Annotated in this window: 45 protein-coding genes, 14 pseudogenes and 1 other annotated feature; of the genes and pseudogenes, 43 read left to right on the forward strand and 16 right to left on the reverse strand. The window is 64.5% G+C overall.

Translation table 11 applies throughout. From position 1 onward, the window contains the following. Positions 1-106: 106 nt before the first annotated feature. Positions 107-1065 (reverse strand): annotated as a pseudogene (locus P1K89_RS31835) (IS3 family transposase); the annotation flags it as partial. Between P1K89_RS31835 and P1K89_RS31840 the strand changes: the two are divergent. The 3 genes and pseudogenes from P1K89_RS31840 to P1K89_RS31850 form a co-directional block, all read left to right on the forward strand. Further along, a complete protein-coding gene (locus P1K89_RS31840; protein WP_284620577.1) occupies positions 1064-1324 on the forward strand; it encodes a hypothetical protein in 261 nt (86 codons plus the stop codon). The pseudogene P1K89_RS31835 and the gene P1K89_RS31840 overlap by 2 nt on opposite strands. Further along, on the forward strand, positions 1300-1650 hold the full coding sequence (gene tnpB / locus P1K89_RS31845) for an IS66 family insertion sequence element accessory protein TnpB (RefSeq protein ID WP_284620578.1): 351 nt from the start codon (positions 1300-1302) through the stop codon (positions 1648-1650). Before P1K89_RS31840 ends, tnpB begins: the two co-directional genes overlap by 25 nt. Before the next feature lie 75 nt (positions 1651-1725). Beyond that, positions 1726-2777 (forward strand): annotated as a pseudogene (locus P1K89_RS31850) (IS66 family transposase); the annotation flags it as partial. Between the two features lie 145 nt (positions 2778-2922). Here the strand turns inward: P1K89_RS31850 and P1K89_RS31855 are convergent. After that, positions 2923-4055, reverse strand: a protein-coding gene (locus P1K89_RS31855; RefSeq protein WP_439898063.1) for an IS3 family transposase whose coding sequence is annotated in 2 segments (ribosomal slippage) — positions 2923-3803 and positions 3803-4055 — 1134 coding nt in all. Because the reading frame shifts where the segments join, the coding sequence is not laid out codon by codon here. On the opposite strand from P1K89_RS31855, the gene P1K89_RS33410 reads away from it, so the two are divergent. Beyond that, the gene (locus tag P1K89_RS33410; protein WP_439898064.1) at positions 4054-4269 is read left to right on the forward strand and encodes a transposase domain-containing protein; all 216 of its coding nucleotides are present in this window, start codon (positions 4054-4056) and stop codon (positions 4267-4269) included. The genes P1K89_RS31855 and P1K89_RS33410 overlap by 2 nt on opposite strands. A gap of 495 nt (positions 4270-4764) precedes the next feature. On the opposite strand, the gene P1K89_RS31865 is transcribed toward P1K89_RS33410, so the two are convergent. Beyond that, a complete protein-coding gene (locus tag P1K89_RS31865; protein WP_284620580.1) occupies positions 4765-8313 on the reverse strand; it encodes a polymorphic toxin-type HINT domain-containing protein in 3549 nt (1182 codons plus the stop codon). Between the two features lie 278 nt (positions 8314-8591). Between P1K89_RS31865 and P1K89_RS31870 the strand changes: the two genes are divergently transcribed. Next, on the forward strand, positions 8592-9470 hold the full coding sequence (locus P1K89_RS31870; RefSeq protein ID WP_284620581.1) for an AraC family transcriptional regulator: 879 nt from the start codon (positions 8592-8594) through the stop codon (positions 9468-9470). Positions 9471-9584: 114 nt separating this feature from the next. Here the strand turns inward: P1K89_RS31870 and P1K89_RS31875 are convergent, their stop codons facing one another. Then, positions 9585-10757, reverse strand: a complete 1173-nt coding sequence (locus tag P1K89_RS31875; RefSeq protein ID WP_284620582.1) for a tetratricopeptide repeat protein — start codon at positions 10755-10757, stop codon at positions 9585-9587. Between the two features lie 205 nt (positions 10758-10962). On the opposite strand from P1K89_RS31875, the gene P1K89_RS31880 reads away from it, so the two are divergent. From P1K89_RS31880 to P1K89_RS31990, 26 genes and pseudogenes are all read left to right on the forward strand, one after another. Beyond that, positions 10963-13074 (forward strand): RICIN domain-containing protein, encoded by a 2112-nt coding sequence (locus P1K89_RS31880; protein ID WP_284620583.1) that lies wholly within the window; start codon positions 10963-10965, stop codon positions 13072-13074. A gap of 336 nt (positions 13075-13410) precedes the next feature. Then, positions 13411-13785, forward strand: coding sequence for a flagellar basal body rod protein FlgB (locus P1K89_RS31885; RefSeq protein ID WP_284620584.1), 375 nt, complete (start codon positions 13411-13413; stop codon positions 13783-13785). A gap of 2 nt (positions 13786-13787) precedes the next feature. After that, positions 13788-14228, forward strand: a complete 441-nt coding sequence (flgC, locus tag P1K89_RS31890; RefSeq protein WP_284620585.1) for a flagellar basal body rod protein FlgC — start codon at positions 13788-13790, stop codon at positions 14226-14228. After that, positions 14225-14563, forward strand: coding sequence for a flagellar hook-basal body complex protein FliE (fliE, locus tag P1K89_RS31895; RefSeq protein WP_284620586.1), 339 nt, complete (start codon positions 14225-14227; stop codon positions 14561-14563). The genes flgC and fliE overlap by 4 nt, the downstream gene beginning before the upstream one ends. Before the next feature lie 12 nt (positions 14564-14575). Next, positions 14576-16057 carry a flagellar basal-body MS-ring/collar protein FliF gene (gene fliF, locus P1K89_RS31900; protein ID WP_284620587.1) on the forward strand — a complete coding sequence of 494 codons (1482 nt, stop codon included), beginning with the start codon at positions 14576-14578 and terminating at the stop codon, positions 16055-16057. Then, the gene (locus tag P1K89_RS31905) at positions 16057-16605 is read left to right on the forward strand and encodes a hypothetical protein (protein WP_284620588.1); all 549 of its coding nucleotides are present in this window, start codon (positions 16057-16059) and stop codon (positions 16603-16605) included. The genes fliF and P1K89_RS31905 overlap by 1 nt, the downstream gene beginning before the upstream one ends. Next, positions 16596-17486 (forward strand): FliH/SctL family protein, encoded by an 891-nt coding sequence (locus tag P1K89_RS31910; RefSeq protein WP_284620589.1) that lies wholly within the window; start codon positions 16596-16598, stop codon positions 17484-17486. Before P1K89_RS31905 ends, P1K89_RS31910 begins: the two co-directional genes overlap by 10 nt. After that, positions 17486-18793, forward strand: coding sequence for a FliI/YscN family ATPase (locus P1K89_RS31915; protein ID WP_284620590.1), 1308 nt, complete (start codon positions 17486-17488; stop codon positions 18791-18793). Before P1K89_RS31910 ends, P1K89_RS31915 begins: the two co-directional genes overlap by 1 nt. A 5-nt stretch (positions 18794-18798) precedes the next feature. Next, positions 18799-19278, forward strand: a complete 480-nt coding sequence (locus P1K89_RS31920) for a hypothetical protein (protein ID WP_284620591.1) — start codon at positions 18799-18801, stop codon at positions 19276-19278. Then, complete coding sequence (locus P1K89_RS31925; RefSeq protein WP_284620592.1) at positions 19275-20399, forward strand: hypothetical protein; 1125 nt, start codon at positions 19275-19277, stop codon at positions 20397-20399. The genes P1K89_RS31920 and P1K89_RS31925 overlap by 4 nt, the downstream gene beginning before the upstream one ends. Then, on the forward strand, positions 20389-20787 hold the full coding sequence (locus tag P1K89_RS31930; protein ID WP_284620593.1) for a flagellar hook capping FlgD N-terminal domain-containing protein: 399 nt from the start codon (positions 20389-20391) through the stop codon (positions 20785-20787). The genes P1K89_RS31925 and P1K89_RS31930 overlap by 11 nt, the downstream gene beginning before the upstream one ends. Positions 20788-20799: 12 nt before the next feature. Next, positions 20800-22002, forward strand: coding sequence for a flagellar hook-basal body complex protein (locus tag P1K89_RS31935; protein ID WP_284620594.1), 1203 nt, complete (start codon positions 20800-20802; stop codon positions 22000-22002). After that, positions 22002-22778, forward strand: coding sequence for a FliM/FliN family flagellar motor switch protein (locus tag P1K89_RS31940; RefSeq protein ID WP_284620595.1), 777 nt, complete (start codon positions 22002-22004; stop codon positions 22776-22778). Before P1K89_RS31935 ends, P1K89_RS31940 begins: the two co-directional genes overlap by 1 nt. A gap of 16 nt (positions 22779-22794) precedes the next feature. Continuing rightward, complete coding sequence (locus tag P1K89_RS31945; RefSeq protein ID WP_284620596.1) at positions 22795-23133, forward strand: FliM/FliN family flagellar motor switch protein; 339 nt, start codon at positions 22795-22797, stop codon at positions 23131-23133. A gap of 24 nt (positions 23134-23157) precedes the next feature. Continuing rightward, complete coding sequence (gene fliP / locus P1K89_RS31950) at positions 23158-23913, forward strand: flagellar type III secretion system pore protein FliP (RefSeq protein WP_284620597.1); 756 nt, start codon at positions 23158-23160, stop codon at positions 23911-23913. A gap of 9 nt (positions 23914-23922) precedes the next feature. Continuing rightward, a complete protein-coding gene (locus P1K89_RS31955; protein WP_284620598.1) occupies positions 23923-24708 on the forward strand; it encodes a sigma-70 family RNA polymerase sigma factor in 786 nt (261 codons plus the stop codon). A gap of 5 nt (positions 24709-24713) precedes the next feature. Then, entirely contained in the window at positions 24714-25109 is a 396-nt protein-coding gene (locus tag P1K89_RS31960; protein WP_284620599.1) for a hypothetical protein, read from the forward strand. Positions 25110-25125: 16 nt separating this feature from the next. Next, positions 25126-25392 carry a flagellar biosynthesis protein FliQ gene (gene fliQ / locus P1K89_RS31965; RefSeq protein WP_284620601.1) on the forward strand — a complete coding sequence of 89 codons (267 nt, stop codon included), beginning with the start codon at positions 25126-25128 and terminating at the stop codon, positions 25390-25392. 94 nt (positions 25393-25486) lie between these two features. After that, positions 25487-25744 (forward strand): GFA family protein, encoded by a 258-nt coding sequence (locus P1K89_RS33330; protein ID WP_350082555.1) that lies wholly within the window; start codon positions 25487-25489, stop codon positions 25742-25744. A 105-nt stretch (positions 25745-25849) separates the two neighbouring features. Then, complete coding sequence (locus P1K89_RS31970; RefSeq protein WP_284620602.1) at positions 25850-26593, forward strand: flagellar biosynthetic protein FliR; 744 nt, start codon at positions 25850-25852, stop codon at positions 26591-26593. Between the two features lie 81 nt (positions 26594-26674). Beyond that, positions 26675-27179: pseudogene (locus P1K89_RS31975) on the forward strand (IS5 family transposase); the annotation flags it as partial. Positions 27180-27210: 31 nt separating this feature from the next. Further along, positions 27211-27453 (forward strand): annotated as a pseudogene (locus P1K89_RS33335) (helix-turn-helix domain-containing protein); the annotation flags it as partial. Positions 27454-27687: 234 nt separating this feature from the next. Next, positions 27688-28095, forward strand: a pseudogene (locus P1K89_RS31980) (DDE-type integrase/transposase/recombinase); the annotation flags it as partial. A gap of 70 nt (positions 28096-28165) precedes the next feature. Beyond that, positions 28166-28315 (forward strand): annotated as a pseudogene (locus P1K89_RS33415) (IS5/IS1182 family transposase); the annotation flags it as partial. Between the two features lie 4 nt (positions 28316-28319). Then, positions 28320-28493: pseudogene (locus P1K89_RS31985) on the forward strand (transposase); the annotation flags it as partial. A gap of 147 nt (positions 28494-28640) precedes the next feature. Then, positions 28641-28838 (forward strand): annotated as a pseudogene (locus tag P1K89_RS31990) (IS3 family transposase); the annotation flags it as partial. 196 nt (positions 28839-29034) lie between these two features. Here the strand turns inward: P1K89_RS31990 and P1K89_RS31995 are convergent. Genes P1K89_RS31995 through P1K89_RS32005 form a run of 3 tightly spaced genes read right to left on the reverse strand, consistent with a single transcriptional unit; the run spans position 29035 to position 32465 of the window. Continuing rightward, positions 29035-30096 carry an AraC family transcriptional regulator gene (locus P1K89_RS31995; RefSeq protein WP_284620603.1) on the reverse strand — a complete coding sequence of 354 codons (1062 nt, stop codon included), beginning with the start codon at positions 30094-30096 and terminating at the stop codon, positions 29035-29037. Further along, complete coding sequence (locus P1K89_RS32000; RefSeq protein ID WP_284620604.1) at positions 30090-30713, reverse strand: hypothetical protein; 624 nt, start codon at positions 30711-30713, stop codon at positions 30090-30092. The genes P1K89_RS31995 and P1K89_RS32000 overlap by 7 nt, the downstream gene beginning before the upstream one ends. 9 nt (positions 30714-30722) lie before the next feature. Then, positions 30723-32465 (reverse strand): GMC family oxidoreductase N-terminal domain-containing protein, encoded by a 1743-nt coding sequence (locus P1K89_RS32005; RefSeq protein ID WP_284620605.1) that lies wholly within the window; start codon positions 32463-32465, stop codon positions 30723-30725. A 468-nt stretch (positions 32466-32933) separates the two neighbouring features. Between P1K89_RS32005 and P1K89_RS32010 the strand changes: the two genes are divergently transcribed. Beyond that, a complete protein-coding gene (locus P1K89_RS32010; RefSeq protein ID WP_284620606.1) occupies positions 32934-34634 on the forward strand; it encodes a S8 family peptidase in 1701 nt (566 codons plus the stop codon). 37 nt (positions 34635-34671) lie between these two features. On the opposite strand, the gene P1K89_RS32015 is transcribed toward P1K89_RS32010, so the two are convergent. Together P1K89_RS32015 and P1K89_RS33420 are read right to left on the reverse strand one after the other, a co-directional pair. Next, complete coding sequence (locus P1K89_RS32015) at positions 34672-35469, reverse strand: hypothetical protein (protein WP_284620607.1); 798 nt, start codon at positions 35467-35469, stop codon at positions 34672-34674. 194 nt (positions 35470-35663) lie between these two features. Further along, the gene (locus tag P1K89_RS33420) at positions 35664-35894 is read right to left on the reverse strand and encodes a hypothetical protein (protein WP_439898065.1); all 231 of its coding nucleotides are present in this window, start codon (positions 35892-35894) and stop codon (positions 35664-35666) included. Positions 35895-35911: 17 nt separating this feature from the next. Here P1K89_RS33420 and P1K89_RS33425 point away from each other — a divergent pair, with 17 nt between their 5' ends. Together P1K89_RS33425 and P1K89_RS32025 are read left to right on the forward strand one after the other, a co-directional pair. Continuing rightward, on the forward strand, positions 35912-36202 hold the full coding sequence (locus tag P1K89_RS33425; RefSeq protein WP_439898066.1) for a hypothetical protein: 291 nt from the start codon (positions 35912-35914) through the stop codon (positions 36200-36202). Positions 36203-36380: 178 nt separating this feature from the next. Beyond that, the gene (locus tag P1K89_RS32025; RefSeq protein ID WP_284620608.1) at positions 36381-36992 is read left to right on the forward strand and encodes a LysE family translocator; all 612 of its coding nucleotides are present in this window, start codon (positions 36381-36383) and stop codon (positions 36990-36992) included. 125 nt (positions 36993-37117) lie between these two features. Here P1K89_RS32025 and P1K89_RS32030 read toward each other — a convergent pair. Continuing rightward, positions 37118-37423, reverse strand: a pseudogene (locus P1K89_RS32030) (hypothetical protein); the annotation flags it as partial. Between the two features lie 169 nt (positions 37424-37592). On the opposite strand from P1K89_RS32030, the pseudogene P1K89_RS32035 reads away from it, so the two are divergent. Together P1K89_RS32035 and P1K89_RS32040 are read left to right on the forward strand one after the other, a co-directional pair. Continuing rightward, positions 37593-38636, forward strand: a pseudogene (locus P1K89_RS32035) (IS3 family transposase). A 244-nt stretch (positions 38637-38880) separates the two neighbouring features. Next, positions 38881-39576: a hypothetical protein gene (locus P1K89_RS32040; RefSeq protein ID WP_284620609.1), complete on the forward strand. Its 696-nt coding sequence runs from the start codon at positions 38881-38883 to the stop codon at positions 39574-39576. 108 nt (positions 39577-39684) lie between these two features. Here the strand turns inward: P1K89_RS32040 and P1K89_RS32045 are convergent, their stop codons facing one another. Both P1K89_RS32045 and P1K89_RS32050 read right to left on the reverse strand, forming a co-directional pair. After that, positions 39685-40071, reverse strand: a complete 387-nt coding sequence (locus P1K89_RS32045) for a tyrosine-type recombinase/integrase (RefSeq protein ID WP_284620610.1) — start codon at positions 40069-40071, stop codon at positions 39685-39687. A gap of 65 nt (positions 40072-40136) precedes the next feature. Continuing rightward, positions 40137-40364, reverse strand: coding sequence for a hypothetical protein (locus P1K89_RS32050; protein WP_284620611.1), 228 nt, complete (start codon positions 40362-40364; stop codon positions 40137-40139). Positions 40365-40384: 20 nt separating this feature from the next. On the opposite strand from P1K89_RS32050, the pseudogene P1K89_RS32055 reads away from it, so the two are divergent. The 3 genes and pseudogenes from P1K89_RS32055 to P1K89_RS32065 all read left to right on the forward strand — a co-directional run. Continuing rightward, positions 40385-40852 (forward strand): annotated as a pseudogene (locus P1K89_RS32055) (transposase); the annotation flags it as partial. Between the two features lie 54 nt (positions 40853-40906). Next, positions 40907-41169: pseudogene (locus P1K89_RS32060) on the forward strand (transposase); the annotation flags it as partial. Between the two features lie 385 nt (positions 41170-41554). After that, on the forward strand, positions 41555-42325 hold the full coding sequence (locus tag P1K89_RS32065) for a winged helix-turn-helix domain-containing protein (RefSeq protein ID WP_284620612.1): 771 nt from the start codon (positions 41555-41557) through the stop codon (positions 42323-42325). A gap of 146 nt (positions 42326-42471) precedes the next feature. Here the strand turns inward: P1K89_RS32065 and P1K89_RS32070 are convergent, their stop codons facing one another. Both P1K89_RS32070 and P1K89_RS32075 read right to left on the reverse strand, forming a co-directional pair. Next, positions 42472-43182: a hypothetical protein gene (locus P1K89_RS32070; protein WP_284620613.1), complete on the reverse strand. Its 711-nt coding sequence runs from the start codon at positions 43180-43182 to the stop codon at positions 42472-42474. Positions 43183-43434: 252 nt separating this feature from the next. Continuing rightward, positions 43435-43557, reverse strand: a complete 123-nt coding sequence (locus P1K89_RS32075; protein WP_284620614.1) for a hypothetical protein — start codon at positions 43555-43557, stop codon at positions 43435-43437. Here P1K89_RS32075 and P1K89_RS32080 point away from each other — a divergent pair. Together P1K89_RS32080 and P1K89_RS32085 are read left to right on the forward strand one after the other, a co-directional pair. Beyond that, complete coding sequence (locus P1K89_RS32080; protein ID WP_284620615.1) at positions 43556-45271, forward strand: DUF1800 domain-containing protein; 1716 nt, start codon at positions 43556-43558, stop codon at positions 45269-45271. The two genes, P1K89_RS32075 and P1K89_RS32080, sit on opposite strands and share 2 nt — an antisense overlap. Before the next feature lie 32 nt (positions 45272-45303). Next, entirely contained in the window at positions 45304-46668 is a 1365-nt protein-coding gene (locus P1K89_RS32085) for a DUF1501 domain-containing protein (RefSeq protein WP_284620616.1), read from the forward strand. A gap of 781 nt (positions 46669-47449) precedes the next feature. On the opposite strand, the gene P1K89_RS32090 is transcribed toward P1K89_RS32085, so the two are convergent. Further along, positions 47450-47917: a hypothetical protein gene (locus P1K89_RS32090; protein WP_284620617.1), complete on the reverse strand. Its 468-nt coding sequence runs from the start codon at positions 47915-47917 to the stop codon at positions 47450-47452. Then, positions 47914-48402 carry a DUF3303 domain-containing protein gene (locus tag P1K89_RS33340; RefSeq protein ID WP_350082562.1) on the reverse strand — a complete coding sequence of 163 codons (489 nt, stop codon included), beginning with the start codon at positions 48400-48402 and terminating at the stop codon, positions 47914-47916. The genes P1K89_RS32090 and P1K89_RS33340 overlap by 4 nt, the downstream gene beginning before the upstream one ends. 750 nt (positions 48403-49152) lie before the next feature. Between P1K89_RS33340 and P1K89_RS32095 the strand changes: the two are divergent. Beyond that, positions 49153-49907: pseudogene (locus P1K89_RS32095) on the forward strand (IS3 family transposase); the annotation flags it as partial. After that, positions 49380-49496 (forward strand) — a sequence feature (AL1L pseudoknot). Its footprint overlaps the pseudogene before it by 117 nt. A gap of 66 nt (positions 49908-49973) precedes the next feature. Next, positions 49974-50231 (forward strand): annotated as a pseudogene (locus tag P1K89_RS32100) (transposase); the annotation flags it as partial. Positions 50232-50349: the final 118 nt, after the last annotated feature.

Consider the following 50349-nt stretch of genomic DNA (forward strand, 5'->3'; position numbering starts at 1 on the left):
CCAGTCGCTTGGCCAGGTCCTCAGTATCGAAAGCCTCTGACATAACGATCCCACGTAAGGTACATGGGTTCGTAGGCTCTCAGTTGCCTTCGCGGGAATCAAGGACGTGGTTGCTCGATCGCTTACCCCTGAACCGCCCGTTGAAGCTCTCGATGTAGCCGTTCTGCATGGGCCTGCCGGGCTCGATCAGCAGATGCTCGATGCCGTGAGCCTGGGTCCATGCGATGAAGGCGCGGCAGGTGAACTCCGGGCCGTTGTCGGTACGCACTGCCTTCGGGTAGCCGCGAAATCGCGCGGCCTGGTCCAGAAGCCGGATCACGTACTGCCCGCTGATGCCAAAGTCCACCGCGATATCGATGGCCTCGTGGGTGAAATCATCGGCCACCGTCAGGCACTTCAGGCGCCGCCCGTTGGCCAGGCTGTCGCTGACGAAGTCCATGCTCCACACCTCGTTGACCCGCGTGGCCACGCTCAGCGGCAGGCGCTCCGACGGCGGCCGGCGCACCTTGCGGCGTTTCTTTACCGCCAGGTTGGCCGCCCGGTACAAGCGGTACACGCGCTTGTGGTTCACCCCAGGAAACCTACGCCTGACCATGTCGTGAACCCGTCTGTAGCCGAATCGCCTTCGCTGGTGAGCGACGGCAACGATCTCGCGCTTCAGCGCCTCTTCCTGCGCGCTCGGTTTCGGTGGATGTCGGTAGCTGTCTCGGCTCAGCCCCACAAGCCGGCACGCTCGGCGCTCCGACAGTCCATGCTCGCGCACCAGACGCCCGATCGCCTCGCGCTTGGCCTGTGGGGCTATCGCTTTACCCCAAGAACGCTCTTCAGCGCGTGCATGTCCAGGTGCGCCTCGGCCAGCAGCTTCTTGAGCCTGGAGTTCTCCTCCTCCAGCTCGCGCAGCCGCCGTGCGTCCGACGCCTCCATGCCCCCGAACTTCGCACGCCACTTGTAGAACGTCGCGTCCGAGAACCCGCCCTTGCGGCAGATCTCCGCCACGGCCATCCCGGCCTCGGCCTGCTTGAGGAACCCGATGATCTGTTCCTCGCTGAACTTGCTCTTCTTCATGTCCGCCATTCTCCTGATCGGCGGACTCCTCTACCTCAGACTGGTACGGCTGGAGGGAAGCAGGTCATCGGCTCCGGTGCAGACGGCGTTCGTGCCGGTGCCGATCGAGGTGGCGATGACACCGACGCCGACGATGTCGGTGCAAGTGCGCCTGCCAAACGGCGTCGTCATCGACCTGCGCGGTTGCGACTCCACGCAGGCTTGCCAGATGATCGAAGCGCTCGGGAGCCTGCGGTGTTCCGTCTCGACGAAGGGTTGAAGGTCTACCTGCACCGAGCGCCGGTGGACTTCCGACTGAGCATCAACGGCCTGGCCGCGCTGGTGGAACAGGCGCTCGGGCTGAACCCGTTCGCTGCGTGCGCGTACGTCTTCAGCAACCGACAACGCAACCGGGTGAAGATCCTCGGCTGGGACCGAAACGGCTTTTGGCTGTTATTGAAGCGCCTCGAGCAGGACCGCTTCATCTGGCCGAGCGAAACTGCCGCGCCGACGCTGACGGTGGAGCAGCTGCACTGGTTGCTCGAGGGCATCGACATCGGCGTTGTCCAGCGGCATCCGAAGCGTCTGTACGATCGCGTTGCCTGACGAGGTCGGCCGAGCCGGTTCAGTGCGGAGAACACGAGTGGTGGGCGGGTCCTCGTCGGGCAAGAATCTGCCCCGATGGTTCGCATGCCCACCGCCGACGAGTTCGCCGCCCTGCAGCAGGCGCTGGCTGAGGCCACGCAGCGCAGCGAGAAGCTGGCCGGCGAACTGCGCGTGGTGCGCACCGAACGCGACCTGCTCCAGGAACAGCTGAACAGGTTCACGCGGCGGCTGTTCGGCGCCAGTAGCGAGGTCGGTGGCACGCACCAGAAGGAGCGCCACGAGCTGCCCGAGGGCGAGCGGGTCTGCCCGCACGACGGCGCCGTGCTGCGCGAGATCGGCGTCGAGACCAGCGAGCAGTACGACATCATCCCGCAGCAGGTGCGCGTCATCCGCCATGAGCGGGTGAAGTACGCATGCCCTTGCTGCGACGGGGGCATGCGCCTGGCGCCCAGGCCCCCGCAGGTCATCCCCAAAGGCCTGTTCACCGAGAACGCGATCGCCTGGGTGATCAGCTCCAAGTACCTGGACGGGCTGCCGCTGTACCGGCAGGCCGCGCTGCTGGGTCGCTTCGGCGGCACCGACGTCTCGCGCAACACCCTGGCCGCCACGGTCGTGCGCAGCGGCCAGGCGACGCAGCCGGTGATCAACCTGCTGCGCGACATGCTGCTTGACTCGCCGATCGTGTATGGCGACGAGACAGAGGTCCAGGTGCTCAAGGAAGCCGGCCGCAGCGCCCAGGCGAAAAGCTACATGTGGGTGCAGATGACCAATGGCTCCGGCAAGGACGGCACCGGACCGCCGATCCGGCTCTTCGCGTATGCGCCGAGCCGCAGCCTGCAGACGGCCAAGAGGTTGTATGCCGGGATGCGCTTGGGCGCGGTGCTGATGAGCGATGGCTACGAACCCTACCGGGCAGCCTGCTCGGCAAGGCGCTGCACTACCTGTCGTCGCAGTGGGCGAAGATCAAGCGCTACGTGGACGACGGCAGCTTGCCGATCGACAACAACGCCTGTGAAAACAGCATCAGGCCATTTGTCGTCGGGCGGCGCAATTGGCTGTTCGCCGACACAGTGGCCGGCGCCAACGCGAGCGCGAACCTGTACTCGTTGCTGCAGACATGCGCGGCCAGAGCCGGCTCCGCCCGCTTGAACACGCAGCGTCCTGAGATAAGTGGATTGGCTGCGGTTTGAACGTTTGAACTTCTTCAATCCCGGGCCCCCGCCAGGCCGCCGGAGGCGCCCCGGTTGAGCCATGTACTCATGGTTCAACCCATCAGGCCGCGACCTGCATCGACGGCAGCGCGTTGAAGTAGACCATGTCCGGCGTGCGTCCGTCATGGCTCTGGTGCGGCCGGCGCGCGTTGTAGAACTCGAAGTACGTGGCCAGGCTTCGCCGCGCCGCGCTGACGCCGTCGTAGGCCTTCAGGTACACGTCCTCGTATTTCACGCTGCGCCACAGTCGCTCGACGAACACGTTGTCGCGCCAGCAGCCCCGGCCGTCCATACTTTGGCGCGCGCCGATGCGGCGGACCTCGGCGACGAACTCGGCACTGCTGAACTGACTGCCCTGATCCGTGTTGACGATATCCGGCGAGCCCCAGCGCGCTGCCGCTTCGCGCAAGGCCTCCACGCAGAAGTCGGCCTCCATCGTGATCGACACCCGGTGCGCCAGCACTCGGCGGCTGTGCCAGTCCAGCACGACGACCAGATACACCCAGCCGCGCGCCATCGGCACGTAGGTTATGTCCAGGGCCCAGACCTGGTTCGCCCGCTCGATGGCCAGCCCTCGCAGCGCGTACGGGAATACCGGATGGGCCGGGTGCTTCTTGCTCGTGTTGGGCTTGCGGTACAGCGCCTGGATGCCCATGCGCCGCATCAGCGTGCCCACATGCCGACGCCCGACATCGAAGCCCTGCAGCCGCAACAGGTCCCGCAGCATGCGACTCCCAGCAAACGGGTGTTCCAGGTGCAGTTCGTCGATGCGCCGCATCAACGCAAACTCCGCTTCGGGTACCGGCTCCGGGAGGTAGTACACCGAGCCTCGGCTGATGCCCAGCAACTCGGCCTGACGCTTGAGCGGCAGATCGTGCTCTCGATCGATCATCGCTTTGCGCTCAGCAATCCGGCCTTGCTGAGCGCGCCTTCCAAAAAATCGTTCTCCAGCGTCAGCTGTCCGATCTTGGCGTGCAGCGCCTTCAGGTCCACCGGCGCTGTCTCAGGCGCTACCGCGCCCCCGAACACGCCGGCGGCACGCTCCATCAACTGCCGGCGCCACTCGGTCACCTGGTTCGGATGCACATCGTGCTTCTGCGCGATCTCGGCGATGGTCTTGCCATCGGCCAGCGCCTCGAGCGCCACCTTGGCCTTGAACGCCGGCGAGTGGTTGCGCCGCGGTCTCCTGCTCATGTCCTTCTGCTCCTTCGTCTCGGGCTCTATCCTCGCCCATCGGAGCAGCCGTTCCACCTTTCGCCGTGTTCAGATTCGCGCGGCCGGCTCTGCCAACGGCATCGATGGCTACCGATACCTCGCAGCGCTTCTGGTCGAGCTGCCCAAGACCAAGACCGCCGACGACCATGAAGCCTTGCTGCCCTGGCGGCTCATGCCTCCTACCGCTAAATAGACACGTCCGCAAGGGACGTGTCTGGAGGAGCGCTTACAGAACAAGAGCCAAAGGCTCAGGTTCTATCGGGGCGACAGGGGCGGGGGGGTTTGTCCATGGCGGCGGTCGGCGCTTGCGACGAACCGACCGACGCGGTGGGCAAGTCGGTCGTCATCTTGCGCGGGGGCTCGCGTGAAGCGGTCAGCGTAGAGGATCGCGATTGACTCATCGCGGCCTTCCAGTCATGCGCTGCGCGCCCCCATTCGGCGGTGATGTTGCACCGCCAGCGAGTGCCGCATGTCGATCATCGAGTCCAGTCAGGCACGGAAGAAGTCGTCGGTTGGCATCGGCGGCGCTCTCCAAACATCTCAGAGATCGTGTGCCATTTGAGCGATTTCCGGGAGTTCCTGCCATCGGCAATCACCGTCCGCAGCCAGCGTTCATACGGGGTAGCGGCCTTTTGCAAGGCCGACTACCGAGCGATGCGAAGCGGCTGTGCTATTCACATAAGAGCTTTCACCGTACGCCAGTCGACCATTGGATAGAGTCGAGTGGATTCGAAAAGGGTAGCAACTTCACTTGGTCGTTCAAGTAATGGGGATTGTGGAATGTTCTGGCTACGTTTGCGTCCCAGGATACTTCCCACAGCGACAAGGCGATCTGGAAGCCATTGCGGGGCGAGACATATGTCGGATCCGAATTCGTGGCCTCGGCGTTCCTGCCGTACCAATAGAGAAGTTCTTTGCTCGGCGCAGTTCGCTCCGCTTGAAGCAGGTGGCTTCTAATTCCGTGATCGACTCCCGGCGTAGATGTAATGAGACCTGGGTCGACAGGCACTCTTCCGCTTTGAATAATTCCCAGGAACTCTGCACTTCCGTAGTCTCTGGCGTCGAGGGAGACAACCGAAAGACCTTTCGCCTTCGCCCGATCCAGGAGAACTCCATCGAACACGGTTGGAGTGATGTAGCCCGCATCGAAGAGCCTTTTCGCGGCAGTCCAGCGGTTGCCCAACTGACCCATTCTGATGCCGGCCGCGGTTGCTAATGTTCCCATGTGGGCGATCATTCCAGAATCGTCGCCAAGAATGCTGTGCAAGTATTGAGCACTTTTCAAGACATCCGGGGGCAGTTGATGAGCGGCCTTTTCGAACGCACGGCTGGCTGCCTCGGCATGCCTGAGGTTGACCAGTTGTCCGGCTCCAAGTTTGGCGGCGAGTTCCATTTGTCCTACCGCCACTTCGATGTTGCGACTGAGATTCCGACTCAAGGCGCTCGGCACATGTATGGTTACCCCGCCTTTCTGAACGATAGGGTCTTGGCCCGCCCCAATGCCAAAGCTCACCAACTGGTTCGTGCGAAGCGCCACAGGCGCGCCCTCGATCTCAGGCTCGACAGGCGCGATTTCGTTCGGGCTCATCCGTCGAAGCAGCGGAGAGGCCTGTTGCTTCGCCTCCCAAGTGTCCTGGTTCAGCTTCCGGGCGTGCTCGAGCGAAGGCTCAAAGGCCTGTCTTATCCTGCTCGGCTCAGCGTCGTACCACGCGTCAATGTCGTCGCGTCGCACCAACGCTCTCTTGAGTAGAGCGGGAGTCACGTCTAGCGCATCCGCAAGAATTCGAACTCTCGCGCTTGATGGTGGTTCGTGGGCGACCGTGGCCGGTGCATCTACCACCGTGCGCAGGACGGAAGTTTCACTGATCGGGGAGGCGCCGACCGTCACCCCGAGACTAGGCCCGGAGATCAGTGAACCAGCCCGGCGCACATATGCCCCGGGCACTGCCGATTGGTCGATCCGTCCTAACTCACGACCACCGCCTGTCCTCAGTATGGAAAGCCCTGTATCGCCGAGGGTCCAAACTCCAACAGTGCCGCGGGTGCCATCTATCGGCACGACAATTCCATTTACTACTTCAACATTGTAGAAGTGGCCGCCACCGAGTTCGTTGCCAGCGTGGACGATTCCGCGAGCTCCATCGCCCCAAGTCTGCGCAATTGCGCTTACCTCGGCCGGGCCACTCAAGCCATGCAGCCAGGAAGCACCACCATTGCTTTCAGCGAAGACAGATTCATAGACACGAAACTGCGAGGGATGATCGCCGCCGTGTTTTGCAACGAAAGGAGGTGCACCCAGGCCATCGCGGTTGCTAAGCGCCACCGCCTCGCCATATCCGTGTCCCGCGCGTGCTGCATCAACAGCAATGACGTTTGCAGTGCAGTTGTTCGTTATCGGCAGCTCCGCCCTTGGGTGGCTCTCAGGATAGTAGGGTAGAACGGCCACGGCGTCTGCGCGCATCCGTTCGAGAAGCGCTGGCGGGACTCGCTCCAACCCGTCTGCTGGCACGTAACGCGAATCTTTCGCACTTACTCCAACCCTGGCCAAAGGCTCGCCGCTGAGGCTGACACTTCGTTTGGGGGGCTGACCCTCCATGTGCGCCATCGCAATCTCGCGCAACGAATACGCGAAGAGAAGATTGTGCATTCCCCATGATGCATGATTCGCGGGTAAAAGATCATACTCAGCCGGCTGGTGCGTCGATGGACCGAGGCCTCCCGGATCCGGCACGAGGTCCATGATCACCTTGTCGTTCCGGCCTACCGTCAGGGCTGCATCCAGGCCCTTGAATGACACGGTGGCCGTTGTTCCAGTTGAGGGGTCCACTGCGTTCGATGGTTTGACAGCAATGCCCTGCGCATCGACAACCGCAATGCCGTGGTTGAGGACGAGATTCTCCAATGCGTAGGCGAACGGAATGACGCCCGCGTCGATCTGCGGAAACTTGGTGCTCAACACGTCTCGATGTTCGCGAATCAGTCCTGCAAGCTCTTCGGGGCCTTTCATCACCGCCGCTGCGACCTCCATCGTTGCCTGAAGAGCTATGTCTTCCTCGCCGATCCCTGTCTTGGGAATGGCCTTCTCTTGGATCAGCGCGACCACGAGGTCCTTCAGCTTGACGACTCCGCCGTGGCCCATTTCCATCTTGTATCCGGCTCTAAGCCCGTCCGCCGAGACGTGAACGCTGGTGGGTTCTATCCACGGCACGTCATGCGCGGCGAGGCGCCTGGCTTCTGTCACTTCCGCCAGTGGCCCGAGCGGCGATCGATCGTCGAGGTTGAATACCAGGAATTCATCTCCAATAACGCCGCCCGACTTGAACTTCCCGACGCGAACGTCGGTCGGCGCCAGATTGTCCAGATCATGCTTGATCGGTGAGCCGAGCGCTTCCCTGGCGCGGGCCGCGATGATCTGGTCAAGGCCCGAGTCGGGATCGAGCATGCGTTCACCCACGCGAATCACCTTGGCGGTTGCCAGCTCCGACTCGTTGTGGACCAGCACGCCTTCTCTGCCGACGAAGTAGTTGTGCAGCCCATCGACCTCAAAGTTGAAGACATCGGTCTTGCGCCCTGTGTCAATCACCTCGATGACCCGCAGTTCACCTTCACCAGTGATCCGCCGCAGCAGCTCTCCCGCCCTCAACTGGTGCGCTGGGGTCCACCCCTTCCCTTTGACCCAGAACGGATGCTCCGTCGTCGCCTCGATCGCCTGCACGGCGCCCGAATCGACCCCGCACACCACTTTCAGTACCGGGCGATCTTGCCGCCTGAACAGCTGTACGACGCGCCGCTTGACGGTCTTGCCGGCGACGTCGTCCCATGACCAGACCATGTCGCCAACCTGGATCTGCTCGATAGGCTTGACGCGCTGGCCAGGCTGTTCCGCCGGCATGGTGATCTGTCGCGCGCGTTTGCCGTCGATCAACGGCCGTCGAGCCTTCTCGACCGCATTTGACGCCGGCGCGTGCGCCTGTCCTGTAGGTGACGTGATGCGGCGCGGCGCGCTTCGAGTTTCGTCGGCGAGGCCTGTGTCGCTGCCCGCTCGAATGGCCATGACGATGGCGCTAGCCTTATCGATGCTGGTTCCAGCGGACGGAAAGCCGCCTCTTCGCAGTGCACCCATGGTGGTCACCCCTGTTATCAATGTGAAGAACGTCACACAGAAGATGTCCGAAGGTTTGAAACAGGCGTAAAGGGCAGACATGAAAGAATCGGACGGGGCGTGAATGCTGCGCATGCCCGGCATCGTCCCATCCGGTCTTTGGGCCCAACTTGGCGCTCTGATGCCTTCGCCGGCGGCTGCGATGGCCCCTGCGGCCGAAATATTCGTTTCGGTAACAGAACAATTGCCACCAAAGCAAGGCAGACAGATTTTCCCGCCACGGCAACAAGCGCTCGGCTGGTTGTTTGGGCACTGAACGACCGGCGGCGATCGCCGACAACTAGAAGAGCTGCCCTCGTGCGCTTCGGACTGAACCGGGCCGCGGGAACTTGTAGCCCAGTCGATTGCATGAAGTGGCTTATCAGATCCTTTTCCTTCCCCCATCGCATGCGCTGGCCGAGCATGTCCTCGGCTACGTCGTTCGCCGCCGACAGATCAGCGATGAAGTTGTGGCCGCTGCTGTAGTGCCGACGATCATCTATCCGGCGAACATGTACGCGGCACTGACCATCGTGCATCGCGGGCATCTGGGCGATCCGACGGGCGAAGTCATCACTGGGGCCATCATTTCTGGAGCGATGACCCAGCCGGCCTCGCGAGCCCTGGTCGACTGGCCGGAGACGACCAACGTGTTGTTCAAGCCCGGCCGGATCGCAGAAGTCGTCCAAGTCCCTGCTGACGAGCTCACGGACCGCTGGGTTCCTGTCGACGCCGTACTCACGCGCGCCGACTCCCTGGAGCTTTGCGAGCGAATGGCCGAGCAGCCCTCCCTGGCGCGACAGATCGCCGTGCTCAACCAGTTGCTCGAACGGCGGCTGCTATGCGCGCCACGACCGCGAGGTTCGGTCGCCACGTTGGTGGAGCACTTGATGCACTTGCTGCCGATGATGTCGGTGCATGAGCTCGCGCAGCGAGCCGGCCTAAGCGAAAGGCAGCTGAACCGGCGTGTCATCGACGCGCTGGGCATGTCGCCCAAGCTCGTATTGCGGCTGGCGCGGCTGCAGCTGGCGCTACGACAGCTTCGCGCGTTGGCAAGGGCAGGCAGGCCGCCCAGCCGTGAAAGGTTCGGGCCGCTGGCATTGCGCGCCGGCTTCGCCGATACGTCGCACATGGCGCGCGAATTCAGATCGTTTACCGGACACCCGCCGGAGGTCCTGCGAGAGCGTCTGCGGGTGCCAAGTCCGAACGAGTGGGCATACGACCTGCCGGAGGACTGGCTGGGCGACCGCTGAGCAGTCGGATGTCGCGGTGTCCATGGCCATACGCCTTCATAGAGGCGTGCGAATCGGAGGCCGGCCCGTCAGGTCGGGTCGGACAGGCGGACTACGTGCGGTGCGGCGCGATCGTCAATGCAGGCTTTGGGTGCTGCGTGTGCCGATATAGTGGCGCAACTGCTGCACCAGCGGGAGCAGTCCGTGTCGGCCCGGCGCCCTTTCCAGCAGGTTCTTGACGAGCTGTGCAGCCTCCTGTTGGCGCCCCGCCATCCCCCACAGAACAGCCTGGGCGAAATCGGCGCTGAATCCGGCAGGATCGAGCTTGCGGGCCACTTTGATCTCGTGCTCGGCCTCGGCAGCGTTGCCCTGAAGCGCACGGACGGACGCCAGGCCGCCGTGTGATTCGCCGAACGTGCGATTCACGAGCAAGGCTTCGTTGAACACCTTCTCGGCCCCGGCGACATCCTTCGTCATCAGCATCACCCAGCCGAGTGCGACGCGATTGCCGAGGTTGCCGGGGTCCAGCCGCTGCACGCGCTCGAAGGCTTCTCTCGCCTGCTCGTGTTCCTGGGCGTACAGGTGCAGCAGGCCGATTCCCTGCCAGGCGAGCGCATCGTCCGGGCGACGCTGCAGTGACGCGTTGAAGTGGGCGCGGGCGCGCTCGACCTCCTGCCGTTCGACTGCTGCAAACCCGGCTATCGCATGGGCCTCGCCGTCATTCGGCGCGGCGGAGAGGACGGAATCGGCAATGCGGCCGGCGGTTTGCGCGTCGCCGTCGTCGAAGTGCAACCGAGCCAGGCAGCCGCGGCTGCCTTGTGCATCGACCTCGGTCTTGGCCGACTGCACCCACTGATGGGCGACCTCGATCGCCTCGTTCATGCGGCCCAGATGCCGAAGCGCTTCGATCCAGCGGCGGAAGTTGGCCGCGTGCACCAGTCCGCGGCCGGAGGCGTCGGCGAAGCAATGACGGGCTTCATCCCAGCGCTGCTGCATGGCCAGGCTCAACCCGAGGTTGTGGAGCAGGGCCGGGTCGGGCGTCGCGTGGTCGATCAGCGGGCGCAGCACGGCCTCGGCCTCTTCAAAACGATGCTGCGAGAGAAGCACCGAGGCCTTGCGGCCGAGCGCCACAGCGTGGTCCGGCTCATCGTTTAGCACCTGATCCAGACAGCGCATCGCGTCGCCGAAGCGACCGGCCTGGTGGTACAGATCGCCGAGATCCACGCGCAGGAACGCATTGTCTGGCTCCAGAGCCAACCAACGCTCACGGCGCTGGATCGCCTGGCTGAGATCGGGTTCGACGGACATCGGGGCGCTCCTTGAGTCGCGGCTGCAAGGCCACTTCCCCGAGGTCATCCGGCGTTTCGTCGTGGAGTTCAGCCCCGAGTTGGGTGGCTCCGTTGATGCTCTTGAAACGCGGCCATTCAGCGTTGTTGCTGGCGCATCAGGTCAAGACCACCATGTCGGCGATTGGGCATTCTGAATCGATTTGGCGACCCCAGGAGTCTGAAGTATGACCCGCAATCTGATGAACGCGTCGCGCCGCTGCCTGTTGATTCTGGCGGCATCGGCTTGGCTTTCCCCGACAATCGCAAACGCACAGGCCGAGCTGCCCGGGATTCCGGGGAAGTACTTCATAAAGTCGGCGGCGGCGGGGCGCTACCTGGAGGTCGTCAATGCCGACCCGACCGCCGGCAGCACGACTCAGCTCTGGGACAGGGTGCTTCCGCGTCCGAACCAGATCTGGGAGATCGTGCCGGCCGCCACGCCGGGCTACGTATACATCAAGTCCGAGTTGGGGCGCTATCTGGACGTGCGCTGGGGCAGCGGCGCGAACGGCACGCTGACGCACCTGTGGGACTTCAACGGAGGCGATGCACAGCGATGGAGGCTCGAGCCTCTGCAGGATGGCGGCTACCGCATCCGCTCGCATCTGGGAACGTATCTGACGCCCAAGTCCGGCGGCAGTACGAACGGAACGCCGGTCTGGATGTGGAGTGCCACGTCCGCTGCTGCGCAGCGCTGGCTGCTGGAAAGCGCCGGAGCAGGCACTGCGCTGTCCGGCTTCGCCGACCTGCACACCCATCCGATGTCCCATCTGGCCTTTGGTGGCAAACTGATCCACGGCGCGCCGGACGTCGGCACGCTGATGCCGGCCATCCCATCGGGCAATGGCTGTCGCCACTACGAACGTCCGACGACGATCGGTGAGGCCTTACCCAGCGACCGCGCGACGCATGGCGGTTGGGGCTTTGACAACACCTGTGGCGACGATCTGCGCAAGGCGATCGTCCGGACGCTCGAGAGCGAGCTCGGCGCGCAGAGCAAGCACCACGAAGAGGGCGCCCGTGGCTATCCGTTCTTCGCCGGCTGGCCATCGTCGAAGGACGTAACGCACCAAGTAATGTGGATCGACTGGCTTCGTCGCGCTCAGCAGGGGGGCTTGCGCGTGATGGTGGCGTTGGCAGTGAACAACGCGACGCTTGCGCATGCGGTCATGGGCCCCGGCGACATCAACGCAGACGACGTGTCGTCGGCCGACGTGCAGATCGACGAGATGAAGGCCATGGTGGCGCGACACACGGACTTTATGGAGATCGCGCGCTCGCCCGCCGAGTTGCGGACTATCGTCTCCAAGGGCAAGCTAGCCATCGTGCTCGGGACCGAGACTGACAACATCGGCAACTTCCACACCAATTCTGTGGTGAACGCCGACTCCGCCTCCGCGATCTCGATGGCGCCGGTCAAGGCTGAACTGCAGCGACTCTGGGACAAGGGCGTTCGCTACGTGTTCCCGGTGCACCTGATCGACAACAAGTTCGGCGGCACGGCCATCTACGAGCCGCTATTCAACCTATCGAATGTTCACCAGAACGGACGCTTCTGGGAGATCGGCTGTGCGCCGGAGGGCAGCGGGATCGGCTACAAGTTCGTCGTCGATGGCTTCGATGCCGCACTGGCCGCGGCCAAGGCCGTCAAGCTCGGCATGGATCCGTTCCAGTCTCCGCCGCAACCGCCGGCCTGCGCAGGCCATGCGAACAAGCGTGGTCTGACGGCGCTGGGCAACGCGACGCTGCGCGAGATGATGCGCATGGGCCTTCTGATCGACATCGATCACATGTCGGACCGGACGGCCAACGAGGCCCTCGACCTGGCTGCGTCGGTGGACTACCCGGTCAATTCCGGCCACAACCATCAGCGCGGGAGTTCCGGGACCGAGCGCGATCTCAGCGACGCGCAGTACGTCAAGATCGCCAGGCTCGGCGGCATGATCGGCCTTGGCCATGGCGGCAAGGCCTCGAACTTCGTCGCGAGTTTCCGCAGGCTGCGCCAGGTCGTCGGTGCCAATGCCGGAATCGGATTGGGAACCGATGCCAACGGACTGTGGCCGCTGCCGGGGCCCGATGCCAATGCCGCCGTCGACGGAGGCCTGACCGTGACCGGGGTTGCCGCGTGGGACATTAACGTTCATGGTGTAGCGCATTACGGACTGTTGCCCGACTATGTGCGGAGCTGGACGTCAGCCGGCATGACGGGAGCGGAACGGAACCAGTTCATGCACTCCGCCGAGCGGTTCGCGCAGATGTGGGAGCGCGCCGAGCGCAACCGCTTGAACGTGAAGTGACGCAGCGGCGACGCCACCGGGCTTACTGCCTGGACGTGCCCGGTGCGACGCATAGCCATGCCCGACGAGGGTTGACGCTCCACGCAACCATGGCGCGCCGTTGAAGGGCGCGCCAGGTTGTTGGTCAACCGCACGATTGCCGCCGCCATCTTTGGCGGCGGTGTTGCGTCTGCCTGTGCAGATCCGCAGTTGGCTTCCCTCCTGCCTTTGGCGCCGGCGTGGCTCGGGTGAATCCCTCGGGCCGGAGCAAATGAAACACGGCTGCCCGGTGAGAACAACTGACCTGAAACCACGGCCCCCTAGAGTCGTCTTCAACCGAACGACGGAGACGATCGCATGACCCAGCCGATCGAAGCGACGACGATGACACTTGTGTCGCTGGCACTGGACGCCGCGGCGATGCGCCAGCAGGTTGGCGCCCACAACATCGCCGTCGCGAACACCGGTGCCCCGCTCGGCCGCGTCGAGTTCGAAGACCGGCTGACCGCCATTCGTAGCCAGCTGCAGTCGGGCACGACCCCGAACCTCGAGCAGCTGCGCGCGATGCGGCCGCAGGTCATCTGGGACGGCGGCTCCGCGAAGGGGGTGGCCGGGCTGGACCAGGAGGCTGCGCGGTTGTCGCAGAACGCCCTGCATTACCAGGCGCTCGTGCGCTCGCTGGGGCACTACTTGGATCTGCGCTCGAGCGCGATCAACGACGGGAAGCGTTGAACATGGACTACCGCGAGGCTTTCGCTATCAGCGCCACGGGCATGAACTTCGAGAAACAGCGCCTGGATGCAGCCGCCGCGAACCTGGCGAACATGCATGCGACGACCGGCCCCGACGGGGCGCGCTATCGCCCGCTGCGCGTCGTCGCCGCGACGCCGTCCACGTCGTTCGCCGCAGCTTTCGGCCAGCAGTCGCCAGGCGTTGCCGCGCTGGGCGTGCACGGCGTGCGACTGGAGCTCGTGGACAGCCCGCCGCGCATGGTGCATGACCCGGGGCATCCGCATGCCGACGCGAACGGCATGGTGGCCTTCCCGGGTGTCGACCATGTCAGCGAGATGGTGACGCTCAACTCGGCCCTGCGCAGCTACCAGGCCAACGTGGTGGCGATGAACGCCGCCAAGGCGATGGCGCTGAAGGCCCTCGAAATCGGGAGCGGTAAGTGAACGGAATCGAACCCGTCGCCTTCCTGCCGGCACTGCAGATGCCGACGTTGGCCGCCCCCCAGGCACCGTGGGATGGCGGCGAGGTCGTCGCGGGCACCGCGGCCGTACCGACGAACGATGGCTTCGGTCGCCTGTTCGGCGAGCAGCTCGGCGCGCTCAACGCGAAGCTGGTCGAAGCGGATCGCAGCCTGCAGGACCTGGCCTCCGGCGAACCGGTGAACCTTCACCAGGTGATGATGACGCTGGAAGATGCCAAGCTCTCGCTGCAATTGGTGCTGCAGGTCCGCAATCGCCTGGTCGATGCGTATTCCGAGCTGCTGCGGATGCAGGTCTAGTAGGAGTCGGCAGTGAACAAGGTTGGCGAATTCTGGGCCGCGCTGGGCCGTCCTGCCCGCGTCGGATTCGTGGTCGGTTGCATCGCGATCGCGGCAACGGCCGTCACCGGTGTCTACTGGGTGACGCGCACTTCGTACGGAGTGCTGTTCAGCGGGCTGTCGAACCGCGATTCCGCGGCGATCGTCGCGGCGCTGGAAAAGGACAAGATCGGCTACCGGCTCGACGGCGACGGCAGCACGATCCTCGTGCCCGACGAGCAAGTGCACAAGGTCAGGCTGAAGCTGGCCGGCGCCGAGCTGCCGCTGCAGGGTGGCGTCGGTTTCGAGCTCTTCAACAACAACGAGGTCGGCATGACCGACTTCGCGCAGAAGGTCAACTACCAGCGCGCGCTGCAAGGCGAGCTGACGCGCACGATCGGCGCGCTGGACGAGGTGCAGGCCACCCGCGTGCATCTGGCGCTGCCGGAGCAGGGGCTGTTCCGGCGAGCGGGGGCCGCCGCACGGGCCAAGGCGTCGGTGACCCTGACCTTGAAGCCGGGGCGCCATCTCTCGCGCGAGCAGACCCGAGGCATCCAGCGGCTGGTCGCGGCGTCGGTGCCCGACGTAAGGCCCGAAGACGTCACCGTGCTCGATCAGCGCGGTCTGGCGCTGACGTCCGAAGGGGGTGGCACAGAGGGCGCACCGACTGGCGCAAGCGGATTCGACGGCAAGCGCGAGGTCGAGGAATACCTGGGCCGCAAGCTGCGCGACGTGCTGGACGAGACCTTCGGCGCCGGGCTGAGCATCGCCCGCATCGACGTCGTGCTCAACCAGGACCAGACCCGCGTGACGACCGAGAGCGTGCTGCCGGCCAATTCCTCGCAGGGCCACCCGGCGGGCGTGGTCGTGCGGCAGATGGAAACCGGCACGCCGCGCGATCCGTCGGGTGCGCTGTCGCCCGAACCGCCGAGCGGCGGGCGGACCCGCGACGTGCACTACCAGGTCGGGCGCCGCGTCGAGCAGATCGTCTCGGTTCCGGGTGGCATCAGTCGCATCAACGTGGCCGTGGTCGTCAAGCGCCCGCTGGACCAGCGACAGACGGAGCGGCTGAAAGAGATCGTGGCGGCGTCGGTCGGCTTCAATCGGATGCGCGGCGACACGATGGCGATCCACTCGATCGACCAGATTCTCGGCGCTGGTGAATCGGGGGCGCAGACCGGCGCCTCGTCATCGGGCGACGCGCACGCGGTCGATGCCCAGGACGACGCGCTGCTGCTGCCGAAGCTCCGGCCGCCCGCGAAGCCAGCGGGTCAGGACTTCGACGCCACGATGCGGACCGCCGGCACGGCAACCGTGGTACTGCTGATCGCCGTGATGCTGGCGTTCGCGTGGATGCTTCGCAAGCGGAGCAAGCAGCCGCCGCCGTCCCCGGCCGTCGGCAACCGCGAAGCGCTGCTGCGCGACGTCCAGGGATGGTTGCGCGAGCGCGCCGACGGCGCTGCGAAGAGGACGTGATGAACGACCAACACCGCGCCGCCCTGGCCCTGCATGCCGCGAGCGCCGACGATCGGGCCTGGGTGTTGACTCAGCTCGCCGCCGGCCAGCGAGAGCCGCTTCAGGCATTGCTGGACGAGCTCGAATCGCTCGGCATTCCTCGTGAGACCTTGCAGGGCGCACCTGCCGCGGCACCCGCCGCCGCGGCGGACGGGCACGAAGCGGCCGCGGCGCAGACTCCGATCGAGCGCCTGCGCCGTGCCAGCGCGGCGTCGATGCATGCGGTGCTGGGCGGCGAGCCTGCCGGCCTGACTGCGGCCGTGCTGTCCCTGGGACCCTTCGCGTGGCGCGACGAATGCCTTGCGTTGCTTCCGTTGCAGCTGCGCACGGCCATCGAGGCCCATGCCCGCCCATCCGCAGCGCTGGCAGATGCCGCATTGCGGGCGGTCGCGCCCCGGCTCGCCGAGGTGGAGCAACAGCGACCCGTCCCCGTGGCGCCGGAGCAGACGCCGTCTCGGGGGCGCGACCCGCGCATGCTCATCGCGCGCTGGAGCCGTCTGTGGCGCTGATCCTTCGTGTCCCTTCCTCCGCCACGGGCAAGACGCTGGTCCCGACCCGGCCGCTGGCCGAAGCCGGCGTCGACGCCATGGAGCCGCAGGTCGGTGCGGACGTCGCGGAAGCGACCGATCCGATCGACGAAGCACTGCAACGGGCCATCGAGCGCGGGCATGCGGAAGGTGTCGAGCAAGGACGCCGGGCAGGCTTCGAACGCGGCATCGAAGAGGGCCGTGCGGAAGGCCTGAAGCGCGGTGGCACCGAAGGTCGCGAAGCCCTGCAGGCAGCGGCCGAACGGCTGTGCGACCTGGCCGATGAACTCGCCCGTGCTCGCGCCGCAGCACTGCAGCAGGCGGAGGACGACATCGTCTGCATCGCCTTCGAAGCGCTGTGCAAGCTGGTGGGCGACCACCTCGTGACGGCCGAAGGCGTCGCGGCCCACGTGCGCAACGTGATCGAGCGCGTGGCCGAGCCGCGCGGCATCCGCGTGCGTGTGAATCCGCAGGACCTTGCGCTGCTGAACGATCATCCGCAGGCGCATCGACCCGGTGAATCGCTAGAGTGGTGCGCCGACGCGTCGCTCGCCTGCGGCGGCTGCGTGGTGGAGTCCGCCGCCGGCGAGTTCCGTGCCCGGCTGGACGAGCAGCTGCGCCAGGTGCTCGGGCTGTTGCAGGACGCGCGGACCCGTTCCGCGGCCGAAGCCGATGCCACGGCGCGTCTCACTGCGAAGTCGCTGCCGACGCAAGCGCCAAGGCTGTCGACCGCACCGGTGCCGGCCGCCGAAGTGCGCGTGGAACCCACGGCAGGGCCGACGCCGCAGAAGCCACCGGTGTCCGAGTCTGCGGCCGGCAAGCCTGCGCCCAAGGTCTTCAGCATGAAGTGGGGCGTCGCGTGATGCAGCCTTACCTCGATTCGATCGCCAATGCGGACCTGGTGAGCCGCATCGGCTACGTGCGCCAGCTGGCCGGGCTCAGCATCGAGTCGCATGGTCCCGAGTCGATCGTCGGTGAGGTTTGCGAGCTGCGACCGCGCCGGGGCCGGGCCCTGCGGGCCGAGGTGGTGGGGTTTCGCGACGGCCGCGTCACACTGATGCCCTACGGCCACGTGCACGGGATCGGACCGGGCTGCGAAGTGGTGGCGACGGGGCACCTGCCCGAAGTCGGAGTCGGCGAGGCGCTGCTCGGGCGTGTGATCGACGCCTTCGGCGAACCGCTGGATGGCGGGCTGCGTCCCGCGACGCGGGCCCTGCAGCCCCTGAAGGCCGCACCGCTGAATCCGATGGCCAGGCCGCCCATCCGCGAAGCGATGGAATGCGGGGTCCGCGCCATCGACACCATGCTGACCCTGGGCCGCGGCCAGCGCGTGGGCATCTTTGCCGGCAGCGGCGTCGGCAAGAGCACGCTGCTCGGCATGGTGTCGCGCCACTCCACCGCCGATGTCAACGTCATCGCGCTCATCGGCGAGCGCGGGCGCGAGGTGCGCGAGTTCATCGACAGGCATCTGGGCGCCACCGGGCTCGCACGCTCGGTGGTCGTCGTGGCGACCTCGGACCAGCCGGCGCTAGCGCGCGCGCGCGCCGCCTATGCGGCCACCGCCATCGCGGAATGGTTCCGCGACCAGGGCCGGCACGTGCTGCTGACGATGGACTCGGTGACGCGCTTCGCGATGGCAAAGCGGGAGATCGGCCTGACCGCCGGCGAACCACCGACATCGCGGGGCTACACGCCGTCGGTCTTCGCCGAGCTGCCTGAGCTGTGCGAGCGTTGCGGCACGGCGGAGAGCGGCGCCATCACGGCGCTGTTCACGGTGCTGGTCGAGGGCGACGACTTCAACGAGCCGATCTCCGATCTGCTGCGGGCCACGCTGGACGGGCACATCGTGCTCACGCGCCAGTTGGCCCAGCAGGGCCACTACCCGGCCATCGACGTCCTGCAGAGCGCAAGCCGTCTGTTCAGCGAGCTGGTCCCCAAGCCGCGGCGCGAGCTGGTCTACCAGGCGTTCGAGGCAATGTCGCTGTACCAGCGCAACCAGCAAATGATCGACATCGGTGCCTACCGTGCGGGCAGCAATCCCGAGATCGATGCCGCGATCCGGTTGGCACCGGGCGTCAGCCGATTCCTGCGGCAGCACGAAGACGAACGCATCGGCGGTGGCCAGGCCATGGCGGCGCTCGAAGCGCTGGTCGTGAAAGAAAGGAGCTGATCGAAATGTCCGCGAAACGTGGATTCAGGTACGCGCTGGAACCCCTGCGGGTCAAGGGCGAGTGGGAGCTTGCCGAGATGCAGGTTCGCTTGGCCGATTGCAATCGCGCCCTTGATGAAGTGCAGGTCGTTGTCGAACGCCTAACGGATGAAGTACGCAGCCAGTTCGATGCGTCGCGGACCGTCTCGGCGCCGAGCGACGCCATGGCGGCCGAAGTGCAGTCGATGCGGCGGGCCTACCTCGGGCTGCTGTCGCGCCGGCTCGAGTCGGCCGAGCGGGACAGGGGGCGCATCGAGGACCGGCAGCGCGAGATCGCCGAGCGGACCACCCGCATGCAGCGCTTCAACGATGGCATCGAGCGGCACCGCGACGAGCAATGGCAGGAGCACCTGAAGGGACTCGACGTGCAGGCCGGCAAGGAGGCGGACGACGCCTGGCTTCGCGGCCGCCATCGCGCGCGTTCGAATGCCAGGAGCAACGCATGAAGATCGACGCCGACTTCGACGGTTCCGCGAACGAGCGCATGCAACGACAGGCCCGCGACAGGCACAACTCGACCAACGCGTGGCTCAGACAGATGGAAATGGCGATGCTGACGCAACCGGTTCGTCCGCACGGTGCAGACGCCGGCACACCGGCGCCGAGCGAGGACCGGCGTCCTGCGCTCATGCACGCCACGCCTGCCGGTCGGTCCGCCCCGCAGGTCGACGCAAGTGACGCCGCCGCGCGTGGTCAAGGCGGTCGCGAGGATGCATTGGCGGGTCCCGATCGTGCAGTTGCCGGGCGGGACGTGCCCGCCGCCCGTGCGGGAACTGGCGGGGCGAACGACGACGGCGCTGCGACGTTCCATCGGGCCGGCCATGCAGCGGACCCCGAGCAAAGGGTGCGGTCGAGCGCGTCGAGCGGCGAGGTCCCCGACTCCTCGGAGAACGCGCCGGGCAAGGTCGCGCCGCGATCCGCGCCCATCGCGTCGTTCGAATCGGTCGCGTCGATCGGCGAGGGCCGGGCAGCATCGGCGGACGCGCCCGACGAGGTGGTGCATCAGTCCGCGCCGATCGCGGCGCGTCACGGCCATCGCCCCGACCCGCAGACGCGCGACATGACGCTGACGGCCGAGGCTCGGGCCGCGATGCGGGCCGAGGGTCAGGCGGACGCCGCCGTCGCGCCGCGCGCCGTGCAAGAACTTCGCGCGGCTTTGCGTGCGGCCGGCATGCCCGCGGCACGGATGCCTGCAGCCGCGGCGAGCGACGCGGCGGAACGCTCCGCAGCGGTGTCGTCGAGGACGACGCAAGCGGATGCGGAACCGTTGCCGGAGCGGACGCTGCACGTGACCCGCGATGTCGACGGCGTGCACGTCACGATCCGCGACGGCAGCCTTTCCGGCACCGCGCATGCCGCCGTCGTCAGCCGCCTGCTCTCCGAATTCAGGAGCGCAGGCCTAAACCTTCGCTCCGCCACCATCAATGGCGCCACGGCCTATGCCGCGTGGGCGGACGAAAGCATCGAACTGACGTCGGACTCGTTCCAAGAGTCCGCCGACCGCGTTTCCAGCACCGCGCCATTCGATCGGCGCCCAGCCCACGAAAGGACTCGCCATGGCCAATGAAGTGACCACGGTGCAATCGACCAGCAGCCTGCAGATGCAGGACTTCCTGAAGCTGCTGCTCACCCAGATGACGATCCAGGACCCGCTGTCGCCGCAGAACCCGCAGGACTTCATGGTGCAGATCGCGCAGTTCACCAACCTGCAGCAGACGCAGCAGATCAGTCAGAACACGTCCCAGATGCTGACGACGGATCTGTCGACGCAGTCGATCACGCTGCTCGGCCGCAAAGTGGGCGTGATCGTCGGCAACTCGACCACACCCGTTAGCGGCACGGTGACCGGCATTCGGTTCGATCGAGGGCAGTCGCTGATGTCCATCGCGCCGACGAGTCCCGGCACCGCTCCGCTCGTCGACATTCCGCTGTCGCAGATCGCCAACATCCAGTAGCCGGGAAACGCCATGAACGACATCCTGAACCTCTGCTCGTCGGCGCTGGTCGCGTCGACGACTGCGCTCAAGAACACCAGCAGCAACCTGGCTAACATGAACACTGCCGGGTACCGTGGCACGCGCATGTCATTTTCCAGCCTGTTCGACTCCGGCACGGGCTCGCACGCGAGAACCGCGAATGGCGGTGTCATGGCGACAGTGGCGTCGCTGAACACCAAGCCCGGCGGCTATAGCTCGACCGGCAACAGCAACGATCTCGCCGTGCTCGGTGCTGGATTCTTCGTGCTGAAGGACGCCAAGGGCGAACTCGTCTACACCCGCGCCGGTTCGTTCGAATGGAAGGACAACAAGCTGGTTGCGGGTGATGGCAGCGCCGTGCAGGCGCTGGAGAACGGCGTGCTGAAGGACATCACCGTCGGATCGCTTCTTACGGATCCCGGTGTGGCGACGACCAAAGTCACCTTCGACAAGACCGGCAGCAACACGCTTTGGACGGGCCAGACCAGCGACAAGTACTCGGTCGGCGTGACGATCTTCGACAGCGCAGGCGGCAAGCATCCGCTGACACTCACCTTCACGAAGGTGACGGCTCCGACGGGACAACCCACCAGCAATGCCTGGAAGGTGACCGTGTTGGAGAACGACAAGGACATCGGCTCGCCGAATCCGCCCTTCGAGCTGAAGTTCCTGAGCGGCGGCCTGTTGATCGACGGGGCCTCCGAGATGAGCTTCAGCTACAAGCCCGAAGGTCAGGACGCCATGAACGTGAAGGTGGACTTCACGGGACTGAAGTCCTTGTCCTCTGCGATCTCATCGAGTCTCTCGCCATCGGCTGACGGACAGGCTACCGGAAACCTGCAGCTCGACAACCTTGTCTTCGGCAAGGACGGCAAGCTGCAGCTGAAGTACACGAACGGCGAATCGGCCGATGGACCGATGCTGGCGCTGGCGCGGACTGAACGTCCCTCGGACTGGATACAGACCGGCTCCAGCCGATTCGAGGTCGCCGTCGGGGGCAGCGTCCGCTACGGTACGGCCGGCGAGGAGTTCGGCGAGATCGCCGCGGGACAGCTCGAGGGCTCCAACGTCGACGTCTCGCAGGAATTCTCGGACCTCATCGTCGCGCAGCGCATGTACCAGTCGGCTAGCCAGGTCATCCAGGCCACGAGCACGCTCAACGACGCGCTCCTTCGTGCCGCCGGAGGCCGCTGATGGCCACCGTCACCCCCGACGCGTACGCCGTCCGGCCCTTGTCTGCGGAAAGGGTCGAGACGATCCGCAGGCACGCGACCGCTGCATGGCGCGCGTGGTGCGAGCAGTGGGGCGCAGACGAGCAAGCAGGCAGCGTCTCCTGCCGGCCGGCAACCCGCGAGGACAAGGGCGCGGCCTGGGCGGACGGCGCGGCAGACGCCGCCCTGGCCGGTGTTCGCATCCAGAGGCACAACGACCTATACGCATCGGTGGCGAGCAGCCTGTTCGGTCCGCTGCCGGATGCCCACGACGCTGCGCCGGCGGCACGTCAAGTGGCGTACGAAGCGGCCACCGCCCTGTCGCGGGATTTGTCGCGAGCGCTCGCTGAGCTGGCGGGCGCTCCCGGCACGATCCCTTCCCCGCAGGCATTCGAGCGCCATGCGGGAACGGCGATCGTCGAGCTGCGCATCGCCGAGCACGGCGGCTCGCTGAAAGCACTGGTTCCGGCAGCGTCAATGCCCGCGCCGAAACCGTCGCGCGAGCGCCCGCTGACGCCGTTGACGCAGGCCCTGGACACGCAGCGTGTGCGCATGTCGCTGACCGTCGGCGAAATCGCGATGACGCTCGGCGAGATCGCGCAGGTCGGACCCGGCGACGTCCTGCCGCTTTCGACCCGCATCGACCGACCCCTGGCGTTGCAGCTCGATGACGGCAGCGCACCTCTTTCGGCGTTCGTCGGCATGCGTGGAAGGCAGCTGGCTGTGCGCCTCGTCTCGACCGGCGAACACCTCGCCTGACCTTGAAGGAATCACCATGATCGATGAACGTGCCCTCGCGCCCGCAGCCATGTTGCCCACCGCGATCGAATACTCGGAAATGGACGATGACCGCGCCGATGGGCGCTCGTTGCTGGGCGGCAATCTCGGCGTCGTGAAGAACATTAGCGTCAAACTGCAGGTGAAGGCCGGCGAGACGACGTTGAGCGTCGGCGAGCTGCTGGCGTTGCGCGAAGGGCAGGTGCTGAAGCTCGACGGGCAGGTGAACGCGCCGCTGCAGATCCTGCTTGAGGGCGAGGTGGTGGCCAGTGGCGAGCTGATGGCCATGGGCGAGCACTTCGCCGTGCGCATCATCGACACCGTGCGCCGCGGCTGATCGCCGCACGTGCCGGAGCTCCGTATGCGTGTCCCCGTCCGCCTGATCGCATGGCTGCTCGCCGGCGCGCCCGCGCTCGCGGTCGCAGCGGACAGGGCTTCGGTGCAGTTGCCCGGTGTCTCGGTGCAAATCGGCGGCGTGGGCGGAAGCGAGCAGGTCTCCTCGACCTTGCTGGTGGCGCTGGCGCTCACGGTGTTGAGTCTGGCGCCGAGCATCCTGGTTTGCATGACGTCCTTCGTGCGCATCAGCATCGTGCTGTCCATGTTGCGCCATGCGCTCGGTCTGCAAGACACGCCGCCCAACACCGTGCTGGTCAGCCTGTCGCTGTTCCTGACCGCCTTCACGATGATGCCGGTCTTCGAGCGGGTCCATGTCGAAGCGGTGCAGCCGATGATGAGCGGCCGGATGAGCATCGAAAAGGGCATAGCTGCCGGTCTCCAGCCCATGCGCGAATTCATGCTGAGGCAAACCCGTCCCGAGGAGCTGGCCACCATGGCCGAGTTGTCCAGGAAGGAGCCGCCGGCCGACGCTGCCGAGACGCCGATCATGCAGCTGATCCCGGCCTTCATGCTTTCCGAGCTGCGCATCGCTTTCCAGATTGCGTTCGCGGTGTTCCTGCCATTCCTGCTGATAGACATGCTGGTGGCGACGCTGTTGATGGCGCTCGGCATGATGATGGTGCCGCCAGCGACGCTGGCGCTGCCAATGAAGATCCTGCTTTTCGTGCTGATCGACGGCTGGAGCCTGCTGGTGCGCTCGCTGCTGGGCACGATCCGCTAGGGCGCCGACGTGGAGTCCACTGTGGAGGCGATCGTTGCCGGTTCGCCGGGCGCGAAGGAGCGCGAAGCGGACCTGTGGTTCCGCTGGCGGCACGAAGGGGACGGCACGGCGCGCGACAAGCTGGTGCACCACTACCTCGAATACGCCCGCATCATTGCCGCGAAGCTCTATCGCACCCGTTACAACGATGAATGCGAGTTCGCGGACTACCTCCAATTCGCCACGATCGGAATGCTCGAAGCCATGGAAACCTTCGATCCTGACCGCGAAGTGACCTTCCGGACCTTCTCGTCGCGGCGCATCCACGGCAGCGTGCTGGACGGCATCCATGCGAGCAGCGAAACGCATCGGCAGATCTCAGCGCGCAAGATGCTGCTCGCCGAGCGCACGGACTCGCTGGCGTCCGACAACGCCGATCGCGATGCCGCTGTCGCTGCCGCCGGTGCCGGCGACACGTTCCTCGGTCTGGTGGAGGTCGCGATCGGTCTGGCGCTGGGCTACATGCTGGAGGGCTCGGCGATGTACCATCCAGCCGATGACACCGCGGCCATCGATAGCGGGTACGAACGAATCGAGTTCAGGCAGCTCCAGGAGAAGGTGACCGCGCTGGTCAGGTCGCTGCCTCCGCGGGAATCGACGGTGATCCATGCGCACTACTTCAATCAGGTGGCCTTCCAGGACATCGCGCGTGCGCTCGGCGTCAGCAAGGTCCGCATCTGCCAGCTGCATCGTCAGGCGCTCGAGCGGCTGTATCGGAAGATGGTCGAGCTTCGGCTGACGGATCTCGCGGCCTGACCGTCATGACCCGTGTCGACAATCCTTCGCTCGCGTTGGCTGCCCTGCAGGCCGAACTGACGCTGCGGCTGCAGCGAGCCCGGCGTACGCAGTCGGCCAAGGCCCCTCGTCCAGCGGCCCGGCATTCGTCTAACGTGCCGCGCGGCGAGCGCGATGCCATGCAGCGCGTGCAGGTCCAACTCGGCCAGCTGGCGGCGGGCGATCCCGATGCGCCCCGTAAGGCCTTTCGTCTGTTTCTCGAGTCCGTCTTCATCGAACAGTTCGGCGAGGCCGTCGTGCTGGATCCCGCATTTTTCGCGATGGTCGACGAGGTGCAGCGGCAGATGGAAGGCCATGCCGAATTGCGGCGCCGAATGGAGGCGTTGGCCCGTTCCATCCTCAAACCGGGCCCCGCGCCCTGACAGGGAGCTCCATGCCATGGTCAGCGATGCAGCACTTCAGCTCTTCTCCGCCTTGCTCTGGAACACCGTGCTGATCTGCGCGCCGGTGCTCGGCCTGACCTTGCTGGTCGGCGTCGGCGTCAGCATCTTCCAGGCGGTCACGCAGATTCAGGACATGTCGCTCAGCTTCCTGCCGAAGCTCGTCGCCGCCTTCATCGGGCTGGTTGCTTTCGGACCGTGGATGCTGCGTCGGCTGGTGAGCTATGCCACCCAGGTGATCAGCAGCCTGCCTGGACAGTTCTGAGTTTCGAGCACCTCCTGCCTCAACGTCCCGGCAATCTCGACCAGCTGCGGCGTGAGTGATACCCCATCCCTAACCGAGGAACCCACGGTGATACATGGAAGCTGTGTTTGCGGTGCCGTGCAGCTCGACATCCAGGAGCCGCTCGAGCACTCCCCGGAAGCACTGCCACTGTTCTCAGTGCAGAAAGCACACAGGGACCCACTGGAGCGGCATCAACGTACGCCGGAGTGCGCTTCACGTACGAAGCGCGGAGTCAGTCCGGTGGTACCAATCGTCCGCGGTGGTTCAGCGAGGCTTTTGCTCGACCTGTGGTTCGACCGTGTTCTGGAATTCGACCATCGAGCGCACATGAAGCACGCCTTTGTCGGCGACAAGGGAGGCTACTATGAAATCTCCGACGATGCGCCCCAAAGTCCTGGGTTCTGAGTAGGCCGCTCCAAGCGCTGGATCCGGTTCGATGGGCCTTGAGCTAGGGTTGGCTCCGCTGTGGCTGGTTCTGCTGTGCAGCTTCCGCGTGCTGCCAGTGCTGGTGCTGACGCCGCTGCTCGGCAGCTTCCCGATCCCGGCGCTGATCAAGACGATGATCGTGCTCGTGGTGTCGATCGCGATGACGGGCTTCACCGGCTCGACGCACGTCCCGCTGCCCGCCGACGTGCTCGGACTGGGTGCTGCCGCGCTGTCGGAGTTCACGCTCGGCGGGCTCCTCAGCATCGGCATTCACGCCGTGTTCGGCGCGGTCTCGATCGCCGGCAAGCTCATCGACCTTCAGGCAGGCTTCGGCCTCGGCGCGATCTTCGATCCGATTTCCAGGCGGTCGGCCACCGTCATGCAGTCGGCCCTCGGCATGCTATGCGTGGTGGTCTTCTTCAGCATGGACATGCATCTGGTGCTGCTGCGCATGCTAGCCGAGTCGCTGCACACCGTTCCGCTCGGCTCGGGACCGTTCGACGTGGATGTCGGCGAGCTAATCCGGCGATCGTCCACACTCTTCGCGCTGGGCCTCGCGTTCGCGGGGCCGCTGGTGATGCTCTTGTTCCTCTTCGACCTGGGCTTGGCGGTGATGTCGCGCAGCGTGCCCCAGCTCAACGTGACCTTCCTCGGCATCGGCATCAAGATCGCCGTGGCGATTGTCTTTATCGCGACCCTCGCGAGCACTTGGGGCGATGCATTCCGCCGGCTGCTTTCGATGATGGCCGGATAAGCGTCACGAACCCGGTTCGGCTAGGGCAATGCTGATCAAGTACCAGTCGACCACGGACCGACGCAATGCGTTGAAGACGACATGAAGCAGCAGACCTTGGCAGTAGCCGCCGACCAAAACGCGCAGTACGAGCAGTACCGCAGGCCGACGAAGCGAGACGTCTTCCTGGCGACGATGGAAGAGATCGTGTCGTGGGCCGAGTTGTGCGCCGTGATCGAGCCGCACTACCCGAAGCCCGGCAACGGGCGTCCACCGGTTGGCTTGGAGAGGATGCTGCGCATGTACTTCGTGCAGCAGTGGTTCAACCTGGCCGACGCCGCGTGCGAGGACGCATTGCTCGACAGCACGGCGCTGCGGCGTTTCGCCGGCATCGACCTGGGCAGCGAGCGCGTCCCCGACGCGACCACGCTGCTGAAGTTCCGCCGGTTGCTCGAGACGCACAAGCTGGGTGAGGGGTTGTTCGCCAAGGTAGGCGACGTATTGCAGGCCCGAGGCCTGGGGCACAGGGACGATCGTGGACGCCACGATCATCGGTGCCCCGAGTTCCACGAAGAACAAGGACAAGAAGCGCGATCCGGAGATGCACTAGTCCACTGAAGCATTGAAATTGGCTGTGTATGCTCCACCTTGGAGGGCATGCACAGGTGACTTTGACGGGGGACGAACGGTCCGAGCTCGAAGCGGTGATACGCAAGCGGCATGGCAACGCGGCGCTGGCGCGTCGGGCGCGATGCGTGCTGCTTTGGGCGGGCGGCGAGCGGCGAGTGGATATCCGCACCAAGCTGGCCTGCAACGATGCCTTTGTCACGCGCTGGACGAAGGCGTTCGAGTTCCAAGGCCTGGCGGGGTTGGTGTCGTTGCACCCGGGCCGCGCGCCGACAAGCCGCGCGATGGTTCGACGCACTGGAGCAGCCGCAAGCTCGCGGCCGAGCTGGGTGATGTCTCGTTCTCTGCCGTTCAGCGCGTCTGGCGCAAGCATGGCCTGCAGTCGCATCGGCTGCGAGAGGGAACGACCACGGCCGAGCATGAGCGAGTCACGGCCCTGGAGCGGGAGAACCGGGAACTGCGCCAGGCCAACGAGATTTTGCGCAAGGCGAGGCAAGAAGCTCAAGACCACCGTCAGCGATCCGGCCACGCCCTGCCCGCTGGACCGGGTGAACCGGCGGTTCAAGGCCGACCGGCCCAACGCGCTGTGGGTCGTCGATTTCACCTATGTCACCTGGTCCGGCTTCGTCTACGTGGCCTTCGTCATCGACGTGTTCGTTCGGCGTATCGTCGGCTGGCGAGCGTCGAGCACCGCGAGAACGGACTTCGTCCTCGACGCCCTGGAACAGGCGCTGCACGAACGCCGCCCAGGCGAGGCCGATGCCCTGATCCATCACTCCGATAGAGGAGTTCAATACGTGTCGATGCGCTACACCGAGCGGCTGATCGAGGCGGGCATCGAGCCGTCCGTGGGCAATGTTGGCGACTCCTACGACAACGCCCTGGCCGAGACCATTAAGGATGGTCTGCAAAACTCAGGGCCAGTCCGCGTAGCGTGACGGCTCTGGCTGAGTGACGATCGAGCCCATGAAGCAGCTCGGACTTGGCCTGAACTTGTCGACGAAGAAGACGCGCAAGCGCGAGTTCTTGGAAGAGATGGAACGCGTGGTGCCGTTGGGCGTCCTGGTGCAGATCGTCGAGCCTCACTACCCCCGGGCCAAGACGGGGCGTCCGCCCTTGGAAGGCGAGCATCCGCGCAAAGGTCGAGCACCCGTTCCGTGTCCTCAAGCGGCAGTTCGGCTACACGAAGGTGCGCTACCGAGGGCTGGCAAAGAACACCGTGCAGATCGTCACGCTGTTCGCGCTGAGCAACCTGTGGATAGCGCGACGGCAATTGATGGGAGCCCAGGTATGAGTGCGTCAGCAACGCGCGAAAAGCGCGTAGTGGAGGCACCGGATGCCTTGTGCGGCAGCCATGCGCTCTGGTTCCGATGCCGACCTCGATCACCATGCTGCGTCAACCCGATCGTGCACGGCTTCGTGGCGTGTTGTGCAGACCATCCTTAACGGCCTGTACAAGGCCGAGCTCATCTACCGCCGCGGGCCCTGGAAGAGGAAGGAGGCAGTGGAGCTGGCCACCCTCGAGTGGGTCCACTGATTCAATCAACAGCGACTTCTCGAGCCGATCGGCTACATCCCACCGGCGGAAGCTGAAGCCGCATACCATCGCAAGCCTGCTGAGTCCGCCATCCTGGTGTGACTCAAGCAAATCGGCCTCCGAGATTCCCGGTGCGGTTCAGTCCGTCCGTGAGCGGCGCGGAGGGCGCTCGCGGCATGTCCCGGGTGTCGAAACATCCCATGCGGAGCTCGAATGCCGTCCAACTTCGCCCACAAATCATCAGTTCCGCACTCGATCTGCCGCGGCGACTGAAATCGGCGGCTTGATCAGCATTGCCCTAGCGCCGCACGTCATGGTAAACGCGGCCGAGTTGCCTTCTCAGGCTTAGCGGCGAGCATCCGGTCCAACGCCGGAATGCCCGACACAAGGATGACTGCTCGCTGAAGCCGACCTCAACACCGACCTGCATCAGGGGCGTGCGGCCGCGCAGCAGGCGCACGATCGCATGATGTGCCCGAGTTGCATCGAGCAGTTGCCGAAAGCTCGTCGACTCTGCGCTCAGCCGCCGCTGCAACGTCCGCGTGCTGACGTGTAGTGCGTCTGCCGCGGCATTCATGTCACCTGTGTCGAGGGGAATGCGCGTTCCGAGCAGCAACGCCACACGCCTCGCGGTCGGGCGATGAGGGCAGGGCCTGACCGCGGCGGTGCACTCATGTAGCCAGTTGCCGATCGCCGCGTTGAGGTTGCCATCGGCCAATCGGGGCCTCGCTTCGAGGAGATCAGCGGGAACACTCACGCTGTGGGTGGAAGCATCGAACTCGACGCGGCACTCCAGAAGTTGCTCGTAACGTTGGCGCGTAGCGCAGGGACGATGGGCGAACGTGACGCCGATCTCTTCCGCCGAGGCGCCGACGAGGTGGCGGGCGAAGGAGACCCAGCCGGCAAGCGTCGCTTCGACGACGGCGGTGTCGACACCTGGCAATGGGTTCCAGATCAACGAGACGAACCCGCTTTGGGCCGTGGAGCTCAGGTCCCCGAGGGTGCTGGTCAGCGACGCGAACCGGTGCAGGTGACGAATGGTGTCCCGAAGCGATGTGGCAGTGGCCGCGGCTACGCCCATCAGGCCGTAACCGGCAGCGCCCGCGCGGATGCCGAAATGCAAGCCGACGAGCGGATCGCCGAGGTTGCGCCGCGCGTCGTCCAGCACACGAACGAACGTGCTGCCGGGCACCCTGTGCGCGGGAATTGCTTCTACGGGGCGAGAAGGCTCCGGCCACGCTAAGCCCTGTTTGAGCAGAAAGGTGCGCAGCGCCTCGGCATAGGCACCCGAGACGCTGGGAGAGTCGGACGGTGCGCACGGCCGACGCGGGTCCAGCCCCGCATCGGGCGAAATCAACATAGCCATGGGAACAAGGTGCAGCCGAGGGCTCCAAACATGGTGCGGACGAAGAGGGCCTGGACCTCAAGGGTCTGGTACCAGGGGGTTGCGATCGTCTGGAACGAAGCGCCGAAGTCCCAGACGACGGCCGGGTTCCACCAATCGAAGTGGAACTCGGAGGACCACTGGGCGCCGGTGATCAGCGCGTTGAAATCCGGCAAGGGCTGTCCCTTCGGTTGCATCAACCCATAAAGGGTCGTCATCGCGTCGAACACTTCGACGCCCGCAGAATCCCGAACATGCTTGAAGCCGGTAAACTGCACGCTTGTCCCGCTGAAGCGATAGGCCAGGACGCGACCATCGCCGGTCGGTGCCGAGGCTAAAATGACCAGAGTTCCGGCGATCGGTTGCGCTGGAAGGCGATCGATGAAGAGCGTTCCGGTGACCGCCGCGGGCAAGTTGAGATTGCCGCGCCACCGGTCGATATCCGGGATCACCACGCGCAGGGAGACGCTCGCCTCTCGGAACTCGCCCTCGTGGTAGACGTAGCCGCGCATGGTCTCCGAGAACTCGAGGCCGCGCGCGGACGCGTGACCGGTGCACAGCAGCAGAAGCAGGACGGCGAACAAGCGTTTCATTGCTGATCCTTAGCTCGTGAAGCGCTCGGCCGATCTCTCGGCAAGCGCGGCGATGCATAGCAAAGGGTTGACGCCGATCGACGTCGGTGCAGTCGAGCCATCCACAACTCTGAGATTGGCGTAGACACTGCCCGAGCTGCCGCGCGGATCGAACACCTGGCCGTTCGCGTTCACGACACCCCGATCGGCAGCGTCGGCCATCGGGCAGCCACCGAGCGGATGCACCGTGGTCAGCGCCCCTCCGAACATCGGTCCGCTGCGTGGCGGGGCGACATGGCGTCCGGCGAAGGTTTGAGCATGCCGTTCCATCTCTGCGCGCATGCGGGTGACGAACGGTTCTTGCGCAATCATCGGCCACAGCACCCGTGCATTGCCATTGGAGTCGAGCACCACCTTCCCGCCGGCGCTGTCGTGCCCGATGCCGAGGTAGACCATGCTGTGGTTCAGCGCGCCATCAGTGCGGCTATAGAGCAAATCGCGGGCGACGCGCTGGGCGGCCGGAAATGTCGGGAAGACCCCAGCCAATGGCGGCATGCCCAGCCGTAGCGCATCGAACAGCGCGCGTGGGATCGCGCCTTCCTCGATTAGATAGCGCTGCGACAGCGTCGGATGGTTGCGGTAGCTTGCAGCGGCGGTAATTGTCGGGCCGACGCGGCGCTCGCCGGCCGGCGCGACGCCGTCGCCGAAGCCCATCACATTAGTCTGGACCGATGTGTTGTAGCCGAGTCCCAGCAAGTCACCGTTTGCCGAGAAGCGCGTGCCGAGCGCATCCGACAGGGCTAGCCCCTGCGCGCGTGATCGCAGCAGGATCTGCGTGCTGCCCAAGGCTCCCGCGGCGAGCACGACGCTGGCGGCGATGATGTGCCGATGCTGCGCTGCGCCGCCATCGGGCCGAATGACCACGTGTACGCGCCATCGGCTGTCGGGCAACCGCTCTAGCCATTCGACTTCGACCCGCGAGAAGATCTGCGCACCCGCGGCGCGCGCCATTGGCAGGTAGTTCACATCAAGGGTGTTCTTTGCGCCGACGCGGCATCCGGTGACGCAATCGCCACAGTGCGTGCATAGTGCCTGCGCGACGCCGTGTTCGTTGGGCCGCTGGTCAACGCGTCGCAGGTTCACAGCCAGCGTAAGGGGCTGAAAGCTAGTGTCGGCCCCGCCTCGCGAGCGTGCCAGCGTCGTCGTACGATGAAACGCGTGTTTCCGCAGCCCATCCGACTCTAGTACCTGATCGGTGGACAGCACCTTGCGAACACGTTCTTCCCAGGCGTCCATGCGGCCTTGCAACACATCCTGTTGGATGCTGGCCGGCCAGCGATTGAAGATTTCGCGGTCCGGCGCGATCACGACGTTGGCATTGATCAGCGAGGTGCCGCCTAGCCCGCTGCCGCTTAGCACGTCGAGCGACTCTCCGGCCCGGTAGTCGAACAGTCCGAGCGGATTGATCGGCCCCCTGAATTGTGCGAGCACCGTCAGAAGCGCTGACGGAAAGGTACCAGGCGACCACTCACGGCCGCGTTCGAGTACACACAGCGATCGGCCAGCCGCGAGGCGTGCGGCCATCACCGCGCCACCGTAGCCCGAACCGACCACGACCACGTCGTAGTCGGACTTCAGCTGGTCGAGTGATACCGACAGGGCAGCGCGTGCAGGCGATCCTGCCTTGGCCGATGTCGCGGCTAGTATGCCCGCCGTCGCAACGGATCCGGAGGCGGCCACAAAGGCACGCCTGGTTGAGTGGGGCTGAGACATGGACGTCGATCCTCCTGTGGGCAACCTGGCGATCAGAGAGGCGGCCGGACGAAGCACCGACCGATGACCGGGGCCGGGCTATGCATGATCCGGCACAACGGCACGCGCCTGATTGATGCACTTGCTCGTCTGCCTCGGGATGGCGTTGAGCATGCTCCCGCCGACCGGCGGCGCTGTCTTGTCTTTACGCGTCAGAGGGCAATCCATGAACGACGCGCTGCTTGTCGAGAGATCGCGATCCCAAGGGTTAATACGATTGAACCGTGATGACCAGGCGACGGGCGCATGGGGTCAATACCTGCGCCGTGCAGGTCGCCGACATTCCGTCGGCCTTCGTGCGAGGCGCTTCAAATCTGGAGGATGTCCGACATGTTTCGATCTATTCAATGCCAACCCGGGCGCGCGGTGCTACGCACGTGTGTCGGACTGGCGGCCTGGATTGCCACTTCAACCTGGGCGGGTAGCCCAGTGGATGCGCTGTCGCCGCAGGCATTGCGCGGCACGCCGACACGAGAGGAGACGACAGATCGACTGATCGTCCGCTACAAGAAAGACTCGCAGGCGTTCAACCGCGTTGACCGGGTGGCTTTGGCGCGTACGCATGAGGTGCTGAACCAGTCGGGCTTTCAGATGCGAGTTCTGCGTCGCACATCCGACGAAGCTCATGTGCTGCAGTTGGATCGCGAGGGGTCGGTGACGTCGCTCCAAGCGATCGGACGCATGCTGAAAGCGCGCGATCCGGAGATCGACTATGTGGAACCGGATCGCCGCATGCGCATCCAGTTGACTCCCAATGATCCGCTTTACGGAAGCCAGTGGCACTACCATGAGCCCGTCGGTGGCCTCAACCTGCCGGCCGCTTGGAACCAGGCAACCGGGGCGGGTGTGACAGTGGCAGTCATCGACACCGGCTATCGGCCGCATGCTGACCTGGCGGGCAAATTCGTGGGCGGGTACGACATGATTGGTGACCTCGACGTCGCCAACGATGGGTCTGCGCGCGATGCGGACGCCTCCGATCCCGGGGATGGGGTGGCACCTGGCGAGTGCGGAGTAGGCTGGCCGGCCGAAAGCAGTTCGTGGCATGGAACACACGTGGCGGGGACAATCGCTGCGCTGACGAACAACGGCAGCGGCGTCGCTGGTGTCGCGTTCAGCGCCAAGGTGCTCCCCGTGCGCGTACTTGGCAAGTGTGGTGGCTACACCAGCGACATTGCGGACGGCATCACCTGGGCGTCGGGTGGCGCGGTAGCGGGTCTCCCGGCCAATCCGAATCCGGCACGTGTGCTCAACCTGTCGCTCGGCGGAGGTGGCGCCTGCAGTGCGACTACCCAGTCGGCCATCAACGGTGCTCGGTCCCGTGGCAGCGTCATCGTTGTGGCCGCTGGCAACAGCAACGCAAATGCTGGAAGCTACTCGCCGGCGAGCTGCTCCGGCGTGATCACGGTCGCAGCGGTCAATAGAAGCGGTGGCCGCTCCTACTATTCGAACTACGGCGCTGTCGTGGACGTTGCGGCCCCTGGCGGCGACGTGCGCACCAGCGAAAGTGACGGCATCCTGTCGACGCTGAACAACGGTGCGACAACACCTGGCGCGGACACTTACGCCTATTACCAGGGCACGTCGATGGCCGCACCCCATGTCGCAGGTGTCGCCGCGCTGATGCTGTCGAGGAACCCCTCGCTGACGCCTGATCAGGTCGAGGCGCTCATTAAGAGCAGTGCCCGTGCATTCCCGGCGACCTGTAGCCAGTGCGGCAGCGGGATCGTCGATGCCAATGCGGCGGTGTCTGCCGCCGCGAATGTTGGCGGCGGCACCACCACCATTAACGAGGTGGAGAGCAACAACTCGTTCAATACGGCTCAATCGATTGCAACCAGTCCTGCGCTCGTAAAGGGCGCGTTGTCGTCGGCGGACACCGACTACTTTCGCGTGACGCTGGCACCGGGAAAGACTCTAACGGCCACCCTGACGCCGCCGCTGACAGCGGACTACGATATGTATCTCTACAACAGCGCTGGAGCGGTGATCGCCAGTAGTTACAAGGGAACGGGCGCTGTCGACACGGCGACCTATAAGAACACAAGCGCCTCGGCAGTGACCGTCTACGCACGCGTCTACTACTACAATGGTGGCTCCGGTAGCTACACTCTCAAGTTGTCGCAATGAGGCAGGCGGGACCGCCTAAGGCGGTCCTGCTCCAGGGTCACGCGGCTGCATGGGCGCCGCAGGCCGCGGGACGTCGACTAGCAGCACGTGGGACGATCAGGGCGAGCCCGCCGATCAGCGCGAGTGGAAGCGAACCAGGCTCCTGGATTTCGCCCGTCGGGACCTGTTCGACGGCCAGGCTGTCAATGTGGCCGTAGATGTCGACGTCACCGTAGATGTTGAGCGGGTTGTAGATCTTCTGGGCATGAAACTCCATGTGATTGCTGCAGAAGATGTTGGCGGCCTGACCCGCGCCGTTGAGGTCGCACTCAGGCAACTCGAACTTAGTAAGGTCGACGCCCAACGGGACTGCGTCGCTGTGGATGGCATCGAGCAGGAGCGATAGTAGTACGATGCCCGTCTCGACATGCTCGTATCCCTGGGCGTTGTAGAGTTGGCCGTACGCGGTCCAGAGATCGTAGGCTGGGCCTCCGCTCTCGCTGTAGTCGTTCGCGACTTCGCTTTGGTTGTACGGCAGGCCGCTGTTCTGTACGAAAGCTCCCGGCGAGAAGTCGACGAAGAACTGGCTATTGCCGCCCATATACAGCGCGCTGTTGGACGCAGCTACGCTGTCGGGGGTGTCGCGATCAAACACGAATCCGCCCTTGAAATAGCCGCCAACTGTTGGACTATTCGCGACACCGAAGAAGTCTTCCAGCATTTCGCCGCTGACACTGTGCAGCGTTCCGCTGTAAGTGACTTTGAGCAGTTCAGCAGAGGCAGGCTTCGCGCAGGCAAACGCGCCAATGAATGTGATGATCGCACTTAGACGACGCCAGACGGGGACGTTGGACATCAGCAACTCCAGTTAAAAGGTTAGGGCGGGATTGACCGGGCGTTCCGGTCACGTCCACGTTGTCGCGCCGCGTCGGCCGCCCGTTAAGGGTTTAGTCCGGATCTTTCACCAGTGAAGTCCGAGTGAAGCCCCAGTGGCCTGCGGCCACTCGGACTGGCGGCGAAGTGTATGCGTCCGGGCATCCGATCTCCTGACTAGCGATGAAACTCAGCAACCCGTACGACGGGCACACGCTCGCTGAGCAACTGCAGCAAGCCGAGGTTCTTCTCCAGGACATCGGCGTCGCCCCGAAGACGGTCGTCGTCGATCTCGGATATCGGGGCGTGGATGCGATGGTGCCGGAGGTGCAACTGCTGGACCGAGGCAAGAGCCGGTCGATGACGGCGCAGCAGCGGCGGCAGGCATTCGAGCTTGTCATCGGGCACATAAGACCGATGGACTATTGGACAAGGACTGGCTCAAGGGCTCGCTCGGCGATGCGATGCACGCCCTGCTCTGCGGGGCCGGGCACAACCTGCGGCTCGTGCTGGCGCACCTGAGGGTGCTTCTCTTGGCCATCGCCGCGCTCGCTCTGCACGTCTCCTGGCAGATGGCAGGCGCATCAACCTGCTCGAAGCTGAGCGGGTTGTTCAGGACCGACTACACACACATCAAAGACATCATCCGAAGGTTCTTCCGCGAGTTAAGCCTGACTTACCCGGATCGCTCGTGCTTGGCGGGACGTGTACATTGACAACAGGAACTTCTGTTCGTAGAAGTCTTTCGCACCCGAACGTTGAGGTTGGCTTTTTGATGAAGCGCGACTGTGGTTTTGAACACGGTGGAACCGATTGCTCATAGCCAGTCTTTAGGTTGTCATCTTTCACATTTTGCAAGAAGCTGCAAAGCGACATGCAGCCTTGTTAGAGTTTATGCAAGCAATCGATGTAGGGGCATTGAGTCTATTCACCGCCACGGCTGTCGCCCTGTTGGGTTCACCGGGCCCAGTCATCGCGCTACTTGTTGCTGTCGGCCAAGTAGCCAAACCCAGGGTTGGTTTCCGATTCTATTGTGGGACGCAGATTGGTCTAAGCGCTGCCGCGACCCTAAGTTGCGTTGGTCTTGCAAGCGTTCTTAGTCTCACGAGTACGACAACTCAGTGGCTGACGTACGCTTCTTCCGCGTACCTAATTTGGATTGCATATCGCATTGCGACGTCACCCGTGGGAAGCGGGGCGGATGTTGGTGCGAATTTGCTGAAGTCGCCCCTTGTCACCGGCGTGGTGGTTGGCGCTGGAAATCCGAAGGCGTATCTCGCATTTGCATCACTATTTGCAAGCCAGGCAATCGTTGGGGAAGGCGGCTCTGCTGATAGCGGGTTCAAGCTTTTCCTTATTATTGCCGTTATGGTGGTCGTTGATGTTGCTTGGCTGCTGATTGGGTTTGCGCTCGGGCGAGCCGCGCTTCCGCCAAAGGCTGAAAGATGGCTCAATATCATCCTCGGCGCGTCTGTGGCCCTTTCCGTTGCCGCAGGAGTCAAGTGAGTGGGCGTGGTGTGGGCGAGATGAACTCTAATGCAGTGCGCGTGAAGTTGTAGACCATATTTTGCTCGGCATACTCCCACCTGCCCCTGCAATTTCGGCGCGCGTCAAGCTACTTGTCGCCTCTCTCATGCAGCCAATGGCTGAATAACTTCGCGACGCGGGGCCACGGGAGCGAGCTGGTCGCGCTCCGGGTTGAGCGTGACGCAGGCGATGTGCGCCCAGTTGCGCGTGTGACGTGACCAGCGTGCCGGGTGGCGCGCGCGAGCCAGGAGGTGGAGCTCGTGGCGGGCCGCGCGGATCGTGATGGCCTGGCCTGCGTGACGTTGCGCCGGACTGACGTAGCGGATGCCGCTGTGACGATGGTCGCGGTTGTACCAATGCACGAACTCGCGCGCCCACTCGCGCGCAGCGCCGAGGTCGGCGAAGCCCGGAGGCTCTATGCAGGGATGCGCTCGGGCGCGGTGCTGATGAGCGATGGCTACGAACCCTACGCGTCGCTTGCGAGCGAACATCGCCTGGTGCACCTCGGGTGCTGTGACCTGCCCGGTTTCTTCGGACCACTGATTCCTGGGAAGATGGCTCTTCGCGAGCGAGGAGCCCGTGAGGAAGAGTCGATTCAGCGAAGAGCAGATGGTCACCATCCTGCGCGAGGCTGACCGGACGTCCGTGGCGGAGACGGCCAAGAAGCACAAGGTCAGCGATCAGACCCTCTACGCCTGGCGCAAGCACTTCGGCGAGCTGGTGCCGAACGACGTCAAACGCCTGAAGTCGCTCGAGGCCGAGAACGCACGGTTGAAGAAGCTGCTGGCCGAGCGTGATCTGGACATCTCCGTGCTCAAGGAGATCAACGCAAAAAAATGGTGAGCCCGCAGGCGCGGCGCGAGCAGGTCGCGTTCGCTTGCGAACGCGGTTTGTCTCGGCGCCGAGCCTGCGGGCTGCTCAACATTGCGCGTTCGACTCTGGGCTACGAGCTGCGGCTGCCGGCCAGCGAAACCGGATCTTCCTGCGCCGCCAGGGACACGAGGTCGGCATCCATCGCGCGCATCGGCTATGGCGCTTGGCCGGGCTACAGCTGCCGCGCAGGAGGCCGCGGCGGCGCGTTGCGTCGGGTCGACCACGACCGCTCCAGCCCCTCAAGGCCAACGTCGTCTGGGCCTATGACTTCGTCTTCGATGCGACGGCCTCGGGCAGCAGATCAAGTGCTTGACCGTCGTCGACGAGTTCACGCATGAGTGTTTGGCCATCGACGTGGCCGGCTCGATCCGCTCCAAGCGCGTGATCGAAGTGCTCACGCGCTTGATCAGTCTGCATGGTGCGCCGTTGTTCCTGCGCTCGGACAACGGGCCCGAGTTCGTCAGCCATGCCATCCTCGAGTGGATCTCGCGCAGCGGGATCGCCACTGCGCTGATCGACCCCGGCAAGCCTTGGCAGAACGCTACCAACGAGAGCTTCAATGGCAAGTTCCGCGACGAGTGCCTGTCCATCGAGTGGTTCCGCTCGCGCGCAGAGGCACGCGTCGTCATCGAGACCTGGCGCCACCACTACAACGCCGTTCGGCCACACAGCAGCATCAACTACTTGACCCCTCTGGAGTTCAAGCGCCACCATCACCCCATCCCCAACCGAGCCGTCTTCCAGGAATGACTGGCCCGAAATTGCAGGGGCAGGTCACTTTCTCGTTGCGAGGGGCTGGCGGCCACGCCAGAGCCACGAGTGCGCGCACTTCATCGGCCGCCAGATTACCCATCTACGCCGCATTGGCGCCGCGGCGAAGCCGACCCTCGGTCTTGCCTTAACCCTCGGAAGTTGCGAACGGAAGTCTTGCGTACTGGACTCCTCAAAGCGCAGACCTCAGGAGTTCGACCTTCCCTCAACAAGGAGACCGATCATGCGCGTTCAACCGAAGAGCATCCCTCAGAACTTGTTTCGTTTGCTCGGTGCGGATACTGGCCGCACGGGCGCAGCCGATGGCAAGCCGCAGGCGCCTAAGACGTCTGGACAGACTGCAGCCGATACCTTTGAAACGCCCGCGCCGAGCGCGCAAGCGTCAGAGCGCAGCGCCGCGCCGAGCGCGATTCATTCGACCAGTCGGACAACTGCTGCTGCCTTGCCGTCGAAGGCGGCATTGCAAGCGAGCACGAGCGGCTGGACGTTTGGGACTGACGTTTCAGCCTTGGCAGTAGTGTCGGAAGTCGAGATCCCCGCGGCTGTGGCCATCAGTAGGCCGCCCCTGACAGACGAGCAGATTGCCGCAGATGCTGCTCGAATGGCCTTGCAGGGTCAGTTGCAAGCGAAGTACGGCTTCATTCCGATTTCACCTGAGGAGGCCAAGTCTTCGGTCGACATCAAGTTTAGTGACAAGGACCATCTGCTGGCTAGATTCCTACCCACCATGGAGTTGGTGAAAGCCGGAAAGATTGCTGCTGAAGACGCACACTACTTCTTGCCGGAATCGATTCTCCACGAGATGCAGCAAAACCCAGATGCGGCTCTGGCGTCGGCCCGAGATGCCTATGCTCGTCTGCACCCGGCTGATGGTCCTCGAGTCTGGACCTACAACCAGCTACTGGACCCGCAGTCCTGAGTCCCCGCAACGCGAGAGTGCGGTTCGATCGCCTGATGGGGCGATCGAAGCCTCGATGTTGTTGGCGCCCCTGCGCCGGCAGCGGGGCCGGTGCGTCGTGTGGGGCGGTCACGGCTCCTGGCTCTTGGCCGAGCGTTGCTTGGCGCGCGCAACCAGCGTCCCTGTGTCTCCTTGGCACGGTAGGGACTCGCCCTCGATGCGCACGGCCTCGGACGCCTTGTTGGTTGTCACCAGGTTCAGGTGCACGGTCAGGCCCTCGCGCCTATGACCGTCTCCCAGCCCAAGCCGGTGGCGCGTCGCGCTGATGGCTGCGTGCCGCGCGTCGTCTTCGGCATGCAGATAGATGCTGGTGGTAGTCAGCGATGAGTGGCCGAAGGTGTCGCGGATGTGGCGCAGGTCGACGCCATCGGCCAGGCGCGAGCCCATGGTGTGCCGCAGCCAGTGCGATGAGGCGGCCTGCACCTTGTCCGCGCGGCCTTGGTGCTCCGGGCCCATCGTTCGCAGTCGCTGCGCGGTCAACCCGAAGATCTCCTTGAGGATGACGTGGGCCGCTGCGCGCGTCAGCCGCCGCGGCCACTCGATCGGGCCGCGGGCAAGGCCGCGAGGTCTGGCACCCGCCACCACACGGGCAACAGGAGCGTCGAAGGCTCGCCCTGCTGCGGCAGCGGTGGCAGGCCGAGCCAGCACCGGTAGTTCGTGAGCTCAACCATCAGCTCGTTGGTGGCCGGCACCAGTCGCGCCTTGAGCTGCCCGCCGTTTTTCGTCTTCCAGGAGCCGATGGTTAGCATCGAGGTCTGAAGGACGAGAAGTGAAGAAGATACCGAAGCAGGAATACACGGCCAAGTTCAAGGAGCAGGCCGTCAAGCACGCGCAAGCGGTGGGCATCGTCGTGGCCGCCAAGGAGCTCGGGTTGGTCGAGCAGACGCTGCGCAACTGGGTGAAGGCTGCCGAGGCAGGCAAGCTCGTGGGCGCCGGCGCCAAGCCGGTGACGCCCGAGCAGATGGAGCTGTCGAGGCTGCGCGCGGAGAACGCCCGGTTGAAGATGCACTTCGAGATCCTAAAAGAAGCGACGGCGTACTTTGCGAAGGATGCGCTGTGGAGTACGCCCGGATCGACGCGCAGCGGCGAATACCCCCTGCCAGACATGTGCGAAGTGCTGGCCGTGAGCATCAGCGGCTATCGAGCTTGGCGCCGCGGTGGCAAGCCTGATCGCACCCGTCTGAGTGACCCGCTGGCCGTGGCCATGATTAAGAGCATCCACGCCGAGGTCAAAGCGGTGAACCGCGCCGGGCTTTCTGGAGGCTCCAACCCTTGAGTAAATTGGAGCCCTATGAACAAGAGCAAGTCCTCGAACAGGTTTGCACCGGAAGTGCGTGACCGCGCGGTGCGGATGGTCCTGGAGCACCAGAGCGATTACGCGAACCAGTGGGCAGCGATCATGTCGATCGCGCCGAAGTTCGGCTGCTCGGGAGAGACGCTGCGCAAGTGGGTGAGGCAGCAGGAGCGCGACAGCGGCGTGCGAGAGGGAACGACCACGCCGAGCATGAGCGAGTCAAGGCCCTGGAGCGGGAGAACCGGGAACTGCGCCAGGCAGGCCGACCGTCGTAATCTCCATGGTGGACGCTCCTGCCGGTTCGAGTGGTCGCGACACATCCACTCTGGCACGTCGATGCCGTCATCGGGTGGGGGCGTCCATCCTATTGCTTACGATGAATCTACGAATCTACCGCGCTTCTGAAGGGGTGAGGCGTGGGCCCAGCGACAGGGGCGGTTTGTAACAGCGCCCGGAAGCGCTGTGGACTCCCGTGCTCCGACGGGTTCCGGCGCGGGCAGTTTCTGATCAGCCCACACTGAAACAATCGAAGCGACTTCGCTCGAAGTCGAAGCGGCTTTGCAACCATCCCAGTACAACATCTAAGCCGCTTCAGATATTCGGGCTCGAGGTTCGAGCTCAGTCTTGGAGCAAGGAGCAGTTGCAATGACCGTCGAAGCGACCAACTCCTCCCCACGACTGCTGGTCGTCGACGACGACGCTGACCTGCGGTCGTTGATGATCGAGTATTTCGGGAGGCACGGATTCACGGTGCATGGCGCCTCTGGCGCACCGGATGCATTCCGCTTGCTGGACGAGGCGGTGCCAGAAGTCGTGATTGTCGACTTGCATCTGCCGGCTGGCGAGAGCCTGACTATGGCACGCCGGCTGCGCCGTGCACACCCGAGCATGGGCATTGTGATGCTGGACGCTGTAGTGGGCGAACCCAGCGACCGGATAAGACTTGAACTCGGCGTTGATGACTACCTGCCGAAGCCCTTTGACAATCGCGAACTCCTGAGGCGCGTGCGAGGCCTGCTACGTTGCATCGGCCGCACTGCGAAGCCATTGGCGGAAGACGTGCCGTATCAACCGAGGCCTTCCGATGTGCCGGCGGTGCGGCAACGCATTGCCTTTGGCGCGTGCTCGTTGGATCTGGAAGCCCGGAGTCTGTTCGCGATCGACGGAACGGAAATCCCGACGACTGCAGCAGAGTTCGATCTCCTCGAACTGCTCTCCCGACATCCAAACCGCCCGCTCAGTCGCAATCGAATCATGGAACACACGCGAAACCAAGCGTGGAACGTGTTCGACCGCTCGATCGATCTGCAAGTGATGAAGCTGCGTCGCAAGATCGAGCGTAACCCGGACAAGCCAGTTGTCATCAAGACCGTATGCAGCGTTGGTTACGTCTTCATGGCGCCTCCATCCAAGTAGAGAGTACGAAATTGGACAAGAATCGGCTGGCGTGGCCGCGCCGGTTTTCGCAAGCGCACCCGGCGCATCGACGACTGAGCGTGCACACGGTGTCACTCACAAGAGTGAGCTGAGCCGTCTTCGCCGGGCGCCTGGGCTGACGATGCTCAGCGGTTAACGCCAAAGATGGCATGCCGAAGCATTTCGACCTGTTCGTGCAGCCGTCTCATGTCGCGCTGTTCAGCCGGTAGTTGATTCCAGGCGGCGACGATTTCGGCCTCGCGGCGTCGGAAGTCGCGCACGCGAGCCTCTTCGCTTGGTGCCCTTGGGCCACCGTCCGCGCTGCCAACGAGATATCGCGCGCGCCAGGCATCGACGCCAGCGCGGCGATGCGCAGGATCGCGCAACAGCACCTCGAGTATGGCTTCCTTGATTCTTCCGCCTTCGTCGATTCCGATCTGGCGAGCTTCCAGCGCACTGTCGAGATCGGCCTCCAGCTTCCGAGCCAGACCGAGCATGTCGGAAGAGATTCCTTGTCCGGCAGCGCGCAGTGCGCGGAAGCGTGCGAGTTCGTCCAGGAAGGCCAAGTGTGCCCTGACGCGCTGCTCTTCCGACGGCAAGAGTGCGGGGCCGAGTGCCAAGGGCGCGTGCACCGCGCCCGCGGGCGGATTGACATGGCCGTGCTCGGCATCAGGGTCGGTACGCGCGGGCGCAAACGGTGAAGCCATGGCCGAGCCTGGTTCTGCGGTCGCGGCCGCGACGCGGAGCGGCGCGCGCTGGGCCTCGGGCGGGTCGAAGGTACTCAGCGCCAGCCATCCAGCGCAGGTCAATCCGGCGACGACGGAAGCGGCGACGAGTCGCGTGGGAGGCTGGGGCATGGCGGGGCGGGCGTCGCGCAGTAGGAGGACAACCGCCGAAGGTGCCTTCCGAACGTAGCGATATCTTGTCTGCAAGCGCCTTTCGCGCAATCGCCGGTGCCTTGGGTGCGAAGTTTCTGACACACGTTTGCGATGGCGGGATGGGACAAGACGTTCCCGGAGCCCTCGGGGAGATTGGCGACCTTCACGAGACCAGGGAGGCAACGTGAGAACTTGTGCACCATGCGTTCAGCTCTTCGGGCTGGCGGTCGCTCAATGCGTCGCGCCTGCGGCCGCCTTCGCGGCGACCATCACGATCGAGGCGTCATCGACTTCCGCTCCGCTCGGCGGAACGATCTGGCTGGCTGGCAAGATCGACGGCCAAGGAACGTTCATGAACTTCGCCGTCAATGGCATCCCCGGCGGAAACTCCACGGTCGGCACAGTCAACTCCCAGAATGGCAAGTACGTCGCTCCGTCGGCACTGCCAACGCCCTCGACGGTCACGCTGACGGCAACCTCGAGCCTGGCGCCAGGGGCGGTCGGCAGCCTGACGATCACACTGATGGGTCCCGGGATGCCGCCGCCGGCTCCTTCGCCGGCTCCTGCGCCATCGCCATCGCCATCGCCATCGCCATCGCCATCGCCGGCACCCGCTCCCGCACCCTCCCCGGCGCCAGCTCCCGACTCCGCCACGCTGGCTGCAGCCAGGTTCCTGGAGCAGGCCTCGTTCGGGCCGACGCCCGCCGATATCAACCGGGTCAAGCAGATTGGGGCGGCGGCGTGGCTGGACGAACAACTGGCATGGCCGGCCTCGACGATCCCCGTCGGCAGCTCGAGCGTGGAGCCGGTGATTCGAGACTGGTACCAGAGGATGGTCAGCGGTCCCGATCAACTTCGGCAGCGCATGATTTTCGCGCTATCCCAGGTGCTGGTCGTATCGACGGAGAAGAATCCGTACGGCGACGAGATCGTTCCCTGGCTGCAAACGCTGTCGAAGCATGCGTTTGGCAACTTCGGCGCGCTGCTTAAGGAACTGACCATCAATCCTGCGATGGGAAAGTACCTGGACCTTGGCAACAGCGCTACGCCTGTTCCGAACGAGAACTATGCCCGCGAGGTCATGCAGCTGTTCACGATCGGGCTTCACCTGCTCAACCAGGACGGAACGCTGCAGCTGGACGCAACGGGCGCTCCAATTCCAAGCTATGACCAGGTCCGGGTGAATGAGCTCGCACGTGCCTTGAGTGGCTGGACCTACGCCGGGGCCAGCCCGACGGGCTTGAACTACCAGAACATGTCGGGACCGCTTCAGCCACGGGAGTCCTACCACGATCGGGGTTCGAAGACGCTGCTGCTTGGTGCCACGCTGCCGGCGGGGCAGAGTGCGGCGCAGGACATGGACGCCTCGCTGAACAATCTGCTGGCGCATCCGAATCTTGCTCCCTTCATCGCGACTCGGCTGATCCGGGCGTTCGTGACCAGCAACCCCAGCCCCGCCTACGTGCAGCGCGTGGCGCAGGCCTTCGCAAACGGACCGCAGGGCAGGGGAGATCTGAGCGCGGCACTCAGGGCGGTCCTGCTCGATTCGGAGGCGCGACAGGACGCCGCCACTGCAACACAAGGTCGATTGAAGGACGCCATCCTTCACACGGTCGGGCTGGTGCGGTCGCTCGGCGGCCAAGTGAACGACCCCATCACCCTGTCCTACGACTATTTCAAGATGGGTCAGCGCCTGACGGCCGCGCCAAGTGTGTTCAACTTCTACTCGCCGCTCACCCGCCTTCCAGGCAATCCAGGCTACTACGGACCCGAGTTCCAGATATACGGCGCGAGCTACTCGATCGCCCGGGCAAACTTCATCTACTCGGTTCTCAATGGCGACATAAAGTCGATCGTCTCGATAGACCTCACGCCTTACGTGAATGCGGCGCCCGATACCCAGGCACTCATCAACCTGGTCGATCGCAATCTGTTGCAAGGCCGCATGTCGTCGCCGACGAGGCAGGCGCTTGCCACCGGGATCGCCGCTTCGACCGACATGCGGCAACGCGCCCTGACGGCGCTGTACCTGACGGCGATTGCCGCGGACTTCGCGGTCCATCGTTGACCACGGTTCGAGACCTTGCAGGAGATCTCAGCATGAACAGCCTCAATCCGTCTCGTCGCAGTCTGATGAAGTTCGCAGGCACCCTGTTGTCGATGGGCGCCATCGGCTGGTCGCCGACAGCGAGAGCGGCCCTCTCGGACTACCGGGCTCTCGTCTGCCTAAACATGATCGGTGGCAATGACGGGAACAACATGGTCGTTCCCCTCGACTCGACGCGCTACGGACGATACGTGCAGCTTCGCTCCCCCAGCGGGCTGGCGCTGTCGGTGGCCGCCCAGACTCTGCTACCGCCTCGCGTTGTCGCCCTGAAAGGCACCGCCAGTCCGACGGACCAGCCCTTTGCCCTGCACTACGGCATGCCCGAGCTTGATGGTCTGTTTGGTGACGGCAAGCTGGCCGTCGTGCTCAACGCCGGTTCGCTGATCCAGCCGCTCACGAAGGCCCAGTACACCGCAGGCGTGGCCGTGCCATCGCAGTTGTTCTCGCACTCGGACCAGATTCTGCAGACGCAGGCCGGCGCGCCTACGGGATCCGGCACGGGTTGGGGCGGACGGCTGCTCGACTCGATGGGTGCGGCCGGCCCTCTAGACGCGGTATCCATCGACAACACCGGACTGTTCGTGGAAGGCGCGGTCGCGCACGGGAACATGGTACCCAGCACGAGCGAGCTGGCCATTTCCGGAATGAACTTCTGGCCGCAAAGTGCGGCCGATGCCCGCCGGGCAGCACTGGTCCAGCTGCTGTCGGCCGAGCAAGGGAACATTATGGCCAAGGCGGCGAACCAGGCCCTGCTCAATGGCTTGAACGTCAGTGCCGTCCTGCGATCGGCCCGTTCCAGCTCGCTGTTGTCCTCGACGTTCCCGGGCACGTCACTCGGGCAGCAACTGAAACTTGTCGCCCAGTTGATCCATGCCCGGAGCAAGGAAGGTCCCGGACGACAGGCCTATTACGTATCGATCGGCGGCTTCGACACACACAGTAGCCAGTCCTGGCAACACTGGAATCTGCTCAGCCAGGTGTCCAAGGCGCTAGCCGCGTTCCAAGCCGCGATGGAGGAGGCCTCGCTCGCTCAGCAAGTCACGACCTTCACCCTCTCGGAGTTCGGGCGCACAATGGCGCCCAACTCCAGCGGAACAGATCATGGCTGGGGAAACCATCAGCTCGTGTTGGGAGGCGCCGTCGTTGGCGGGCTGTACGGCGAGTTTCCAGATTTCATCATGGGGGGAGCCGACGATGCGACGGCTCGAGGCACGTGGATTCCGCGCTACTCGAATCAACAGTTCGGCGCCACGCTCGGCCGCTGGTTCGGCGTCGATTCGCAGGTTTTGGTGGGCACGGTATTCAAAGCGGGACTCGCCAACTTCGCCCAAAAGGACATCGGCTTCATGGGGGGCTGACGCACGGTCTGCCCTGGCCCGCCCCCTGGTGTTGTTTCTCCAACCCTTCGGATCCGAGCGACCATGACTCAGTCTGCGCCTCTGTGGAGCGTCGGCCGTGACCTTGACGAGGACGACCTGCGCGTGATCAGCGCTGGCGTGCTCACCCACGGCCGGGCGCGGGCCGCTGACGGTGATGCTCGGCCCATCGCATGTCTGCTTCGGCGGGACGTACAAGTGACCGCTGGAGCGACGGGGAGAACGGAATATGCCCGCCTGTTCGTCTTGTACGTCTGGGTGGCGCCTTCCGAGCGGCAGCAGGGCCCGGGGCTCGGAGGCACTGGCACGTCTGGAGCGTTAGGCGAGCCTGTCGGCCTGCCGCGATGCGATCATCGAGACGCTCGAGGATCGGGTGGCGGGCCTGTATCGACGCCTGGGCTATCGAGACGTCGCCTTCGTCGAGAACTACGTGGGCCCGTTCCATCGGCGCATCCTCATTAAGACGCTGGTCGATTCCGCAGGGGGCGGCTACACCGACGTTCGCGGGGAAGTGCTCAATGGGAACGGTGCCTGCGACCCTTGTTCGCCAACGCAAGCGTTCCTGCCAGACTGACGCTCCAGACGGCAGCAACTACAGCGGCAAGCGCATTTGCCTCGCCGACGCTCAGTCGAAAGGCCTGTGGGCCCAAGCAAGCCAGAATGACCAAGTAGACCAAGGCAGAGATCAGACTCGACGCGAGAGCGGCAACGGCGATCTGCACAAGCCTGCGCAGGTATTTCCTTTGCGCCATCGTTGGTTTCCTCAGTCATAAATGCTACTGCAACTGACCTGCATGGGGCGAGCATCGAGCAATTCGCATCTTGTTGGCACGTAGACCTCGTTGCGTCGTCGACGCATAAGCACAATCCGCTTGCCGAAGGTCGTCTTTGCACTCACCTTTGCTTCTGCCGTCCATTGATTGCGCACCCTGACGCTCGATGCGGCCGGCACGTACAACGCCAAGCACTTCATCGTTCCGCGTCGAACAAAGCCGTACCAGGCAAAGTTCTCCGTAGCGGTGCGATCAATTACCCACGTGAAATGCCGCGTGGATGCGAAGCTGAAGTTGGGATCGTCAACCGCAGGGTCTCCGAAGTGCTTTGAGACGAACTCTCTTGCGTTCGTGTAGCATTGACCCAGTCCTTCGAAGTCAAAGCTTTCTAGAGCCTCCCTGCCTGGAGGCAAGCGGAGAGCCGCTGCTGATATCGCGACAAACAGCGTCTCAATCATCTTGAACTCGTCCTCTGGACTATGCGCCGGCGGCGCTGCGGCGCTCCTGGCGCCGCTGGGCTCTGGCTACCCCGTGACCTTTCGAGATGCGTTGTGACGACCCTGGAAGTATCAACACTCTTCACGACAGGAACAATTTCGAATGTCATGCCCGTTCCGCGCCAATGCAACACCCACTCCTGAAGAAGTGCGCAGTCCGAGCATTCCATAAGTTGGAAACATCTTTCAAAGCTCGGTTCGACCCAACTGTCGATGTAGGTCAAGCCCGTAGGGAGTCCGCGTCCCGCCTGTCCGACCCGTTCATATACTGGCAGCATGTCGTCGTCGACAAATCGCTCAATCACCATAAAGAGCATGTGTTCCTTTCCAGCGGCGTTCGATTCTTCAGGCGCCGCGTTGCTCCACCAGCCGACATCCCCATTGGCACAAGAGGGGCGGCGTGCTTGGTCTTGCGCTGCCCGTCGCTTGAAGTGTAGCGACGCCATGTATCAGAGCCATTTCAGGGCAGAAGCGTGACACGCTTGCGCGCACGCTGAGTTCGAGCCCGAGGGTTCCGACCAGTCTTTCCCTGCTGCCGGACTTTGCGCTACGGGAGTTGTCGCAGTCGGGCAAGAGTACGTGAAGGTCGGTGTGCATGATCCCGACCTCACACGGTCGGAGGCGTCATGGCGCAGGAACTCGGCGAGCGACGTGGAGGAGGAATCGCGAGCGGCAGGCGACGGCTGCTGGTCCGCGCCAACGCGGCGCGAGTTGTTGACTTGGGCAGTCCCCGGGCCCGTCGATGGCGGCGGGTCTGTGCGCAAGTGTTCTGGTTACATCCACTGCGGCCGCATGGACCTTGCCGATGACACCGTCGGACACGACCGATTGGTTCGACATAGCCGACACGGTCGCGCTCGCAGCGGCGCCCATCATGCCGCTTTGTGCACCTGTCCGTGGGAACTGACAGCCGAGTGTGTCTCCACTTGCGTCGATTGGAGTCTTGGCAGGGAATCTCGACGGCGTGCGCGATGATGGTCGCGGAGGAACTCGACGTTGCTCTGACTCTGGTTGACGTGACCGCCGCGGACGCACGGCCGGAGCTGCTCTTCAACCAACTCACCGGTGGCTCATCGACCTTGAACCGCGCCGGGGTTTTCTGGAGGCTCTAACCCTTGAGTAAATTGGAGCCCTATGAACAAGAGCAAGTCCCCTCGAACAGGTTTGTGCCGGAGTCGCGAGAACGCGCGGTGCGCATGGTCCTGGAGCATCAGAGCGATTACCCGAACCAGTGGGCAGCGATCATGTCGATCGCGCCGAAGTTCGGCTGCTCCGGGCAGACGCTGCGCAAGTGGGTTCGGCAGCAGGAACGCGACAGCGGCCTGCGTGAAGGCACGACCACGGCCGAGCATGATCGCATGCAGGCGCTCGAGCGGGAGGTGCGCGAGCTGCGCCAGGCCAATGAGATCTTGCGCAAGGCATCGGCGTATTTCGCCCAGGCGGAGCTCGACCGCCGCTTCAAGCCATGAAGTCGTTCATCGACGAGCATCGCGACGCCCACGGGGTCGAGCCGATCTGCCGGGTCCTGGAGATTGCCCCGTCGACATACCGCGCGCACGCGGCCAGGCAGCGTGACCGCGGTCGCCGACCGGCCCGCGCGGTGCGCGATGACGCGCTGTCGCAGCAGATCCGGCGCATCTGGGAGAACAACTTCCGCGTGTACGGCGTACGCAAGGTCTGGAACCAGCTCAGGCGCGAAGCCCTGGAGGTGGCCCGCTGCACCGTGGCGCGGCTGATAGAGCTGATGGGGCTGCGCGGAGTGATCCGCGGCAAACGCCTCAAGACCACTGTTGGCGAGCCGGCCTTGCCCTGTGCTCTGGACCGCGTGAACCGGCAGTTCAAGGCCGATCGGCCCAACGCACTGTGGGTGGTCGACTTCACTTACGTCAGCACTTGGGCGGGGTTCGTCTACGTGGCCTTCGTGATCGATGTCTTCGCGCGGCGCATCGTTGTGACACTCCCGGTTTCTTCGGACCACTGATTCCTGGGAAGATGGCTCTTCGCGAGCGAGGAGCCCGTGAGGAAGAGTCGATTCAGCGAAGAGCAGATGGTCACCATCCTGCGCGAGGCTGACCGGACGTCCGTGGCGGAGACGGCCAAGAAGCACAAGGTCAGCGATCAGACCCTCTACGCCTGGCGCAAGCACTTCGGCGAGCTGGTGCCGAACGACGTCAAACGCCTGAAGTCGCTCGAGGCCGAGAACGCACGGTTGAAGAAGCTGCTGGCCGAGCGTGATCTGGACATCTCCGTGCTCAAGGAGATCAACGGTAAGCGATCGAGCAACCACGTCCTTGATTCCCGCGAAGGCAACTGAGAGCCTACGAACCCATGTACCTTACGTGGGATCGTTATGTCAGAGGCTTTCGATACTGAGGACCTGGCCAAGCGACTGG

Origin of the sequence: Aquabacterium humicola (genome assembly GCF_030167915.1) — a bacterium.
In the GTDB taxonomy this organism is placed as follows: Bacteria; Pseudomonadota; Gammaproteobacteria; order Burkholderiales; family Burkholderiaceae_C; genus Pseudaquabacterium; species Pseudaquabacterium humicola.

Excerpts from the sequence above, each read along its gene's own strand:
- P1K89_RS31840 (WP_284620577.1), top strand. The coding sequence starts at position 1,064 with ATGTCCGCCATTCTCCTGATCGGCGGACTCCTCTACCTCAGACTGGTA.
- P1K89_RS33410 (WP_439898064.1), top strand. The coding sequence starts at position 4,054 with ATGTCCTTCTGCTCCTTCGTCTCGGGCTCTATCCTCGCCCATCGGAGC.
- P1K89_RS31865 (WP_284620580.1), bottom strand. The coding sequence starts at position 8,313 with ATGCGCAGCATTCACGCCCCGTCCGATTCTTTCATGTCTGCCCTTTAC.
- P1K89_RS31875 (WP_284620582.1), bottom strand. The coding sequence starts at position 10,757 with ATGTCCGTCGAACCCGATCTCAGCCAGGCGATCCAGCGCCGTGAGCGT.
- P1K89_RS31880 (WP_284620583.1), top strand. The coding sequence starts at position 10,963 with ATGACCCGCAATCTGATGAACGCGTCGCGCCGCTGCCTGTTGATTCTG.
- P1K89_RS31885 (WP_284620584.1), top strand. The coding sequence starts at position 13,411 with ATGACCCAGCCGATCGAAGCGACGACGATGACACTTGTGTCGCTGGCA.
- flgC (WP_284620585.1), top strand. The coding sequence starts at position 13,788 with ATGGACTACCGCGAGGCTTTCGCTATCAGCGCCACGGGCATGAACTTC.
- P1K89_RS31905 (WP_284620588.1), top strand. The coding sequence starts at position 16,057 with ATGAACGACCAACACCGCGCCGCCCTGGCCCTGCATGCCGCGAGCGCC.
- P1K89_RS31915 (WP_284620590.1), top strand. The coding sequence starts at position 17,486 with ATGCAGCCTTACCTCGATTCGATCGCCAATGCGGACCTGGTGAGCCGC.
- P1K89_RS31920 (WP_284620591.1), top strand. The coding sequence starts at position 18,799 with ATGTCCGCGAAACGTGGATTCAGGTACGCGCTGGAACCCCTGCGGGTC.
- P1K89_RS31925 (WP_284620592.1), top strand. The coding sequence starts at position 19,275 with ATGAAGATCGACGCCGACTTCGACGGTTCCGCGAACGAGCGCATGCAA.
- P1K89_RS31930 (WP_284620593.1), top strand. The coding sequence starts at position 20,389 with ATGGCCAATGAAGTGACCACGGTGCAATCGACCAGCAGCCTGCAGATG.
- P1K89_RS31935 (WP_284620594.1), top strand. The coding sequence starts at position 20,800 with ATGAACGACATCCTGAACCTCTGCTCGTCGGCGCTGGTCGCGTCGACG.
- P1K89_RS31940 (WP_284620595.1), top strand. The coding sequence starts at position 22,002 with ATGGCCACCGTCACCCCCGACGCGTACGCCGTCCGGCCCTTGTCTGCG.
- P1K89_RS31945 (WP_284620596.1), top strand. The coding sequence starts at position 22,795 with ATGATCGATGAACGTGCCCTCGCGCCCGCAGCCATGTTGCCCACCGCG.
- fliP (WP_284620597.1), top strand. The coding sequence starts at position 23,158 with ATGCGTGTCCCCGTCCGCCTGATCGCATGGCTGCTCGCCGGCGCGCCC.
- P1K89_RS31960 (WP_284620599.1), top strand. The coding sequence starts at position 24,714 with ATGACCCGTGTCGACAATCCTTCGCTCGCGTTGGCTGCCCTGCAGGCC.
- fliQ (WP_284620601.1), top strand. The coding sequence starts at position 25,126 with ATGGTCAGCGATGCAGCACTTCAGCTCTTCTCCGCCTTGCTCTGGAAC.
- P1K89_RS33330 (WP_350082555.1), top strand. The coding sequence starts at position 25,487 with ATGGAAGCTGTGTTTGCGGTGCCGTGCAGCTCGACATCCAGGAGCCGC.
- P1K89_RS31970 (WP_284620602.1), top strand. The coding sequence starts at position 25,850 with ATGGGCCTTGAGCTAGGGTTGGCTCCGCTGTGGCTGGTTCTGCTGTGC.
- P1K89_RS31995 (WP_284620603.1), bottom strand. The coding sequence starts at position 30,096 with ATGTTGATTTCGCCCGATGCGGGGCTGGACCCGCGTCGGCCGTGCGCA.
- P1K89_RS32000 (WP_284620604.1), bottom strand. The coding sequence starts at position 30,713 with ATGAAACGCTTGTTCGCCGTCCTGCTTCTGCTGCTGTGCACCGGTCAC.
- P1K89_RS32005 (WP_284620605.1), bottom strand. The coding sequence starts at position 32,465 with ATGTCTCAGCCCCACTCAACCAGGCGTGCCTTTGTGGCCGCCTCCGGA.
- P1K89_RS32015 (WP_284620607.1), bottom strand. The coding sequence starts at position 35,469 with ATGTCCAACGTCCCCGTCTGGCGTCGTCTAAGTGCGATCATCACATTC.
- P1K89_RS32025 (WP_284620608.1), top strand. The coding sequence starts at position 36,381 with ATGCAAGCAATCGATGTAGGGGCATTGAGTCTATTCACCGCCACGGCT.
- P1K89_RS32040 (WP_284620609.1), top strand. The coding sequence starts at position 38,881 with ATGCGCGTTCAACCGAAGAGCATCCCTCAGAACTTGTTTCGTTTGCTC.
- P1K89_RS32045 (WP_284620610.1), bottom strand. The coding sequence starts at position 40,071 with ATGGGCCCGGAGCACCAAGGCCGCGCGGACAAGGTGCAGGCCGCCTCA.
- P1K89_RS32050 (WP_284620611.1), bottom strand. The coding sequence starts at position 40,364 with ATGCTAACCATCGGCTCCTGGAAGACGAAAAACGGCGGGCAGCTCAAG.
- P1K89_RS32065 (WP_284620612.1), top strand. The coding sequence starts at position 41,555 with ATGACCGTCGAAGCGACCAACTCCTCCCCACGACTGCTGGTCGTCGAC.
- P1K89_RS32070 (WP_284620613.1), bottom strand. The coding sequence starts at position 43,182 with ATGCCCCAGCCTCCCACGCGACTCGTCGCCGCTTCCGTCGTCGCCGGA.
- P1K89_RS32080 (WP_284620615.1), top strand. The coding sequence starts at position 43,556 with ATGAACTTCGCCGTCAATGGCATCCCCGGCGGAAACTCCACGGTCGGC.
- P1K89_RS32075 (WP_284620614.1), bottom strand. The coding sequence starts at position 43,557 with ATGAACGTTCCTTGGCCGTCGATCTTGCCAGCCAGCCAGATCGTTCCG.
- P1K89_RS32085 (WP_284620616.1), top strand. The coding sequence starts at position 45,304 with ATGAACAGCCTCAATCCGTCTCGTCGCAGTCTGATGAAGTTCGCAGGC.
- P1K89_RS32090 (WP_284620617.1), bottom strand. The coding sequence starts at position 47,917 with ATGATTGAGACGCTGTTTGTCGCGATATCAGCAGCGGCTCTCCGCTTG.
- P1K89_RS33340 (WP_350082562.1), bottom strand. The coding sequence starts at position 48,402 with ATGGCGTCGCTACACTTCAAGCGACGGGCAGCGCAAGACCAAGCACGC.